This is a genomic window from Alphaproteobacteria bacterium, assembly GCA_016699305.1.
GTDB lineage: Bacteria > Pseudomonadota > Alphaproteobacteria.
Genome location: CP064970.1, coordinates 1951825 through 2009495 on the forward strand (window position 1 = coordinate 1951825; position 57671 = coordinate 2009495).

The following is a 57671-nucleotide window of genomic DNA, read 5'->3' on the forward strand; positions in this document are numbered from 1 at the left end:
TGTTGGTCGATGACCCGCGCGCGCGTTGGAACACGGATATTTTGTTAGCATGGACATCTGGACGGAGAATGACTTCCGTTCAGGCTGACCCCCCACGGCGTAGCACGCGCGCCTTGCAATTCGACGGACGTGAATATTGGCAATTGCGGCCATTGGCTTTGGCTATGAGCCAGCATGTCGCTGAATCTGTGAAAATACTTAAAAAAGCCGAAATGGATCGCTGGCTACGTTTAAGCATCAACGATACCAGCCGAGCCGAGGATGTCGCCCAGGCTATCGGTGAAGGGCACTCCAGCAAGCAGGGCAGCTCGGTGGATGAAACGATGGTCACCCGCGCATGCATTGCTCTCGATCCCACTGCACCCTTGCGTTACAAGGGTATCGCGGTGGCCCCAGTCGGTATCGGCGACATGCTGGCGGATGTGGTGGCTACTGGTGGTAGTGTGCAGATTCTTGCTGAACTCATTAGTCAGCAATTCCCCGTATTTTGGTTAAATCTGCAGGTCGATAGCAAGCTTAAAGGCGATCTATTGAGCCTGATTCAAGTGCTGGACAGAATGGGCAGCGTTATCGATCAGAGTGGATACGGCATGGGTGTCGAGAGGGTGTTGTACGAACTAAATCCTAATTTGCCGTGCCAAAGTCCGATGATCCGCCATGCCTATGCGATCAATATGACCTCATTGCTGACAAGTATGGAACAACTTGCCCATGACACTTCCCAGCATGGTCGTGAACCGATGGACCGTCATCTTGCTGCATTCATCGCTGTGCATGAGCGACGTGTTTCAGATGCGCATTACCGTGTTCTCGGTCATTCGGAAGGATCCAGTCACCGGCGTTCAATCTCGGTACTAAGTATCTATGCCCAAGCACAATATTTTCATGGCCCTAATGCGTTGCCGAATTTATCGCGGTGGTGTTTGAAGTGCTGTCAGCCGGCGATTGATCGTATTCATCACCATCCGACGCGTGAACGTTTGCGACGGCAGGCCATTGTCGTGGCAGAAAAAGGGCAATTGGGCGCGCTCTTACAGGCCCTGGACAATGACGCGGAAGAAGGGCGTGATCTTCAGGGCTTCGCAATGGCGCAAAAGATATTCACCCAGACTAAGCAGGCTATTGCCGATATTGATGATCTACTGAAGAATCCGCGATTGATTGTCGAGCGTGTCGGGCGACCGGTCGCGACCTTCGTATGCGTTATTCTGGCGCTGCTGATTTCGACTTTCGTGTTGGTGGGGGCGTTCCTATGATGCGGGAGGCTGGATGATGGGAAAGAAAGATACACCCAAGAAATCCAGTGCGCGCACCGGCCGATCCGGCAAGGGCATGGCGGGATTTTCGTTGTTGGCGATCCTGGGTCTGTCTGTCGCGCTGTTCCCGCCCGTCAGCATGTTCGCCATGAGCCTTATTCCTGGAGCTTGCGCCTTGTTGGCTTCACGTAAAATGGGGCGCGGCTTGCCTTTTTCCGTCATGGTGATGTCGTTAGCTGGGAGCCTACCTGTTGTGGCGATGATGATTCATAAGGATACCTCCTGGTCCGCTGTGATGGCCGCTCTGGGTAAACCTTATCCATGGGTGTGCGTCTTCGGCGCTGCCGCTCTGGCGTGGTTCATTCACGGATTTCTTCCCTTGATGGTGGCCTCGCTATCCGCTCAGCATTACCAGATGCGGCGTGCCAGCATGAGGAAGTGCCTAGAGAATCTTAAGGAAGAATGGGGAGCTGACGTGGAGGGCAATGAGGAGGAAGAGAAAAAGGAAGCATAAACGTGGAATTAATGATTGTGGCTCTAGGATGCGCTAGGGAGAGGTGGAAACACGATGCCATATGTCATACGCGACAGTGCAGGAAGCATCACTAAGATCACAGCGCGGCAATTCCCCGGTTGTGATGTGCTGGCTCCTGACAGTGATGAGTTAGTCACTTTCCTGAAGTCGAAGGGAATAGAGACTAATTCCGTTTTGACCGCCATTGCCGAGCTGCGGCGAACTGATAATGAAATGTCGCGCGCGGTGGAGGATGTCATTACCGCTTTACTCAAACGCAATGTGCTGAAGATGTCGGATTTGCCGAAAGCGGTACAGGATCGCATTGCTTTGCGTGTTCGGTTGCGTTTGCAAATTCAAGAGGCTTATGACAGAGCTTCTGTCCAGCGTCGCATTTGCGTCAGTATCGGAGATGATCTGCCGAGCAAAGATGATGTTCCCCGCGCTTCCTCATCGGAATAGAAACCCTGCATAGGGGCTTCCTCAATTGATTGTTAAGAAGTAGCTGCGATTACGGTAAGATCGGGTGAGTCGATCTGACCGGAGGAAGCAATAAGATGGCGCGTAAAATCCTAATCATGGGGCTGCCTGGCGCAGGCAAGACCACCTTGGCTAAGGCCTTGGCGCCCTTACTGAATGCCGTGCATTTCAATGCGGATGAGGTCCGCCAGAACATCAACAAAGACCTGGGCTTTTCGGTTGAAGATCGTCTTGAACAGGCGCGTCGTATGGGGTGGTTGTGCGACCGCGTGGTGGAGTCAGGTGGCTGGGCGATTGCGGATTTTGTCTGTCCAACTCAAGAAGCGCGCGCCGCTTTTGGCGAGGCGGTCGTCATTTGGTTGGATCGCATTCAAGAAGGGCGCTTTGACGACACCAATCGTCTGTTTGAATCTCCCCAGGCATACGACTTTCGCGTGACATCCGAGGGCACGCCGCATTACTGGGCCGATCAGATTATGCGCACACTGCGTCCGCATTTTGATCCGCAAGCCCCGACGGCGCTGTTTGTAGGGCGGTATCAGCCTTTCCATGACGGCCACAAGGCGTTGATCGAAGAAGGCATCCGCCGCGTTGGCCAAGCTTGCATCGCTATTCGCAACACGCATGGCACGGACGCCAAGAATCCCTTTGGTTTCATGGAAGTGAAAACACGCATCGAATCGGCGCTGCGGCATTTGGAAGGCCGCTTCACTGTGGTGGCTATCCCCAATGTCACGAATATCTATTATGGCCGCGATGTGGGTTATTCGATTGAGGAGATTGTCCTACCGGATGGTTTGCAAGCGATTTCGGCCACCAATGTTCGGAAACAGATATTTGGCCGTGCGGTAAGTGGCTGAATCATTCGGGGATGTTAAAAAGCATGACTAAGGACGCGCAACACCAAATCCGTCACCGCATCTTCATCGGCGGCACGGGACGTTGTGGGACAGGTGAATTGCTATGGTGGTTGGGACAGCATCCCGATATCCACGCGATACCTGCAGAAACACGATTTATCGTTGATCCTGATGGTCTTGCCAAACTCAGCCGGATACTGACCATAGAATACACACCTGATACCTCATATACAGGGCTAAAGCGATTTGACGAACTGATGCGATTTGTCTTGGGGTATGCGGATGACGGGGATTTCAAGGAGACAAAATTATACAGCGTCTTTGGGCGGGAACATTTCTTGGAAACTTTGCGTCAGCTGATGGTTTTTATGACGCATTTCGAGTACACATACGACTCCGGTTCAGATTTAGTGGACGGCTATTGTTTCCCATCCACAAACCAGAAAAGACGTGTTGTCATCCCGCGCTATTTCGAAGATCCGACGGCGTTGACGGCGGCCATGGCGCGATTTGTGGACCGGCTATTTTCCAAACCGGCATTAGAATCCGGTAAGATCGGATGGTGCGAAAAAACACCCTTTAATATCTTGGAGGCACCGTTCTTATGGACACTATTCCCGGATGCCACGCTGATTCATATCACACGCGACCCGCGCGGTGTGTTGGAATCAATGCAGCGGCAGCGTTGGGCTCCAGATGACCCCAATCATGTCATGGTGGTCCTTAATAATATTTACGCCCGGTGGGCACATGTGAAAGAAGCAATGAGTCCACCCAGCCCTGAACAGTATATCGAGGTTAAGTTGGAGGATCTGGCAGCCGACCCGCAATTACTGAATCGGATTGTGCGACAAATGGGACTGCCGGAATACGATTCTCCTGTTGCGTGCGATCCGCATCGAATATATGCCTGGCAAAGGCCGAAATTCCATGAGACTGCCAATTTGTGTACGAGGTCCTTGGCCCCCTATTTCCCTCTGATGGGATACGAAATTTAACTTTTCTTGGCAATAAGGCCCGTATCATGCGAACCTGGCTCAAGGTTGTCATAAAGAGTCAGGCGCAGTAGGGACATGGATTCCCGCTCAGGAAAAACAGCTTATCGGAGATTGCCAACGGCGCGACGGCCCGTTTCGCCGCTGACCTTGCGCATTCTGGCTGTCAATGTGCTGGCTCTGGCCATTCTGATGGGCAGCCTGCTCTATCTGGGACGTTATCAGGACAAGCTGATCGAATCTGAACAGGTCGCGTTGCGTGCCGAGGCGCGTATCTTTGCCAGTGCCTTAGGCGAAGGCGCGGTGATCGAAGGGCTGGATGAAATCCACCGGCTGTCGCCGGATCTTGCCCGGCGCATGTTGCGCCGCCTTGTCGAGACCACGGAAACACGCACCCGTCTGTTCATGCCCGATGGCAAACTGGTATCGGATAGCCGGTTTTTGTTGGGCCGTATGGGTATGGTGCAGGTGCGTGAGCTGCCGCCGCCCACGAAAGAGACCATGAGCGGCAAGATGCACAAAATATTGCGCGGTCTGGCCGGTTTGTTCGAACATCGCCGCCATTCGCTGTATAGAGAGAACACGCCGCAAACCGCGCAGGATTATCCCGAAGTCCAGTCGGCGCTGGATGGCGATCCCGAGATGGTCGTGCGGAACCTGCCTGAAGGCGGCTTGATCCTTAGCGTCGCCGTTCCGGTGCAAAGATACAAACAAGTCCTGGGCGCTGTGATGTTGACGCGCAACGGCGCACGCATCGAAGCGTCCCTAGCCTCGGTGCGCTCGGATATCTTGAAGATATTCTCGGTGTCCCTGATGATCACCGTCTTGTTGTCCTTGTATCTGGCCGGCACCATTGCGCGGCCTCTGCTGCGTCTGGCTCATGCGGCTGAAATCGTTCGGCAGGGAAGTATGCGCGATCTGCGTCGGACGGGCAGCATCCCCGACCTTACGCGCCGCCATGACGAGATCGGCGATTTGTCGGCAGCGCTGCGTTCCATGACCGATGCCCTGGTGCAGCGCATGGATGCCATCGAGCATTTCGCCGCCGATGTCGCGCATGAGATTAAAAATCCCCTGACCTCGGTGCGCAGTGCCGTGGAAACCGCCTTGAAGTTGGATGATCCCGCGCGCCAACGCCAATTATTGGCGATCATCGCCGATGACGTGAACCGCCTGGACCGCTTGATCAGCGATATCTCGAATGCCTCGCGTTTGGATGCCGAGCTGAGCCGTGCCGAGTCGGAGCCGGTCTCTCTTGTCCAAATGCTGGGTGCCTTGCCCGACCTTTACCGTTCGGTTTTAGAACGTCCCCATGCGCCGGTATTGGTGGTGGATATGCCCTCAGACCAAAATGACTGGCGCGTGTGGGGAATGGAAGGCCGTTTGATGCAGGTGCTGCGTAACTTGATCGACAATGCCTTGTCTTTCTCTCCTCCCGGTCAGGAAGTGCGCGTGCGCGTGGAGCAGGACGAAGACGGTGACCATTTGCGCCTAACGGTCGAAGATCGTGGCCCCGGCATTCCGGAAAATAAGCTGGATAGCATCTTCGATCGCTTTTATTCGGAGCGTCCGGCAGGCGAGAAATTCGGCACGCATTCGGGCTTGGGGCTTAGCATCGTGCGCCAGATCGTCATCGCGCATCGCGGCACTGTCTTTGCCCATAATCGCAGCGATGGGCCGGGATCGGTGTTTACCGTCGTTTTGCCCCGTTTGGTTTAACATCGGTGATGCCGGGCAGTTCTGGCTGATTCAGCCCCGCGCTGGAGGCGTCTTGCAACGTCGCCACGAATTCCCGGAAATCGGTTGGATCGCGGAAATCTCGATAGACGGAGGCATAGCGCACATACGCCACATGATCGAGGTGTAAAAGGCCGCGCATCACCAGCTCGCCAATCTGGCGCGAGATGATGTCCAATTCGCCCATGGTGTCCAACTCGTTCAAAATATCATTGACGGTTCTTTCCAGCTGCTCTTCGCTGACCGGACGCTTGCGCAGCGGCAGGCGCATCGAGCGCACCAATTTGGCCCGGTCAAAGGGTTCGCGCCCGCCGTCGCTTTTGATGACGACGAATTCGCGCAATTGTACCCGCTCAAAAGTCGTAAAACGCGCACCGCAGCCAGGACATTGCCGACGCCTCCGGATGGCCGCATTGTCATCCGCCGGGCGGCTGTCCTTGACCTGAGTGTCATCATGCCCGCAAAATGGGCAACGCATGGTGTCTCCTTTAAAAGAGGCGCAACGCACAACATCGTGTAGCCCTAGACTAACTGGCAACAAGATATGGCACAATCACCTCATTTGCATGCGCCCTGGTGGAATCCGGACGTCTTTTCCGAGCGCCGTTCCTATTTGCGCCAACGGCAAAAGATCACGGCCGCCATGCGCCGATTCTTTACCCATAACGGCTTTGAAGAGGTGGAAACGCCCATCTTGCAGATCAGTCCGTGTATGGAACCACATGTCCATGCCTTTGGAACGCGCATGCGCGAACCGTTTGACCCTGGTCCGGGCGAGCCGCTCTATCTGCATACAAGTCCTGAATTCGCCATGAAAAAGCTGCTGGTGGCCGGTGTGCCAAAGCTCTTCCAATTGGCGCATGTCTTTCGCAATGCCGAGCGTTCCCGTACGCATCATCCGGAATTCTTGATGTTGGAATGGTACCGCGCCCATGCGGGTTACGGAGACTTGATCGAGGATTGCATCGGTTTATTGCGCGCGACGGCACGGGCATTGGGGAAAAGCCGCATCGAATGGCGTGGTCATGTCTGTCATGTTTTCGAGGAATGGGAACGGCTGACGGTCTGCGAGGCTTTCGAACGCTATGCGGATATAGACCTGATGCAGCATGTCGGTACCGATCCACATCAACCGGATCCCGCCGTTCTTGCTGGAGAGGCCGAACGCATTGGCATTCGCGTCGCGGCTGATGACAGTTGGGAAGACATCGTCTTGCGTATTTTGGGTGAACGGATCGAGCCGCATTTGGGCCTGGCGCATCCCACGGTGCTGATGGATTATCCGATCAGCATGGCGGCGTTGTCCCGTCCCAAGCCGCGCGATCCGCGCTTGGCCGAGCGGTTCGAGCTGTATGTCTGCGGCCTGGAATTGGCCAACGCCTTTGGCGAGCTAATCGATCCCGAGCAACAGCGCGCGCGTTTTTCGGCGGATATGGACTTGCGCGAAAGGCTGTATGGAGATCGCTATCCGGTGGACCAGGATTTTCTGGCCGCCTTGGAACACGGCATGCCGCCCAGCGCGGGCATTGCCTTGGGCTTTGATCGCCTGGTCATGTTGCTGACGGGTGCGGGTTCGATTGATGATGTTCTGTGGTGTCCGGTGGCCTCGGTCAGTCTGCCACAGGCGTGACCTTGGCAGATGACTTGTTGTGCGGGGTGGCCACAATCGGCGTGCGCTGACGCAACAGGACGCTGACGGGAACTTGTTGTAATCCTTTTTGCGTCAAAGTCGGTAGCCAGGCTTCCAACTCGGCCAGCGTCTGCCCATAGGGGTGGCCGATGGCCACGGCATAGCCCTGACGCCGCGCCACTTTTTCCAGCATGGCCAATTGCATGCGTATCGCCAGAGGCGAGGGGTCGTGGTCAAGGAATACGTCACGCGCGACGACCGGCACTCCCAATTCACGCGCCATGCCAAGCCCGGCACTGTTGCCGTTGGTCACCGAATCGACAAAGGCCAGCCCATAGCGTTTTAAGGTATGCATCACGGATTTCATGGTGGCGGCATCCGCCGTGGCGCGGCTGCCCATATGGTTGTTCAGACCGATCATGCCGTTAAAGCTGTTCAGGGCCAGGGTCAGACGTTTGGTCAGTTCCTGTTCGCTCATTCCTACATATAAGGCTCCGGGGCCGGGATTTTGCAGACCTATCGGCTCCATCGGCATATGCAGCATCAGCTCGTGTCCCCGCTGATGCGCTTGGCGCGTTTGTCGGGCCAGCGAGTCGGCATAAGGCAGGAAGGATGCGGTAATAGGCGCAGGCAAAGCCAGGGTGCGCATCGTACCCGCGTGGTTGAGGCCCAGATCATCCATGATGATGGCGATCATCGGCATGCCCGGTTTGGGCTTGAAGGACAGGGCGTTGCGCCGCCATAAGGGCAGGGAATCCGGTGATCCTTCCGGCTCGGTCGTTTCTGGTGCTTCAACGAAAGGCGATGTCGGCGGCTGCATCAATAGATGCGGCGGTGGTAGATTGGAGGGGAAATCCAACGCCACACCGGGAGTCGCGGCCTCAATATCAATCGTCATGCCTTCTTCATAGGCCGGCGCGGGCGGCGCAGGACGCTTAACCCAATGCACGAACTGGATATAGCTGATCACCACTGCCAACACGATGGCCAGATCACGCCCGCGATGAAGCCAGACGACACGCGGCGTGGTCTTTTGTTTGTGCCAGAAGCGGCGCAATCGCGAAAAGCCCTTCATCAAGGTTACAACACGCGCCTCTCGCTGCCCGAAAGAACCATGCAAGTCAGGCGACCGGTGGCATAAGCCCCCGTGTCCAGGGCGATGCGATTGGGATAGAATTCCGGTTCTGGCACCACGGTATGGCCGTGAACCACGACCTGCCCATGGTCGAGTGCCGAAGACAAGAACGGCTCGCGAATCCACAGCATGTCTTCGGGTTTTTGCTGATCCAGCGGCACACCAGGTCGGACGCCCGCATGACAAAAGAAATAATCGCCGATGCCCAGGCTAAGTTCCAAACGCTCCAGGAAGTCTCGATGCGCGGGCGGTAGCGCCTTATCCAGCTTCTCCGCCGTTTCGGCCAGCGCCTTGGGGGACATGGTGTCCAAGCTGGGAGGCTGGACGCCATAGCTGAACAGGGCCGCGCGTCCGCCAAAACCCAACCAGCCGGCGGCCTGGGCGGGACCAGAGATGAAATCCAGCATGGCGGCTTCGTGATTGCCGCGCAAAAAGGTGATAGCCATGCCTCGGCGCAAGGCGCGTTCGCGCAGGGCCAAAAGCGTGTCGATCACCTCGCGCGATTGGGGGCCGCGATCGACATAATCTCCCAAGAAAACAATGCGTTGATTAGGAACAAGCGGCGGACGGGCGCTATCGTCCATGATTTTTTCGATCACGTCGATCAGCAGGTCATGACGGCCATGGATATCGCCAACGACATAAACCCGCATATCCGAAGGGATTTGCGGGGTCGTGCGTGCGTTTACCTTGCGACCGAAAAGCCAGCCCATCACGGGTTGAATTCCTTGTGTTCACTGTGCCGGAACCATTCTTTCCTATCGTCGGCCCCTTTGTCACGGAAGAAATTCAGACGGCCCGATCCAGCAGTCCATCACGCAAAGCCACACGTCGTCCGGCTGATGCGGCCAGATGTTCGTCATGCGTGACCATTAAGATAGTGCGACCTTCGCGGGCGAGACGCTTAAAGATATCAAATACCGCCGCGCCGTTGTGGCTGTCCAAGGCACCGGTGGGTTCGTCGGCCAGGATGAATTGCGGCTCGTTGGCCAAGGCGCGGGCGATGGCGGTGCGCTGACGTTCGCCGCCGGACATCTGCGCGGGCAGCTTGTGCCGGTGGTCGGCCATACCCAAGGATTCCAAAAGCGTGCTTGCCCTTTTTGTCTGCTGCGCCGGGGTGCCCTGGTTCAGTTTGCGCATCGGGATCAACACATTGTCCAGGGCGCTCAGCTCGGGCAACAGAAAATGGAACTGAAAGACAAAGCCGAAATGCTCCAGGCGCAATCGGGCGCGTTCCTCTTGATTTCGGGCGGCGGTGGAAAGACCACCCAGCAGAACGTCTCCACCGCTTGGGATATCCAATAGTCCCAGCAGATACAGCAAAGAGGATTTTCCCGATCCCGACGGGCCGGTGATCGCCAGGAATTCTCCCGGCTGTGCGATCAGGTCGATCCCGCCGACCAAGGTGGCGGGCGGTGGGCCGGGCAGAACGCGGGTCACGCCGCGCGCCTCCAGCATGACGCCGTTCATGAAGCCCCCCGGATGGTTTCCAGCGGGTCGGCGCGTCCGGCGCGGCGAGCGGGCAAGAATCCTGCCAACAGGGAAGTCAGCAGAGCAAGGCCACCGGCCAAGGCGAAGCGCCACATGGGCAAGGCAATGCGCAAGGTTTGCGTGGGGTCCGACGCGCCAGGCGCCGGAATCTGCCGTAGGCCTTCGGCGAAGGCAAAGCCCAACCCACAGCCCAAGATGACTCCGGCCAGTCCTACGGCCAAGGCCTCCCAGACGAAGATGCGGACGATATCGCCCGCGCCCAGCCCCACGGCGCGAAGGATGGCGATGTCGCGCGATTTTTCTAGAACAACAGTGGTGATGATGTTGAAGATACCAAACCCCGCGACGATCAGGATCGAGCTGACGGTAAAATAGATGATGAAGTTTTGCAGCTTAAATACGGCCAGGATGCGGCTATTGGTTTCTTCCCAAGGTGCGGATTTATAACCCCAACGCGATTCCAGTTCAGCCGCTACGGGGATGGATTGGGCGACCTGGACCAGTCGAATGCGAATCTCGTTCACGATGCGTGGGCGCATTTGCAAGGATTGCTGGCGCGCAAGCGACAGATACACGCTGCGCCGATCCACTTGATCCATGCCTGTCTTGAAGATTCCCACCACGCGCAACCGCTGAACCGCGCCGCGCGAGGCCGAAGCGGTCAGCGTATCGCCGATATCTGCCCCCATGCGTTCGGCAAGTTGCGAACCGATGATGATCCCGTCGGGAACTGCGGCCAGAGAGTCCAGGCTGCCCTTGACGATATCACTGGCCAAGCGCGTGACACGGGATTCGCGAACGGGGTCGATGCCGCTGGCCGATACGGAAAAATCCCGTCCCGCGCGGCGTAGAATCAATGAGCCGCTTAATGTGGGGGTGGCGGCCACACCTGGCATGGCCTCCAAAGCCTCCATGATCCCAGCCGCGCCCGAAATGCCGCGCACCGGATCGCGCGGGATGATGCGCGTGACCTCGATTGCGTCTTTGGGGTTCAGCCGTTCCAGGGGTTGCGGGGGAGCGGCTCGATATTCGTCGCTGATTACGATATGCGGGTTGGTTTCGATGATCTCGCTGCGGAAAAATTCTTGGAACCCGTTCATCATGCCCGATATGGCGATGAACACGCCAACACCCAACGACACGCCCAGCACCGACACGGCACTTTGCCGTTTACGCGCCACAAGATGAGACAGGGCGATGGAGAGGGTAAGGGGAAGCACGGGTGTCCTTGTCAATCTAGCGTTTGGGATTCACGGATCGGCCTTCGCGCATCTGGCTATCGGGACGTTCCGCGACGACATCATCGGGCGTCAGGCCTTGCGTGATCTCGGTCGTGCGCGGGCCTTGGCTGCCTAAACTGACTTCCTGGCGTTTCAGGCGTCCCTCTCGTATCAGCCACACACTGGCCTTTCGCGCGCCGCCTTGGCCGGGGAGAGCGGCTGCGCGGATGAGGGCGTTATTGGGCACCAGCAAAGCCCCCTCGCGTTCGGCCAGAACGATATTCGCATCCACCGTCATGCCAGGCATAAAGCGCGTGGCGGCAGGCAAGGCCACTTCGACGCGATAGCTACGCGTCGCGTCGTCGCCGCGCGGGCGCACCAGCGTGACGATGGCCGTGACCGGCTCTGCGGCGAAGGCTTCGGACGACAAGGCGACGTTCGCGCCCAAGCGCACGCGGGGGATGTCGCGCTCGTCCACGTCCAGCTTGGCCACCAATCGGCCAAGGGCACCCGTGATGAACAATGCCTTTTGCGCCGCCACGCTTTGGCCGACTTCTACATCCTTGCGCTGAACGATTCCGTCGGCAGGCGCGGATATGGTCAGATCGGCCAAAGCCTGTTGCTGCACGGCCAGATTCGTTTGGGCCGTGATCAGCTCGGTTTGCGCCTTCTCATAGGCTTGCCGCGCTCCTGTGCCTTCGCGTAGTAGCGATTTGGCGCGCGCCGCTTCCTTTTCCGCCCATTCCAGTCGGGATTGGGCATCGGTCAGGCTTTGCCGAATTTTAGAGTCGTCCAGACGCGCCAAGGGCTGACCGCGCGTGATGGATTGCCCTTCCTCGACCAAGACTTCGACAACGCGACCGGCTACGACGCTGCCGATCTCCGCTTGATCGTCCGATTCGACGATCCCCGAGGCATAAACGGCCTCGATCGCTTTGCCGCGCTCAACGGTGACGACGGAAACTTCCATCGGCGCCAGGCTGCGCCATGCCCAGAAACCCAGCCCCAAGACAATTGCCACCAGCAACAATAGCCATTGAATGCGCATGGGATGATGTCTCCTTCGGCCCTCACACTCGGACGATATGAATCTGAATAAGCGGCTTCTTACCATGGCCACGATCGATCATGCGACGCAAGGCATGGGTCACTTCTTGTTCGACGGCCGCGTCCTCTATCCGTAACGATTTGGCCATCTCGTTCACCGCACGTCGCGCAGCTTGGGCGACCTGGTTTTGCGTCTGAGGATCGGCTGTTCCCTCGTTATCGCCCAGGCCCAGCAAGCTGGCGCGCGGATCTTGCAGCAAACGCCCCGCCTGGTCCATGACCAGGGTGACCATGATGCCGCCATGTTCGGCCATGCGGCGGCGGTGCCCCATGGCACCCGTTCGCACCGGGCGCAGGTGGCGGCCATCCACCACCAGCTTGCCGGTCTCTATACGTCCCACTTCGCCCGGCCCATCGGGATTCAGGTCGATGATCACGCCATTGGTGGAAATAAGGCTGCGTTCGACCCCCGTCTTCTTGGCGATATCCGCATGGGCGGTTTGATGCTCGTATTCCCCATGCACGGGAACCACCATACGAGGTCGCGTCCATTGGTATAGTTCGGTCAATTCATCCGGATACGGGTGGCCCGAGGCATGCACAAAGGGCCGATCCCGCCAGGTAATCACCGAGATGCCACGCTGCAAAAGATTGTTGCGTATCCGGGCGATAGGTCGTTCATTGCCGGGAATATCGCGGGACGAAAAAATGATGGCGTCCTCGGCCTCCAGTTCGAAATCGGGAAAGGAATCGACCGACATGCGGGCCAGTGCCGCCCGAGCCTCGCCCTGGCTGCCGGTGCAGATCAAGGCGATCTTGTCGCGCGGCAGAGATTCGGCGTCTTGGACGGATAAGAACGTGGCGTCTTTGGACAAATAGCCGGTTTCCTGGGCTATATCGATCATCCGCCACAGTGAACGCCCGGCCACGACGACATGACGCCCATGCGCTTGGGCCGCTTCGACGATGCTGCCTACCCGGACAGCATTTGTTGAAAAGCATGTAACTCCAATGAGTTGTTTATGATTTCCAAACAAAGAGATCAACTCGTTCTTGACGTCTTCTTCGGAATTGGAATGACCTGCGCTGGTGGCGTTTGCGCAAGTCGAATCGCCAACGACGCTCATTAATCCGCGATCGCCCAAGGCGCGCAAAGCGGCTTGATTGATGAGTGGACCTTTTTGAGGGTGAGGATCGATCTTCCAATCGCCCGTGTGCAAAATGGTTCCGTGCTTCGTGGTAATGGCCACCATCCGCGCTTCGGGGATGGAATGGGTGACGGCAATGGTTTCTAACTGAAAAGGACCCAGATTCCATTGATGCTCAATCGGTGTTTCGATGATGCGCACCTGGGGCGCGCCGTGGCGGCGCCAACTGAGCTTTGCGCGCAGAAGTCCTGCCGAAAAAGGCGTGGCATAGACGGGGCATTGCAGATGTGGCCAGAGATATTCGATGGCTCCTAAATGGTCTTCATGCCCGTGGGTTAACACCAAGCCCACCAAATCGTCACGGCGCTGGGTGATAAAATCGGCATCGGCCACCAAGACATCGGCCCCCAGCGAGCGTTCCTCGCCAAAGGTTATGCCGCAATCCACCATCAGCCATTTGCCTTGGGTGCCATATAAGTTCATATTCGCACCGATTTCTCCGGAACCGCCCAAAGGCAGAAACCAAAAAGCGTTATCGGGCGGGCGATGCGGGTCGGTAGATGATTTGGTCATGATCTCTTCACAATTGTACGTCACATTTCATACCCTGTTCAGGCGGCTGGGTCGAGAGGTCCTGTAAGATGTTGGTGCTAAAGAAGAGCTTTCCCGAACGATGCCAATCTGCTAGTCAACAGACACGGGCCGGATTCCGGCGCGAACCTCACCATAAATCCAAGATCACCAAGGGACCACACATGACTTTTTCTTTGTCCTTGCGCCATACGATGTGCGCCGCGATGATTCTGACTGGTTTCGCTATTCCGGCCAGCGTATCGGCAGCCGAGGTTCAGCCTGCGTCGGAACCTGCGCCGGTTGCGCCCTTGATGGCGCAGGAACAGCAGACAGCCGCCGCTTTTGTGGATGATCTGGCGCAGCGCGCCCTATCCGTTCTGCGTGACAAGACGTCAGGCAAGGAAAAGATCGCGGCCACGTTCAAGGACATGCTGCAAAACGGCTTTGACCTGAGCATGATCGGGCGCTTTGCCCTGGGTCGCTTTTGGCATATCTCCACGCCCGAGCAGCAAAAGGAATATCTGGACCTGTTCGAGCGGATGGTGATCCAAATCTACACGGATCGCTTTTCCCTGTATTCGGGCGAAGGCTTTAAAATCGTCGGTAGCCGCGCCGAGAGCGAGCGTGACTGGGTGGTCACCGCGCAGATCATGCCCACCGATGGCAGCCCTGCCGTGACGGTCGATTGGCGGTTGCGCCTGCGTCCGCAAGGCTGGCGCGTGATTGACGTGATGGTGGAAGGAATCAGCATGAGCGTCACTCAGCGCGCTGAATTCGCTTCGATTATTCAGCGCGGCTCGGGTGATGTGGAAAGCCTGCTTCAGGTTCTGCGTCAACGCACACAGGAAGTAACGCCAGCATCCCCTGCAAATAACACGGCGGATTCTCCGGCGGCCAAAATCATGCCGTTGGTCTCTCCGCATGCCGGGGAAAAGCCTGTGAACAAGGCAAATCGCGGCTGATACCTGGCTTTCCTTGAGCTTGGCGGTCGCCTAATATCGGACTCCAAGGGGGGGGCGGGACATGAATCAATCGCGGAAAATAGTGAGCCTGGCTGTCGCGGCGGCTGTCTCATGCATGGCGATGGCATTGCCGTCAGCTTCGGCCCAGAATGGCGGCGCTATCGAGACCGCTCCCTTGACGCCTCCTGGTGATCTGGGGAAGGCTCAGCCCATCGATGGTTCGGATGTATCCTCGCCCGTCGTCGCCCCGTCTCCTCCCTACTCGGTTACCGTGCCCGTTTCTTCCAATGGGACGGAAGCTGCGGGCGTTGCGGCCACGACCAGCCTGACGGACCAGGCCGAGCTGATAACACGGGCCAAGGTGACGGCAGAGAGCATGTTCTCGGACCCCAACTACCCCGCCTTGCTGAATTTAACCATGCGCGCCCGTGCCGTTTTGGTCGTCCCCAATCTGTTTCGTGTGGGCTTTTTTATTGGCGGACGCGGCGGCAACGGCGTGCTGGTGGTGCGTGATCCATCCACCAAGCAATGGGGCACGCCGGCCTTCTATGCCCTTGGTGGAGTCAGCTATGGCCTGCAATTCGGGGCGCAGGATTCGGAAGTGATCCTGGTCATTATGTCGGAAAAGGGCTTGCGCGCCCTGGTGAAGAACGAAGTGACGCTGGGCGGCGATGCGGGCATGGCGGTGGCCAATGTCGGCATGGGCGCTCAGGCCGCGACGGGGCTGGGCATGAATGCGGATGTGTATTCATTTGCCCGGTCGGGCGGTTTATATGCGGGCGTCGCTTTGGACGGTTCGGTGATCACCGCCAAGGATTCCTGGAACAAAGAAGTTTATGGTCCCGGCGCGACGCCCGAGGCCATCCTTCTAGAGCGTAGATTTCCGGTACCGGAGGTTACGCGCCCCTTGGTGTCTATCCTGCCGTAATCGCAAGACGGATTAACCAAAAATCACGGCTTTTTCTGGCGTTAACCCGTTATCCGGCACTTGTGAAAGTTAACGCGGACAGATATAAGAATGGGTATGGCGAATTCAGTCCGCAGTGTCCCCATTCCCGGTTCCGATGCACCGGGTCGTCTTGCCGGTCCCCAGGGGCCCGGGCATAAGCTGTTCGCGTCTGAAACGCGCTTCGTCGCGGGTGCCGAATCGCTGGCCGCCCTGCCGCCGCCCAGTTTGCCCGAGGTGGCATTCGTGGGACGGTCGAATGTCGGTAAGTCCAGCCTTATCAATTCCTTGACGCGCCGCAAGTCGTTGGCGCGCACCTCGTCTACTCCCGGTCGTACGCAGCAGATCAATTTCTTTAGCGTGGCCGAGCGTTTGATGTTGGTCGATTTGCCCGGCTATGGCTTTGCCACCGCCGCCAAAGAGCGGGTCGCCGCCTGGCAAGATCTGTTGCAACGTTATCTAAAAGGCCGCGTCACCTTGCGCCGTGTGTGCCTGTTGGTGGACAGCCGTCACGGTATCATGCCGCTGGATGCCGAGATGATGAAGTTGCTGGATACGGCGGGAATATCTTGGCAGGTGGTGCTAACGAAAGTGGACCTGATCAACGCCACACTGCGACAAGCGCATCAGAATGCCATTACGGCGCGCCTGTCGCGTCATCCGGCGGCTTTCCCCAGCCTGATGTTCACCAGCTCCGAAGCGGCGGATGGCATGGTGGAGTTGCGGGATATGTTGGCGTCCTTTGCTTTGTTGCCGCGTGAGTGATGTCTCGGTCTAAAGACGCCGCCTCTCTGGATTCGCGGTGTCTTGCCGTTTTAGACATTGATACGTCGCCCCTTGAACTGTTGCGATCTGGGAGCACCCCTCCATGCCTCCGAGCCGAGTAGAAGCGCTGGTCATTCGTCATGCGCCGATCATGATGGCGATATTGGCCGGGGCATCGATCGCGGCCAGCGCCATGTTTTCCTATTCCCATGCGCGTGAGATGGCGATGTTATGCGCGGGGACCAGCCTGATTGGCGCGGGGTTGCTGGCGCGTTCTGATCGTGACGCTGCGCGGCAACGGATGAAATCGGGTGCCATGCAGGGCGAATTGTTTGAAATGGACACGATTCTGTCCTCGGCACCGATGGCCTACGCGACACTGAATATCGAAGGTCATGTGCATGACAGTTTCGGCCTGGGGCAGATCCTAGGACAGGAAAATCCTGAAAGGCTGGATGATCTGTCGGCGCATCTTCGCCCCAACGATGTCACGCGGCTACTTCGGGCATGGATGCTTATCAGGCGCAATGGCCGTCCCTTTCGGCTGGATGTCAGCACCCAGGAAGGTCGCATGTTGCGCGTTCATGGCAAGCGCGGACGCGGTAGCCGCGAGATGGCCAGCATGGTCACTTTTATTCTGTGGTTCCAAGATATCGGCGAGATGGTCAAGGGCGAGGACGAACACCGCCGCGCGATCTTGGAGGAGCGGGCCGTGGCCACGGCCTGGCAATCGGTGTTGGACACGCTGCCGATTCCCGTCTGGTTGCGTCATGCCGATGGCAGGATTGCTTGGTGCAACAAGACATACGCCCAGGCGGTCGGTTTGTCGCTTGATGACGTGATCAAAGATCAGGTGGAATTGGCTCCGCAAATGCTGCGCGACGGTGCCGCCTCGTTGGGACGCAGGACGCTGGCTACGCGCCAGCCTCAAAGCGAAACGCGCCATGTGGTCGTAGGCGGGCAGCGCCGTTTGTTGGTCATTCAGGAAACACCGACAGAGAATGTTGAAAAGGCCGTTGTGGGCACCGCTGTCGATCAAACGCAGCGCGAAGAGGTTGAGGCCGAATTGGCACGGCATATTTCCGCTCATGCCGAGGTGCTTGAGCATCTGAGTTCGGCCATCGCTATTTATGGATCTGATACGCGCCTCAAATTCTTTAACCGCGCCTATCAGAGGCTGTGGGGCGCGGAAGAAGCCTTTTTGTTGGGCGAGCCGAGTTTCTCCGAAATCCTTGAAGATTTGCGCACCCGCCGCCGCGCGCCCGAGCAGATCGACTTTCAACATTACAAGCGCGAGCGTCTTGGTCTGTTCACCTCGTTGATTGAGCCGCACGAAGATATGATGCATCTGCCCGACGGCACCACATTACGCGTGTTGGCCGTGCCGCATCCGTTCGGCGGGCTGATGTTCGTGCATGAGGACGTCACCGATCGCCTGGCGCTGGAATCCAGTTACAATACCTTGATCGCCGTGCAGCAGGAGACCCTGGACAATCTGGCCGAAGGAATAGCGGTGTTCGGCAGCGATGGCAGGCTCAAGCTTAGCAATCCGGCCTTTGCCCGCATCTGGCGCCTGGATACGAATTCTTTGGCATCAAGTCCGCGCATCGGCGATTTGTTGGAACAGATGAAGCCTCTGTTCGACTATGGCGACAAATGGGAAGATTTTAAGAATGAGATGACGGGTTATGCGCTGGATCGCGTGACGCGGGCCGGGCGCATGGAACGCACGGATCATTCGGTCGTCAAGTTCAACACCGTGCCGCTGCCCGATGGCGCGGTGCTGAATTGTTATCTGGACGTGACCGACTCGGTGCAGATCGAACAGGCTTTGCGCGCCACCAACTCGGCCTTGGCGGCAGCGGATCGGTTGAAATCCGAATTCGTGGCCAATGTGTCCTATCAATTACGCACGCCGTTGAACACCATCATGGGCTTTGCGGAAATCCTGGCCAATCAATATTTCGGCACGCTCAACGAGCGCCAATTGGAATACGCCCGCACCATCATGGATGCCAGCAAGCGCCTGTTGTTGCTGATCAACGACGTGCTGGACTTGGCGATGATCGAATCCGGGCGCATGGCCTTGCATTATCAGGCGGTGGACGTGCCGACATTGCTGCAAGAAACCGCCTCGATGACGCGCGAATGGGCGCGGCAACAATTGCTGGAGATTCTCATCGACTGCGACAGCGAGATCGGCACCATCCAGGCCGACGAGCATCGCTTAAAACAGGCCTTGTTCAACCTCATCAGCAACGCCATTCAATACACGCCGCCCGGGGGCCGCATCACCATGGCGGCCGATATTCAAGATGGCTGGTTGACTCTGTCGGTTATCGATACCGGCATTGGAATCTCGGTGGACGATCAAGAGCGGGTATTCAGCAAGTTCGAGCGCGCCAATATCCAACACCGCCAGGCGGGAGTGGGGCTGGGGCTGTCCTTGGTCAAGAGCTTTATCGAACTGCATGGCGGTCATGTGGATTTGGAGAGCCGTATCAATCATGGGACACGAGTGACATGCGTCATGCCGGTGCGGCCTCAGGCTGTTCTTGCGACCCCGCCTGAAAAGCAAGATGCACCGCCGCCGCTTCCCGGTTCAACGGATTTGCCTCCCCCATCTACAGAACCGCCCAAAGATGACGAAGCCGCCGCCTGATAGAACGAGAAGCATATGCCGAATGAATTCGTAGCCTTTATTGACTGGAACGGGACGTTGCTGGCTGATACGGCCATTTCGGCGCGCATGGCCAGCCATTTCATACAGCAGCTCGGCGGTCGGCCTCTGAACATAGGGGAATTCCGGCGTTTCTTCGATGTTCCGTTTACCCGGCTCTATGAGCAAGCGGGTTGCGATATGGAAAGATTCAAGGCAATTCCCCCGCATTCGCTTACTCAAATGTTCGGCGAAAAGTATGAGCCAATCGCTGCCCGCGCCCGCACACGCCAAGGTGCGCGCGACTTGTTATCCTGGCTGCATATCAACGAAGTGCGTGTGGTCATCCTGAGCAATCATGATCGGAAAAGCATTGAAAGAAACGCGCGCCGCTTGTCTCTATCCTCGATGATCTCCCATATTAGTTCGCGCGACGATGGCGAAGCTCATGATCCCGCGCATAGCCGTGGCAAGGGACAAAGGGCGGCTCGTTATCTAGAACGGCAGGGCATTTCTCCCGCTCAAGCCGTGGTGATCGGTGACACGCCAGAAGAGGCCCATATCGCTCATGAACTGGGTGGCGATGCTTTATCCATTCTGATTTCGGGCGGCTACAGCACCCATCGGCGTCTTGGTGCAGCGAAGCCGCATCATCTGGTCCACCGCCTGGACTCTATTCGCCCAATCCTGGCCCAACATTGGAAGCTGCCGATGACGGCTTCGCCTGGTATGGCCTAGTTGATCCCGATGGTGACGATGCGGGTGAGACGTTCTTGCAGGTTCATGCCGTCCCAGATGGTCTCGAAAACCAGAGCCTGACCGGGCGCGACAAAGCGGTCCACGGCGCGCGCAGGAAGAGACGACAATAGGGGACGAAGCGCCTCGGTATTCACCCCTATGCATAAGACGGTTTGATCGCGGGCGCTCAATTGACCGAGTGCCGCTTCCAGGGTGTCCACCTGTTGCTCGACGAAAGTTCCAAGGCCTGGATGTCGTTCACGCAATTCGGGGCCTGATTGATGGGCTTCCAGGCGGCAAGCCTCATGTGCAAGCTGGCCGTTTATGCGCGTGACCAATCCTTGCGCCGTCAGGCTTTGCGCGCCGGTCATGCGTTCGATCATCGCCGCCGGGGACAAAGACCATCCGCGACGCGCCAGCTCGGTCGCTACGGCGGGCCAGAACACGGATTGAGCCTGTCGCACGGCGTCAGGCGCGCCGATCCATAGCAGCAAACGGGGCGAGGAACAGGCGCGTTGATCGAACCAGAAGGCGTCGATATAAAAATTCTGCGCCAGATTCGTCAGATCATGCGCGGACATGGAAGTCACGGCCTTCGCATCTATCAAAGCCAGAGAGAAGCGATCGGGAAACGCTACCTCGCGCGCCAGGGCCGGCAAAGGAATGGCGCGCAGCGCCTGCACGGTCGCATCGCCGCCCCACACGATCCGCGCTTGGCACAGGCCCGATAATTCGGCGGTGATGGCGTCGTCCGGTTCATAGCTTAGGGCCAGGCTTCTATCGGCAATGGCCGGATGGCGCGCCAATGCCGCGCGTAAAATATCGCACAGCGCCTCCAATTGACCACCGCGCTTGCGCGATAGGCGGATGATGTTGCTGTTGCCTGCCAGCATCGACAGGAACCACGAATAAATAAACACGCTGTCCACATTGGACGGGGCTATATGAAAGGCCAGTCCCAGCGGCAGAATATAGGCGCCGCGCTTGTGGGATAGAACCTCGCTTTCACGATAATCCGTCTCCATCTTGGCCAGAACGGCGGGGCGCAGATGATGCGCCATGGCCATCAGCTCGGGATAGGCCCTCATCTCGCGTGATGTCAGAATGGCATTGCTGACATCCTTGATAAAGGCCAAGGCGCGTGGATCAAAAGGAGATAAGAGGGGTTGGCCAGCCACATGAAGCGCGGCGGCGCGCCAATCATCGGGCTTTGCGGCAAAAGAGGCGGGAGCCAGCAGATATTCCATCATCTAGCCTCCCACCACACGGGTTTCGCTGCAACCGCGCAGCTCGGCGGCGGGAAGGCGGCCTTCGATACGCACGGTCTTGCCTGGGCGGCCACAGGGGCAGTCGTCCTCGCCCGTCACGGCCCCCAAATCCTCGCTCAGCAACACATGGCCCGGATAACTGCGCGGCAAGATGCTCATCACCTGCAACAGACCGGATTCACCCTGCGGCAATGGGCGCAAGCTGGCAGGATCGCGCACCAGAACATCGGCATAGCAAGGCACATGCAATCGTCCATGCGGGCATGACATAAACACCGCGCCTGTTTGCTCGACCATGCCATAGTAATTGCGCACGTCTTGCAGCGCGAAGGTCTGTGCCAATGTGTCGGCAAAATCCTGGGGCGAGACGGCCTGATCGGCCATGCGTTTCCACCCGCCGCCATGCAGCAGCAGACTGCCCTTGGGCAATGTCAGGCTTATGCCTTGTTCGCGCGCCGCCTGCACAAAGCATTGCCAGACGATAAAGGTGAATCCAAACAGCAAAATGGGCTGTGTTCCTTGACGATCCAGCCAGGCGCGCACAGCGTCCCAGTTAGGACGCAGATCGGCATCCAGCGCGTAGAAATGATCGCGTCCGAAAGGTGCAAAGCCCAGTACCGCCGCCGCCCGCGCCGTGCCGCGCGCCGCGCCGTGCAACACGTCGCGGCTGTCCAGGATCATCATCGGTCGGCGTGTCGCGCCCAAAAGATCGCGAGTCACCGCAACAAAGGCCTGGCCCAAAAGCACCGATGTGGCGCTGTCCAAGGCGATGCGCGAGACGGGACGGCCACTGGTGCCGCTGGAGGTCAGCACGCGCGTCACCTGTGAATCAGGCACGCTGCGTAGATCAATCGTCTTGAACAAAGGGACGGGCAAGAAGGGCAAGGATTCAGGCGAACCATCCACCGCGCCGACACCCATGGCGTCAAGGATACGGGCATAAGCCGGGCATGATGCCCTATGCCACGCGGTCAGCGCCGCTAGATGTTCTTTCAGGAACGAACGCCGCGATTCTCCCGCTAAACTGAAAGGCGGGACCGATGCCACATCAAGCGCAGGGCAAGGGGATGCAGTGCTCATGATACTTGCATTCGGCGCAAGGATTCGTAATCCACCTTGCCGCTGGGCAGACGTGGCAAAGGATCGGCGTAAAAGACTTTCAGGCATGATCCGTGCAGATGATAACGGTCCTTGATCATCTGACAGGCATGTTCCACCGCCTCGGCCCTATCCAAGGCGACATAAAGCAGGCTGTCGGTTCCATAACAGGCGACAGTCGTGCCAAGGCTCTGTTGCAGGCGTTCTTCCACGTCACCGAGGCTGATGCGTTGCCCGAACAGCTTTAAGAAGCGCGATTTGCGCCCCGTGACAGTGAAGAACCCTTCTTCATCCACCACGCCCAGATCGCCGGTACGCAGCACGCCGCCCATCTGGTCGCCAAGGGCCAGGTCGTCCCGTTTTTGGGCATAGCCCAGCATCACATTGGGGCCGCGATAGACGATTTCATTCTCGGCATGTGAGTCGATCTCTAACCTGCCGCCGGGAATGGCGATGCCGATACTGCCCGGTTTGTCACGCAACCGATGGGGCGGCATATAGGCCATGCGCGCCGTAGCCTCGGTCTGGCCGTACATCACAAAAAAGCTCCATCCGCGCGATTGGGCCAATTGCTCCATGCGGGCGACGCGCTCGGGCGGCAGACGGCCACCGGCCTGGGTCAGGATGCGCAGGCTTGGCAGGTCCATGGTCTCGAAACGCAGGCGTTCGAGCATCTCATAGGTAAAGGGCACGCCTGCCAAAAAGCTGACGCCATATCGGCGAAACATATCCCAGAATGCGCGTTGCATGACCGTCTGTTCGGTCAGGATCACGCTGCCGCCGACTTTGAGATGGCTGTTCAGAACTGACAGTCCATAGCAGTATTGCAGCGGCAAGGATGTGATGGCTCGATCCTGTGCCAGTAGGCCAAGATAGGAAGCGATCGAATGGGCGTTAGCCTCGAGGTTGTCATAGGATAGTCGCACCAATTTCGGACTGCCGGTCGAGCCGGAAGTGGACAACATCAATGCCAGTTTGTCGTTCAAGTTTGGCGCGGAAGGCGGGTGCCAGGGCAACGACAGAGGCGGTCCATTTGGCGATGACTGGGCCTCTGGCGTCCAGCCCTCGGGCACGGTCTGGCCTTGTGGCCAGACCAACCATTCGGGCGCGTAGATATCCACCAAACTCTGCCATAAGGCCGGGTCCATCTTGGGATCCACCAGAATCACGGGCGCGTTGGCCTGCAATGCGCCTAGATAAGCCGTCACACTGCCCAGGTCATTGGCCATGCCGATCAGCCCCAGGCTGCGGCGACCAAATCGCGCGTTCAGGGATTGCGCAAAGACCTGACAGGCTGAATGAAGCTGGTCATAGCTGACGGCACCAACGCTGGCTTCCTGCCATAAGGCGGGATGCTGGGATGGACGGTCAAGATGCCAGAACATGGAACCCCGCCTTTTTTAAGCTAGACGGTGACGGTTTCGAAGGCCACGCCATATTTGGCTAGGATCTCGCGCGCCTTGCCAAAACTGCTCATGCCGATCACGTCATCGGTTTCGATCATCAGCCCAAAGCCTTCGTCTAATGCGGCGATCAAGGCCATATGACTGACGGAATCCCATTGTGGGACACTGGTATAGGCCAGGTCGTCATTGATTTTTTCCAAGGGCAGTTCCAGCGCCTTGGAAAAAATCTCTTGGAGTTTTTCGTTATTTCTCACGGCAGACGGATCTCCTGCGCGACTTGGATAGAGTGAACTCTATGATGACCCTCGCGCGCAAAGTCTTGCAACTTCGTTAATGAGTTGGTTTTTGCCGGAAAAGAAATTATCCGAGAAACTGCAACAAAGGCACCCTAGCCACATCGGTCAGCTCGCCCAGCGAAGCCGACATCATGCATACGGTGATTTGACGAGGCGAGGGGCTAAAGATCGAGAGCTATTGGATTTGCAAAGAAATCTTCTAGAATCGTGCGATAGATAGATGTTAGCGTCAGGAGGGTATGGCCTAGGCGGGATAATCTCCATGGCACCAGATAAAATCAAATATTTCCTTACATGAGTCAGATAATGTTTTATTATCTATAATAACCATTTTCTTATTTAAGTATTTATCGCCGGATTTTCTTTCAAATATGGCAACTCTTCTGCCATATATAACTTGTAAATTATGATTTAATAATGAATCATTAACACATCTATAAAAACTTTTGTCAAATATCATTTTTTTGTTATTTTGAATAATAAATCTAAATTTTAATCCATTATTCATTAGTCCATTTAGTCCAGCAATAACCATAGAAGTCGCAATTGAATTATCCGCAAACAATGAAAGTACTTCACCACTATTATCTTTCATGGTCATGAATATATCTTTCTGAAGCCGTAATGCGTTTTGTTCTGGTGTGCCTATAATGGTTTCTATATGACTGTCTTTAAGCTGCACGCCCATAAACGGCGTAAATTCAATATTCTCCTGCTCCATTGCTGCAACCAATGCGTTCATAGTGCGACTACGGGGAGACACAAAACCAAGCTCAAGCTTACGGATAGTGCCTATGGAAAGCCCAGAGGCTTTCGCTAAATCATCTTGCGACCACCCCAGTAGCGCACGACCTGCTTTTATCTGCCTTGCGTCAATAGCTTGGGCCGTTCTCGATTTCATCATAGGACTTTCTCTATCATGTGTACCATATAGCACCCAAGTTCTGCAGATGCGCATAGGATAGATTACTATAATGCGTTTACACAGCAAGAATAGCTTTAGCAAGCTGCTAAACGAAAGCTACCTCCCAAAATGTAGCCCAACGATGTATGCCGCCGCTTCCTTTAAGCTTCCTATAAGTTGGAATTCGTCCAGTTTTTGAGGGAAAACGAGTGGCAATTCCGTACAAACGAGGCCGATGGTGTTGATCTGTGTATCCTGCCGTGCTTCCTGTAGAACGCTCTTCACATAGGTATCGATCATAGAGTCCGTAATATTTTGTCCGATTGTCGCCAGAATAACCTCCACCGATTGTTCTCGTAACGCTTCACTTGGCTCCTGATAGAGAATGCCGCGTTTCTTCAATGCTTTTTGATAAAGCCCCGTTTCGATGGTAGTCCACGACAAAGCCATCCAGGCCTATCAAGACATCATGCATACGGCGATCTAGCGATCGGGAAAGACGGTCTGAGAGAGTCGTCGATGCCCGGGCATCATCCTGCCTCGATCCTTAGCATTCCTAAATAAGGGACCGGTGCAGCGGCGGATGGGGCGCAAGATTCTGGCAGGGAGAAACCAAACTCTGTGTGCAGATGCGCCATAATGAATTTCATGAGAAAGCCATGAGACACGCACAAAATCCGCTTCCCCTTGTATTCCTCCAAAACATCTTGAACGCGCGCGATAATCGAACCTCTTTTCTCAACCCCGGCATGGCCTGTCTCTATGGCATCGTCAAGCCGCTTACGCAGCACACTCAAAGGGACTTCCGTGGAATCGCCACATAGCGCGATGGGCGAAAATGCGATTTCATTAATCCGATGATCCACCATCGGCGAGAGGTCTATTCCCGCCCACTCCATCATTAAAGAACATGTCTGCTGCGCCCTGCGCGCTTGGCCACATAGAACCACCTGACTGTCCTTGATTGATGTCCGCCATTCATCCATTTCCTTTAAGCCATGCCTTACGAACCCCTGATCCACATCAGGGTCAAGACTTCCCGAGGCCAGCCCTTCCAGCTCAGACAATGAAAGCTTTTCATAGCTGTCATAAGGGGGCAGCAACTGGCCGTGTCGCATGAAGATGGCGGTCAATGGCGTTTCCTTTCACCGATGCGGGACGATGTGACGAAGGCAGGTCTAGGGGGGATCCTGGGCCAATCTTCTTTTGCTGACAGTCCAGGATAAGGCTTAATCCCGTATTGAATTCGTTCGGTGCCATCCCGCAGCCAATACAGGCTGGCAATCGGCTCTCACATGCGCGGATAGCCATATGGGAAGCCGGCCCCCCATACTGCGTGACCAAACCGGCGGGATTCATCGTGAAGATAAAATCATAACCGGGATCGGCCTGTTCCAGCACAACGATCTTACCTTCAATATCTGCGGGCTGGATGCGTCCAATTGATTCGCGGGAAAGCACGATGAACCCCGCTTTAACCTTCTCATGCCCATAGAAATAACCATTCTTCGCATTACTGGGAACAAAATATAGGTCTTCGACACCACGGATGACGTCTGGCAGCATAAGATGTGCGGCGGTATGATGGCTTTGTTCGGAAATATTCACCGAGGTTCCTATGGAATCCACATCGGGAACCATCATCCCTTCAATGTCGCCAATCTCCATGTGACGGGCTTGGTGCTCGGTCAAACCCACTGCCTTGATGTGCCCACGAATGGCCTTGGCCAGGAAATCAAAGGCGCGGGTAAATTCGAATTTGACATCCTCCCTCATCAGCATCAGTGCGCGAAGGCGTAGCGTGTCGTCTCGCTTTCCTTCGTCGCACAAGTCAAGAAATTGATCAAAATGCCCATGACGTTTTTCTGGGACGCTTTCTAAATGGGATGTCTGGACATCAGGCGCGGATGCATAGTGACGCAAATGAAGATAAGAATCCGGGTCATCCGCATAACATGGCGCGAACACATGAAACTGTCCGGGCCGCAAATGTCCATATTCCTCAATAATGGACTTTCGAGAGATTTGCCCTTTCCCATAACCTCCAAGATCGCGCTGCATGCGCATAGAGACCGTCTCAAGCGATTCAAGCGCGCCTTCCAGAGCGTTGCCACCGTATTTTTTTTCGTATTTTGCCCTTTCGGAAAAAGCCAAACGTGCGACTAAGGTGAAATAGCCCGTGCCTTCTAAAAGCAATTCTTTGGCATCGTTCAATAGAGATAGAGAATCCTCGGCCCCTCCTTCGTCCTTGTTTATGCGCTCATCCCGGAACTGAGCAAGACGCTGACGATAGCCTTGGATTCGATCGGGATGAGCGTTCACAACATGGCGTGCCCTCTCGGAAAGATTCTTGGCTTGATCGTCGAATGCCGCCTCAATAACATGTCGCCGCCGCATTGGAATGCCGTTTAATCGTTTAATATCCTCGGCATTGCTTGCATAAATTTCGAACTCCACACAATCCTGCATGCCCGGATCCAGGCGAAGCTGACGGGCGTATTCCTCTAATATTAACGCCGTATCTTGCGGATCGAGAGTCCCTGGCATAAGGCTTTGGGCAGAACCAAATAAGGAGATATATGGTCTTCCACTGATCGATCTCATCAAACCAGATTCGCAGCCGGCATATCCCATTTCTTTTCGAATGCTAGGCACTGTTTGGGCAGAGAACATCAGATCGTAGATGGACAGATCAAGCTTGGACGGCATGTCGCCCAGCAATTCTCGGGGGTTGATATCGATCATGTTCCCTAGAACGTCGCCATCGGCTGTAAGTTTGGTCACAGACTCTGCCGTCTCACGAAATAACGCATGGAACGATTGATATTGATCGGGGGCCAGCGCATGGCCTGGCTGCGTTGTCAGCGGCCTGGCTTGGAGGATATATATTTTTCCATCCTTGATTGCAAACTCGATATCCATGCCCGGATGCCCATAGGCGTCTTCTATTAAGTAAATTTGCCGCATCAGTTGCGGCAGAAAACCTCTCTCATCGCCTTCGGGCAAAGCGATTGGCGCAAGCCCCTGACGATATGATTCATCGCGCAGGACGTGAACGGATTGTCCGCCATGCTTACCGCTGACGATTTGTTCTCCATCGCCTTTGGTATAGTTGATCCGCACATAAGGCCCTGCGCGATCTAAGTCCCGAGAAAACGCAACCCCGCTGATATCGGGATGCTCGATCATTCTTTGAACACCGACCCCGATGCCCTCGTTATCTGCCTTGTCAGATAACAAACCAAGCTTGGCTTGGCCATGAGACCTAACTATCTCGATGTTATTTAGAATATCATCCGGATTCCCGGGCACATAAAGAGTAGTGATGAAATATCCCGCATGAGAAAGCGCGCCATCTTCCCGCAGACCGCTGCTACGAACGGCGAACGTGCTGTCCGGACCAACCGTCTCCAAGAGCTGCTTGAGCCTCTCTTGAAACGGCTGGTCTTGCGGGTCTTGCTTGATCTCTAGGCCGATAAAATCGGGCACCTCAATCCCAGGAATTTGATTGAGAAAAAGCAGATTGGCTACCTTGCCGCCAAATCGGGCAATATCGGGAATAATAGAATCGATGTTAGGTGAGGCATCTAAGAATTTCATGAGCGTTTGTTCCTTCTAGGGGGGGGTAAGTTTTCCGCCGAAGGAAGCTCCAGAAACTAAAAAGCCGCCTTGCGGCGGCTACTGGAGGGAGGAGGAGTTTAAATTACGCCAAATCCGTTCGCCAGGCCGCTGCATAAACGCAGGGCCACCACCACATGCGAACAAAACAGGTATTGCCGAAGCCGATATTCATGCCCATCACTCTGATGGAAATGTCTTCAGTCTGTCAATGCAAAAAATAGTCTCACGGCATAGGGCAGCATAATTACTCTAGAACCCTGCCAACCAGCGGCCCATCTTTGCCAGATGACAAATGCTTGGTCAGAGGTTAGGGTTTTTTACCATGTTGGACATCAAACTGATCCGTGACACCCCCCACAGCCTGGACGCCGCTTTGGCGCGTCGCGGGTTGCCTCCTTTGGCGCAAGAATTGCTGGATATGGACAGCCGCCGCCGCGCGTTGCTGACCGAGTCGCAAGAGACCCAGCAAAAGCGCAACGACCTTTCCCGTAAGATCGGCGAGGTCAAAAAGTCCGGCGGCGACGATGCGCCTTTGCGAGCCGAGGTGGACGCCTTGAAAGAACGCCTGGCCATTTTGGAACAGGAAGAGGCCAAGCTGGGCGGCGAGCTGGATTCGCGTCTGGCCGCCATCCCCAACATCCCCGAAGACTCCGTGCCCGACGGTCCGGACGAGGCGGCCAATGTCGAATTGCGGCGTTTTGGGAATCCCACGCCAAGCGACAGCGCGCGTGAGCATTTCGAGCTGGGCGAGACGCTGGGGCTGATGGATTTCGAGGCGGCCTCGGCCCTTTCTGGTGCGCGCTTTGTGGTGCTGCGCGGCGCGTTGGCGCGTTTGGAGCGCGCCTTGGCGCAATTCATGCTGGACCTGCACACCACCGAGCATGGCTATACGGAAATATCGCCGCCGCTTTTGGTGCGCGAAGACGCTTTGTTCGGCACCGGACAATTTCCCAAATTCCGCGAAGACCAATTCGGCGTCAATAACGGTCTGTGGCTGATTCCGACCGCCGAAGTGCCCTTGACCAATCTGGTGCGCGAAAAGGTGTTGGACGAGGAATGCCTGCCCTTGCGCGTCACCGCGCATACGCCCTGCTTTCGCGCCGAGGCGGGATCTGCCGGACGCGACACGCGCGGCATGCTGCGCCAGCATCAATTCTATAAGGTGGAGATGGTCAGCGTGACCACCCCCGAGCAATCCGCGCAAGAGCATGAGCGCATGACCGAATGCGCCGAAACGGTGTTAAAGCGTCTGGAACTGCCCTTCCGTACCGTCGTGTTATGCACGGGAGATATGGGTTTTTCCGCACGCAAGACCTATGATATTGAGGTTTGGATGCCGGGCCAGGGACGTTATAGGGAAATTTCCAGTTGCTCGAATTGCGGCGATTTCCAGGCGCGGCGCATGCAAACCAAATGCCGCGCTAAGGGCGGAAAATCCAGCCGCTTCGTGCATAGCCTGAACGGTTCGGGCGTAGCGGTGGGCCGGTGTTTGATTGCCGTTGTTGAAAACGGCCAACAGCCCGACGGTTCGATCCTTATTCCTGCCGCACTCCGGCCTTATATGGGAGGGATGGAGAGAATTTCTCCTTCATCATGAAGAATAAAGGTCGCATTCCGATGATCGCACAGTCTCGCACTCTTGTTTCCTTGCCCGTAGCAACCTGTCTGCTGGCGGGCTTGCTGTTATCGGGCTGCGCCTTGGGGCAGGGAGAACCCTATCCCCAACGCCGTCCCACACGTCCGCCTGTCGTGGAGACCTTATCAAGCGGTGAGCGCGTGGTGATCGTGCAGCGCGGCGAGACGCTTTACGGCCTGTCGCGGCGCGTGAACGTGCCGATGCGCGATTTGATTGATCTGAATGATATCCGTTCGCCCTATACCTTGCGCGTGGGGGAAAAGCTGCGTCTGCCGGGCGGATCGCCAACCCCGATCGAGCCGCCGCCCGCCGCTGGCGAAGCCTTGGGCAGCTTGCGCCGTCAGGAATCCGTGACCGTGGTGCCTTTGTCGCCCGAGCCTGTCGCGCCGCCTGTGCCGACTGCGCCGCCTATGGTCACTCTATCCGGTCCGACGCCCCCGCCGCCTACGCCCCCAATGCCAACGCCCGAGCCCAAACGTCCCTTGGTGATCGAAGGCATTCGCAGTTCCTCGGCCAGTAAAGAATCCCGCCCGGCTGACGCCGCCCCCGCCAAGCCGCCCGTGGCCTTGCCCGTTTTGCCCGAGTCGAGCAAAGAGGACAATAAACAAACCGCCGCCATGGCCCCGGTGCCTTCCCCTGCTCCTCCCGCTCCAGACTCGAATGTCCCATCGCCGCCTGATGAGGCGGGGCCTGTCTCTTTGTTGCCCTCGGCCGATGCGACCAAGAAAGACCAGCCTGCCGCTAAACCAGAAGCCAAGACCGAACCACCTGCCGCCGATACGGATGACTCGGCGGATGCCAAGATGGCCGCGCCCAGTTTTGCATGGCCCTTGCAAGGCAGCGTCCTGACACGCTTTGGCGCGACGGGCGAAGGCGGCGTGCGCAGCGATGGTTTGGCTATCGGCGCGCCCAGAGGTGCACCGGTGCAGGCTTCCATGTCCGGCACGGTGGTCTATGCCAGCAGCGACCTAAAGGGTTTTGGCAATCTAGTCTTGATCCGCCACGAAGGCGGATGGGTCAGCGCCTATGCGCATCTCGACCGCCTGTTGGTACAAAAAGACGCCATCGTCTCGACCGGCGATATCATCGGCACCGTAGGCAATAGCGGCACGGGGATCAAGACTCCCCAGCTTCATTTTGAGATCCGCAAGGGAACGACCCCGGTCGATCCCGCGCCGCTCTTGCCCAAATCCTAAGGCCGTCCTAGAAAGCAAGCCGAGTTTTCTTGATCCACTCACGCAGGTGATGCGATGTCCCATGTTTTTCTCTTTCCCGGCCAGGGCAGTCAAAGCGTCGGCATGGGCCGCGACTTGGCTCAGGCTTTCCCCGAGGCGCGGGACGTGCTGGACGAAGTGGACGAGGTGCTGCATCAAAACCTCTCGCGTCTGATGTTCGAAGGTCCCGACGAAGACTTGCGCCTGACCGAGAACACGCAGCCCGCCTTAATGGCTCACAGTCTGGCCGTGGTGCGGGTGTTAGAAAAGCAAGGCGGCATGAAGCTGCATCAGCGGGCGGCATTCGTGGCGGGGCATTCTTTGGGTGAATATTCGGCCCTATGCTCCGTGGGCGCGCTCAGCCTGGCCGATACCGCATGCTTGCTGAAAACCCGTGGCCAAGCGATGCAACAGGCGGTGCCTGTGGGCGCGGGCGGCATGGCGGCGATCCTGGGCGCGGAGATGGACGCGGTAGAGGCCCTAGCGCGCGAAGCGTCACAGGGCGAGATATGTTCCACCGCGAATGACAACGCGCCGGGTCAGATCGTCATCAGCGGCCATAAGGCCGCCATTGAACGTGCCTTGGTTCTAGCTAAGGCTGCTGGTCTGCGTGCCATGTCCTTGCCGGTCAGCGCGCCGTTTCACTGCGCCCTGATGCAACCGGCGGCGCAGGTGATGCAAGAGGCCCTGGCCAAAGTGACGCTGCAGGCCCCGCATCTGCCAGTCATGGCGAATGTGACGGCGGCCTTGGTCGATGCGCCGGAAGAGATTCGCGCCCGATTGGTCGAACAAGTCTGCGGTCGCGTGCGCTGGCGCGAATCCATTCAGAACCTGGCGGCGATGGGCGCGACAGGCTATACCGAACTTGGCAGCGGCAGCGTGTTGGCGGGATTGGTCAAGCGCATTCAGCCTCAGGCCGCGCGCGACTCTCTGGCCGGGCCGCGCGATATTGAACGTTTTCTGACCCCGTCCCAGGAACAGCCTTAAGGAGGCATGTAGATGTTCGATCTTTCCGGAAAGACCGCTTTGGTCACGGGTGCTTCGGGTGGCATCGGCGGGGCCATTGCGCGCGCCTTGCATGGCCAGGGCGCGAATCTGGTGCTGACCGGCACGCGGCGCGAAGCCCTTGACGAATTGGCAGCCGAACTGAATAGCCGCGCGGCGGTGGCCGTGGGCGATTTGTCCGATCCGGCGACTCCCGCCGAATTGTTCAAGACCGCCGAGGCCGCCTTTGGCGGTGTGGATATCCTGGTCAACAATGCCGGCCTGACGCGCGATATGTTGGCCATTCGCATGACGGATGATGACTGGCAAAAGGTGCTGGATGTGAATCTGACAGCCACCTTCCGCTTAACCCGTGCGGCCTTGCGCGGCATGATGGGCCGTCGCTGGGGCCGGGTGATCTCGATCACCTCCATCGTCGGCGCGACCGGCAATCCCGGCCAAGCTAATTATGCGGCAGCCAAGGCCGCGCTGGTGGGCATGAGCAAGTCTCTGGCGGGCGAGATGGCCGCGCGCGGCGTGACGGTAAATTGCGTGGCCCCGGGCTTTATCGCCACCGCCATGACCGACAAGTTGAAAGACGAGCAAAAGGAAAAGCTGCTGGCCGCCATTCCTTGCGGACGCATGGGCAGCCCGCAGGATATCGCCGCCGCCGTCGCCTTCCTCGCCAGCCCCGAAGCCGCCTATGTCACCGGTGCAACCTTGCACGTCAATGGCGGCATGGCGATGCTGTGATAGGCATGATGCGGTGATGGTTTTAATGGGATGTGTATAAAACTTCGCCTTTAGGCGGAGGCGTTATTTACTGCTTACCGTGCCGTTACACGATCTTATGATTTTGCGCTCTTGTAGGGGGGGCTGGTGGAGGGGGAAGGATTCGAACCTTCGTACGCTCACGCGGGCAGATTTACAGTCTGCTGCCATTAACCACTCGGCCACCCCTCCGCGCTATGTTTCCGCGCCCCGCAAGAAAAGGCGTAGGCGCGCTTTTTGTCAAGAAACAAAATCGATGCCTAGGCAAAAAAAAACGTCAGCGACCCATCGTTGCGGCGAAGACTTGCAGGGCTGGATCGACGACTTGGGGGCCTTGGACGGTGGGAGTTAAAACAGCCAGGCCGCGTTCGGTCAAGCCGTCAGGGCGCAAGCGAAAAATGCCATCCACACCGGAAAAGCCGCCGCTTTGTGTTAGCCAAGCGATGCTGGCGCCAAAGCTGCCTTGGCGTGAAAGGACGCTGGCCAAGGCCACGGCGTCATAGCCCAATGTGGCCAGGCGCGGCGGCTCTAGGCCAAAGGCGCGTTTGTATCTCTCGGCAAATGCCTGGCGCGTGGCCGGATCGGCGGCGGGGTACCAGCCACCGATAAGGCCGGATTCCCGTGACAGGCTGGGTTCGTCCCATTGTCCGGTGCCCAGCAGTTGCATGCGCGTCTCGCTGCGGTCGCCCCACAGGCCTTGCGCCACGCCTTGGGCGGCGATCACACGCAGTTCTTGGCCGCCTGAACCCATCAGCACGGCGTCAAAATGCCCTTGTCCCGCTTTGATCTCTTTCAATACCGAGGCGGGATCGCTGGCCGATGGCCGCGCGATAAGGGTCAGTTCGCCGCCTTGAGCGCCCAGCGCGTCATGCGTGACCCTTAGCAGCCTTTCGCCATAGGCCCCTTGCGGCGCAATGACTGCCAGGCGTCGATAGCCTTGCGACAGGGCAAAGCTAATCACGCGCTGCGTTTCCTGTTCGGGGCCAAAGCCAAAGACATAGACTCCGCCGCCGGCCAATCCCACATCGTTGGAAAAAGTGATCATCGGCACGCCCGCCGCCGCCGCCAAGGGACGCAGAGCGTTGGCCTCGGTGCCGAACAAGGGACCCAAAATCAGCTTGGCACCGCTGGCCAGCGCATCGCGCAAGGCGGCCTGGGCCTTGGCGGGGCTGCCGCCCGTGTCGCGCGGCAGCAGCTCTAACCGCTCGTCCGAAACCTCGAACAGGGCCAATTGCGCGGCTTGCAGTAGGGCTTGACCCATGGCGGCCTGAGGGCCAGACAAAGGCAACAAAATGGCCGCGCGCAAGGGGCCGGTGGCCGCCGCAGGCGGGGGAGGTTGCATGACCACGACCTGGGCCGCTACCCTGCCGCCCAAGGCCATGATGACCAGAAAAGCCAGCAGGCTTGCCAGCCACCGCCGATGAAAGCTTACGCCCCATGATCGCATCGTCCCAACCACCGTTTCTGCCCCTAGATGATGATCGCAACGATAGGCCAAGAAGCCGGACCGAACAAGGCGCAGCTTTGACCTTGGTGGCCACGCCCATTGGCAATCTGGGCGATCTGTCGCCCCGCGCTCAGACGACCTTGGCCGGGGTCGATTTGGTCCTATGCGAGGATACGCGCGTCACCGGCCCCCTACTGCGTCATGCCGGCGTGGCCACGCCTATGTTGGCCTATCACGAACATAACGCCGCCCGGCTCCGCCCGCAGATTCTGGCGCGACTTGCCAAGGGTGAGCGTATGGCCTTGGTCAGCGATGCGGGCATGCCCTTGATATCGGACCCGGGATTCAAGCTGGTGCGCGCCTGTCTGGATGCGGATGTGTCCGTCTCCGCCGTGCCGGGCGCGAATGCGGCGCTGATGGCTTTGGCTTTGTCGGGATTGCCGACGGATCGCTTTTTTTTCGCGGGTTTCTTGCCCCCGCGCAGCGCAGCGCGGCGTCAAACACTTGAATCATGGCGGGATTTACGCGCCAGCCTGATTTTTTACGAGTCGCCGCACCGTTTGGTCGATTTCCTGGAAGATGCGATGGCCGTCTTAGGCGACCGTCCCGCCGCCGTGGCGCGCGAATTAACCAAAAAGTTCGAGGAGGTCCGGCGCGGCTCGTTTTCGGCTCTGATCGCCCATTACACAACTTCCGGCGCGCCCAAAGGCGAAATCAGCCTGGTGATCGGCCCGCCGCCGGATGATAGCCAGGCCCAAACCCAGCGCGATGCCCAGGTCCAAGAGGATATGGAGGCTTTTTTGCGCGCGCATCTGGCAACCGGCACCGTGAAAGAAGCCGTGGCCGCCGCCACCCAGGCCTTTAAACGTCCCCGCAAAGAGGTCTATGCCCTGGCGTTGAAGCTGACGGGGGAGGGGAAGGAATGATTCCTCCATCCTGGCGATTCCTTTTGCCAAGGACGGAACTGGCCTCGAGGCCGATGTTATAAATCGTGAAAGCGCGTGGTGGGCATGACAGGGATTGAACCTGTGACCCCTTCCATGTCAAGGAAGTGCTCTCCCGCTGAGCTACATGCCCGGAACCCATGTTCCGCAGGTCTTGTCGCGCACAAGGACCGTGGCGGACCTTGTGCGCGAGTCCGGCGGAAAAGTCAACCCCGCTGACGCGGATTCGTACAGGGGGCTGCTTGTTGAAAGCATGACCATATGCTAGCGCATATGGAACACGGCAAGAATGCCGGTCCCTATTGAAAATAAACAAATATCCGAAGGCTGATGAACCGATGACGCATGTGCTTAGCCCCAAAGATGGGGCACCCATTGAGGTCGTCAATCCCGAAGGTTCGGGAGCGTTTGTCGTGATCTGCGATCATGCCAGCAATCGTATTCCCCAGCGACTGAACCATCTGGGGCTAGATCATCAGGCATTAGGACAGCATATCGCCCTTGATATTGGGACAGGCCCTTTGAGTCGTGAGATAGGCCGCCGGTTCGACTCTCCCGTTTTCCTGGCGCGTTTCTCGCGTTTGGTGGTGGATTTGAATCGCGCTTTGGACGATCCCGAGCTGATCGTTGCTCGTTCGGACGGCATACCAATCCCCGGCAATCAGCGCCTGTGCGCCCAGGATCGCGCCGCCAGGATCGAGGAGATATATCATCCCTATCACCATGAGATCGCCGCACATATCAATCCTCGTTTTAAGCGGGACGAGCGGCCCATTGTGTTGTTTATTCACAGTTTTACGCCCAAGATGGCGACACAAGACGCGCACCGTCCCTGGCAGGTGGGGGTGATTTGGAAACAAAATCCGGAATTGGCCCAGCCGATGATTGATATTTTGCGTCGTCGCGGCGATCTTGTGGTCGGAGACAATGAGCCTTACGATATTCGCAAGGTGTTGGCGCATAGCATTGCGTCCCATGCCGAGGTTCACGGCCTGCCGCATTTGGCCTTCGAAGTGCGGCAGGACGAGTTGTCGACTCATGAAGGTGTGATGCGCTGGGCGGATATTCTGGAATCCGCCTTGCGTGAGTTATTGCGCCAGCAGGGCAGGGAAAGCGGTATCGCGTGAACGACATTCAAGACCGTATGCCAGGGCGCGATGCGCCGGTGGTGGCCCGATGGTGGCCCTGGCGGTTGCAGGCCTATGTGCTGGGGCAAGTAATTGGGGCATTCATTTTCGTTTTGGTGGCGGCGTCATTGGCGCTGTGGTTTGTGCAGTCCTTGCGTTTCCTGCCATTGGTGGTGGGGACAGGCGCGCCGGGAACGTTGTTCGTCAGTTTGATGGGGCTTTTGTTGCCGACTTTTCTGGCCTTGCTGCTGCCCTTTACCTTGGCTTTGGCGGTTTTATTCGTCTATCAGCGTCTGACCCATGACAGCGAGATGATCGTCATGCGCGCGGCGGGTTTGTCGCCTTCGTCCTTGGCGGCTCCGGCATTGGTTTTGGCCATTTTGGTGACCATGGCGGGATATGGGCTTAGCCTGTGGGCCGCGCCCGCCTCGTGGCGCGAGCTGATCCGTCTGCAATATGCCGCTCGGCAGAATTACGCCCCCTTGTTGCTGCGCACGGGGCAGTTCCACGATGTGGTGCCGGGGCTGACTTTTTATGCCAGAGAACGCAATGAACGCGGCGATCTGACGGGCATATTGATCCATGATACGCGCCATATCGGACAGCCGATCACGATCATGGCCGATCACGGCATGTTGATGATGAGCGCCGACGGCCCTTTGATCGAAATTCTTCATGGCACGCGCCAGGAATTCAGCCGTGCCACGGGTCGGCTGACGCAGTTGGATTTCGACCGCTACACCGTCAATATCCGCGAGCTGACCGGCTCGGATGGCGAGGCGGAAGGCCGTCGCGGCGCGCCGCGCGAATTGCCCTTGTCGCAATTGCTGAATCCGCCGGCCGATACGCCGCCGCCGGAGATAAGCCGTATGACCTCCGAACTGCATCAACGTTTTGCCATTCCGCTTTTCTCCGTGACCTTGACGGTGCTGGGGCTGGTTGCCGTATTGCCGCGCCGTCATGAAAGGCGGGGCAAGCCTTGGCGTTTGGTCGCGGCGGCGGGTGGAATCGCCGGGCTGCAGGGTTTGGCCTTGGGCGTCATGAACATGGCCAATAAAAACCCGCTGGCGATCTTGCTGCTTTACGCGCTGGTCTTGGTGCCGATGCTGGCGGGGCTGTGGGTTCTGTTTGATCGGCGTTGGCATCGTATGGGAAAGGCGGCAGGATAAGCCCATGCCCGCATTCGGCGTCCTTTCGCGCTATCTGGCGCGCCATTTCTTGTTCAGCCTGGTTCTGATCACGGTGGCAATTCTGGCTTTGGTCTTTACCTTCGAGACGGCCGAGCTGTTGCGCCGCGCCGCCGCCAAGCCTGAAGCCACGCTGGATATCGTGCTGCGTATTAGCCTGTTTAAGTTGCCCGAGACGTTGCAGCGCGTTCTGCCCTTTGTCATCTTGTTTTCAGCGCAATGGGCTTTGTGGCGGCTGACGCGCAGCCATGAGTTGGTGATTATTCGCGCCGCCGGGCTGTCCGTTTGGCAATTTTTGATGCCGTTCTTGGCGTTGGTGGCCTTGTCGGGGGCGTTGTATCTGACGCTTATCAATCCGTTGGGAGCGACTATGATTGGCGAATATCGACGGCTTGAGACGCGCTATCTGAACCGCATCACCACGCTGGATATCTCCAGCGCGGGATTATGGCTGCGTCAGACCGATGGCGATCGGTCGCTTCTGATGCACGCCGAGGCGGCTGTGCAGCGCGACCCATTGGTTCTCAAGCCCTTGATGGTCTTGATCTATGATTCGGCTGGTGCCTATTTGGGCAGGCTGGATGCGGCTGAGGCGGTACTGCGTCCGGATGGCTGGGAACTGCGCGACGTCTGGCGCAATGAAAAAGATCAAGCCTTAACCCGGCAAGATGTGGTGCGCCTGCCCACAAGTTTGAGCGAGTCGACCATCGAAGACAGTTTGGCCCCGCCGACCACCGTCTCGTTCGTGGCGATGCCCGGTTTCATCCGCGCGTTGGAGGCTCTGGGCCTGCCGGCTTTGCGTCATCGTCTTGAATTCCATGGGTTGTTCGCCCAGCCTCTGCTGCTGCTGGCCATGGTCTTGATGGCGGCTGTCTTTTCCTTGCGCCATATCCGTCAGGGAGGAGCCTTGACGCAAGGTTTGATGTGTCTGGCGGCGGGCGCGACGGTTTTTGCCATGAATTCCCTGGTGTTAGCCTTGGGAGGGGCGCAGACTCTGCCTGTGATCCTGGCGGCTTGGTCGATTCCGATGGCGGCTCTATTGGCCACAGCCGCCGCGCTGTTCCATCTGGAAGATGGCTAAGAAGATCGCTATGCTGCCCCTCGTCATGAAGAAGAACCTATCCATCTGGCGCCGCGCGCTATTCCCGATCCTGGCTTTGGCTCTGCTGGCCCTGCCGATGGCTCATCCCGCCTTCGCGCAAGAGGAAGATGCCTCAGAGCAGGAGGAGGTCGCCGAGGAACCCGCCGCCGCGTCCACGCCCGCGCCTAAGACGCCCGAAGAGGGGGGGGTGGGCATCGCCATTCTGGTCAATGACGATGTGATCTCGACGGTCGATGTGATCAGCCGTGTGCGTTTGGTGTATTTGACCTCGGGCTTATCCGACACGCCCGAAGTCCGCGCCCGTGTATTCCCGCAGATCATTCGCGCGATGATCGACGAACAATTGCAGATGCAAGAGACTCGCCGCCTGGGCATCCGCATTGAGCCTGCCGAGGTGGAAGAGGCAGTGCAGCGCGTGGCGCGCGGCGCTCAAGGCTCGCAAGGCGGGTTGCTGGAGGCAATGGCGGCGAACAACATTCCCCGTTCGGCGTTGACACGGCAGATTCAGGCGGGGCTTGGATGGAGCCGCGTGGTTCAGCAAAGCTTGCGGCCCAAGGTGGAAATCGCGGACGACGATGTCGATGAGGCTATCTCCCGCTTATTGGCCAATGCGGGCAAACCGGAATATCGGGTCAGCGAGATTTTTTTGGCCGTGGACAATCCCGCCGATGAAGCCAAGGTGAACGCCTTGGCCAAGGAATTGGTGGGACGCATTCGCTCGGGCACGCCTTTTTCCTTGATCGCTCAGCAGTTTTCTCAGTCTGCGGGCGCGGTACAAGGCGGCGATCTGGGTTGGGTGCGCCCTGGCCAGTTGGCCCCGGCGCTGGACGAGGCTTTGCAAAAAATGGCTCCCGCCACCATCAGCGATCCGATCCGCGATCCTTCGGGTTTTCGTATTCTTGGCTTGCGGGAAAAGCGCGACGGCCCTTCGGCCAAATCCGAGGAAGTGCGCGTTTCGATGCGTCAATTCTTCCTGCCTTATGGTGCAGGCCGCGATAAGAAGGCCGCCTTGGGCGAGGCCGAATCTTTGCGTAAGGCGTTGGAGGGAACGGCCCCCGGCTGTAAGGACCTGGAGCCGCGCACGCGCGATTTTCCCGGTTGGCAGGGGCGCGATCTGGGCACGCAGCGTATCGAAGGCTTGCCGGGCTGGTTAAGAAATTGGGCATCGGCGCAAGACATCGGCAAACCCAGCTCCATCTATGACCTCCGCCAGGGTGCCATGATCGTTATGTTATGTTCGCGGGAAACCGTACGCGGCGATCAGCCCAACCGTGAGACGGTCGTGAATGCCTTGGGTAATGAACGGCTTGAAACTTTGGCCTATCGTTTATTGCGTGATCTGCGTCGCAGCGCGGTCAGCGAAGTGCGTTGGCCGCGTGCTGCAGACGAGGCCAGCGAGATTCGTCCCGCCGCCGCCGCGCCGCCATCTGCCGAAAATGAGGATGAGGCGGCGGAGGATGATGAGCCGGAGGTTCAGGAAGAGCCTAAGCCCAAACCTAAGGCTGCCCCTCACAAGACCGTCAAAAAGAAACCCGTAAAGGCAGCCAAAAAACCCGTGCGCTGAGCCTCTTGACACAGGCCATGCGGAGCATGAATCTGACGGAGACAATATGAATATGCCTATGAAACAAACTCGAGGGGGGGTCGTGACCGAGCCAACTGTCATTTTGGGGCCGGGTGAGCTTGTCATGAACAATCTCGAGATCCGCTTGGCCCAAAACCAGGCCGAGATCGATGCTGCGTTGCGCTTGCGCTATCGCGTTTTCTATAACGAGATGTCGGCCAAGCCGACTCCGGAGATGGAGGCGCGCGGACAGGATTTCGACAGTTTGGACGAGGTGTGCGACCATCTTTTGGTCCTGGACAATGATCGCGGCGGCGAGGTTGTGGGCACCTATCGGCTGATCCGCCGTGAGGCCGCGCGAAAGAACGGCAAGTTTTATTCCGAGGCCGAGTTCGATATCTCAAAGCTGGTCGCCTATCCTGGCGAGATTCTTGAACTGGGACGGTCTTGCATTGATGCCAGTTATCGCACCCGGCCGACCATGCAGCTGTTGTGGCGCGGCATTGCGATCTATGTGGGGCATTACAACATCGCTTTGATGTTCGGTTGCGCCAGTTTCCATGGAACGGACGTGAAGGCATTGGCGTTGCCCTTGTCTTATCTCTACTACCATCACTTGGCACCGCCGGCCCTACGGCCCGTGGCATGGCCGCATTGCTATGTCGATATGCGCCTGATGGATCCCAAGGACATGGCCGATCGTCAGGGCGAAGTCAGCGCCATCGCGGCTCTGGGCGATCTGCCGCCCTTGATCAAGGGGTATTTGCGCGTGGGCGGCTTTATCGGCGACGGCGCTTATATCGATCATGAGTTTAACTCCACGGATGTGTGCGTGGTGGTTAAGACCGATATGATCACGGACAAATATTACCGCCATTATCTGGCTGCCGGGGACCGTGATGGGCGACGCAGCGGAGAATCCTGACACTCCTTATGCCGGTTCGTCCGTCGTCGCCGCGCTGCGCATGGTGACCATGGTGCTGTGCAGTGTGGTTACCTTGCCTTTGCAATATCTGCTGAGCAAAACGGGCCATCCGCTGCTGTATCGTGGCGCGCGGATGTATCACCGGATGCTGCTGGCCATCTTGGGAATCAAGGTGGTGGTGCGAGGCGTGCCCTGCCGCGACAAGGGCATTTTATATGTCGCCAATCATGTCTCGTATCTGGATATTCCGGTTATTGGCTCGGTTCTGTTGGGATCATTCATCGCCAAGGACGATGTGCGCGATTGGCCGGTTTTTGGCGCGATGTCGAAACTGCAACGCACGGAATTCATCGACCGTACCCGCCGCAGCAAGGCGGCCTCGCAAAAAGAAGGTATGCAGGCGCGACTGGAATCGGGCGACAGCCTAATTTTGTTTCCTGAAGGGACCTCCTCGGACGGACGCACGGTGCTGCCATTTCGCAGTAGTCTGTTTGCCGCCGCCGCCGGAGCCAAGGGTGTGCAACCCTTTACCGTTGCTTTTCGCCGTCTGTATGGACTTCCGACGGGGCGGATTCTGGCCCCGCTTTATGCCTGGTATGGCGATATGGGGCTGATGTCGCATTTGTGGCAGGTGATGAGCGTGGGCGGCTTGACGATCGAGTTGACTTTCCATCCGGTGATGGACGCGAAAATCAACCGCAAGATCTTGGCCGAAGAAAGCCACCGTCAAATCGCCTCGGCCATTTCCGCGAACGCGCTGCCTGTTCCTCCTACTGTCCTTGCCTTGGCCTCATGAACGAGACGCCCATATCTTCCCATGCCGCCCCTTTGCATGTGCTGATCAAAAGCTGGGGTTGTCAGATGAACGTCTATGACTCGGGCCGCATGGGAGACGTGCTGGCGGAAATGGGCTATCGCGCCACCGAGGAAGCCGATCAAGCGGATTTGGTGATCTTGAACACCTGCCATATCCGCGAAAAAGCCAGCGAGAAGCTGTTTTCCGAATTGGGTCGTCTGCACGAGACGCAGCAACAACGCGCCGCGCGGGGACAACGCATGGTGCTGGCCGTGGCCGGATGCGTGGCTCAGGCCCAAGGGGCCGAGATTCTGGCGCGCGCGCCTTATGTGAACATGGTCTTTGGTCCGCAGACTTATCACCGTTTGCCCGCCATGTTGGCGCGTGTCGAGGCGGGCGAGCGCAGCGTGTTGGACAATGATTTTCCGCCCGAGTCGAAATTCGACAGTCTGCCTCATGAAGGCGCGCCGCCCGGACCTGCGGCTTTCCTAAGCATTCAAGAAGGCTGTGATCGTTTCTGCACCTTTTGCGTGGTGCCTTATACGCGCGGGGCGGAATCGTCGCGTCCGGCGCTGGCCGTTCTGGACGAAGCCCGTCGCCTGATCGCGCGCGGGGCCAGCGAAATCACGCTGCTGGGCCAGCATGTGAACGCCTGGCGCGGCGCGGCACCCGATGGCGGATGCTGGGGGCTGGGGCGTTTACTTCGTGCCATGGCCGAACTGCCGGGTCTGCAGCGTTTGCGCTATACCTCGCCCCATCCTTTGGCCGTCGATGATGAATTGATTAAGGCGCATGGCGATCTGGGCGTGCTGATGCCCTTTTTGCATTTGCCGGTGCAAAGCGGTTCGGATTCCATTCTCAAGGCCATGAACCGCAATCATGCGGCGGCGGACTATTTGCGCATCGTCGAGCGTTTGCGCGCGGCCCGGTCCGATTTGGTGCTGTCATCGGATTTTATCGTCGGGTTCCCGGGCGAGAGCGAGGCGGATTTCCAGGCGACCTTGGATCTGGTGCGGGAAGTGGGCTATGGCCAGGCCTATAGCTTTAAATATAGCTCGCGCCCAGGAACGCCCGCCGCCGACATGCCGGGGCAGTTGCCCGAACAGGTCAAGGAAGAGCGTTTGGCGCGGCTTCAGGAATTGCTGTGGGCGCAACAAAAGGATTTTAATCTGCGCTGCATGGGTCAGATGATGCCGGTTCTATTCGACCGCCCCGGGCGTCAGGCCGGGCAGGTGCTGGGACGCAGTCCGTGGATGCAGTCGGTGCATGTGGAAGGCACGAATGATCTGATCGGTCAGATTCGGCCGGTGCGCATCACGCAAGCGGGACTTGTTAGCATCGGCGGCGATCTTGAGTCCCATGATATGAAGGCGGAGGCTTTGTGCTGAAACCGGCGATCTTGGTGGATCATATCTGGTGGGAACGCGCCGTTCCCAAGGCCGAGACCGTTATTAAGCAGGCTTTGGCGGCGGCTCTGGCCGAGTCGGGCTGTGCCGACTTGTTGCGTCGTCGTGTCTGCCATGTCGCCGTGTCCCTGGCCGATGATGCCCGGCTGCATGAATTGAACCGTACCTGGCGCGGAAAGGACAAGCCGACCAATGTTTTGTCCTTTCCGCAATACGCCGATGCCAAGGCCCTGGCCGGCGCGCCCAAGGGTGTGCCGATGGAGCTGGGCGATATCGTGTTGGCGTGGGAGACGGTGGCAGCGGAGGCGGCCTGTTCGTACAAGCCCTTGGCGGCGCATCTGGCGCATTTGACGGCGCATGGTATGCTGCATTTGTTGGGATTCGATCATGAACAGGATCGCGCGGCATCGCGCATGCGCGGGGCCGAGATACGGGCTTTGCGAGTCCTGGGCTGGCCCGATCCCTATCGCATCCTTCACCCGCCCAAGCGGAGGCGCGCATGAGTGAAGATCAATCGCGCGGCAAGTCGAAGTCTCGCTTCTCTTTAGAAGCCTTGATTCGCGGCGTCTTGCACCGCGAGGACGAGCCGGAGGATTTCGACGAAGCCCTGGCCGATTTGCTCGACGAGTGGGAGTCCGATGGCGACTTCAAGCCCGAAGATCGCATCATCCTGCGCAATATTCTGGGCCTGAGGGCGCGCAAGGTCGCTGACTGCATGGTGCCGCGCGCCGATATTTTGGCGGTGCCGATGACGGCCTCGATCCACGACATTCTGGCGGCCATGGCCCGTGACGGACACAGCCGCGTGCCGATTTATGACGGCACCTTGGACAAAAGCCAGGGGTTCATCCACATCAAGGACATTATCCCTTTGATGGCCAGCGGCAATACCGATGTTCCGGCGTCGTCGTTGATGCGGCCTTTGCCTTATGTCGCGCCTTCCATGCCGGTGCCGCGTTTGTTGATGCAGATGCGCCAGGATCGCTGTCATATCGCGCTGGTGGTGGACGAGTTCGGCGGCGTCGATGGATTGGTCACGATTGAAAACCTGATCGAGGAGATCGTGGGCGATATAGAGGACGAACACGACCATAAGCCTCCCTCTTTGCAGGTCGAAGCCGATGGCTGTCTGTTGGTGGATGCGCGTCTGCCGCTGGACGAATTGACGGAAAGGACCGGACTTGTCTTGCGTATCGGCGACACCATGGAACAGTTGGAGAGTTTGGGCGGCGTGATCGTCGCTCTTGCGGATCGCGTGCCTTTACGCGGCGAGATGTTGCGTCACCCGCAAGGTCATGTCTTCGAAATCCTTGATGCCGACCGTCGCCGCGTGAAGCAAGTGCGGATTCGTCCCGCTTCCCATGCGCCGCTTTCCGGCGGTGCGCCCCATGTCGAACCCGCTTCCTAAGCGGCAGATGGGTGCGCCTTTATCCTGCCTGCTGGCGGGTATTCTGGCGGCGCTGAGTCTGCCGCCCTTTCATCTGGTGCCGGTCTTGGCGCTGGCCTTTCCGCTTTTTCTGATACGCCTTGCCCAAGCGGACAGTAAGAAGCAGGCCTTTGTTTTGGGTTGGGCCTTTGGCTTTGGCTATTTCGTGGCGGGGCTGTATTGGATAGGTCATGCCTTGGCGGTGGATATTGGCCGTTTCTGGTGGTTGATGCCCTTTGCCGTGGCGGGGTTGCCGTGTGTGTTGGCCGTCTATATCGGATTGATCGCGGTCATTTGGCATGTCCTGACCGGCGGCGCGGACAAGCAAAAAGGTGTGGCGGCGTGTTTGGTCTGGGCGGTGCTGTGGATGTTGGCCGAAAGTCTGCGCGGCGCGGCGTTCACGGGCTTTCCTTGGAATATCGTGGCGGTCTCTTGGCTGGGTTTCCTGCCGGTGGCGCAAAGCGTGGCGGTGATCGGTGGCCTGGGACTGGGCATGTTGACGGTCGCTTTGGCCAGTTTGCCTGCCGCCATGCTGGGGCGTGGCTGGGATCGCCGCTTGGCCATGCCCAGCATGGCATTGGGTGTGATGCTCTTTATGGGACTGGCCGCTTGGGGCCAGTCGCGGCTGGATCAAGGAGCGGGTTTGGCCGATACCACCACAAAGCTGAGATTGGTGCAGCCGGGCTTTCATCCGATTGTGGCCGAGGCCACCGAAAGCTCACGCGCGCAGCGCAACACCCGCTTTCAAAGCCTATTGAAACTGACCGCTTCCTTGCCGCGCGAGGTCTTGGATCCCAACGGGCCATGGGTCATCTGGCCGGAGACGGCGGTGCCGTTTTTTATGGACCAAGACCTTCAGCTTCGCCTGGAAATCGCCTCGGTCACGCCGCCAGGTCGCGCGGTTTTGACGGGTGTGCCCACGGAAAAACATACGATGCAAGAAGGCGGGCGCATTTTTTACAACTCGCTTTACGCGGTGGATTCCAACGGGGCGATCTTGGCGCGCTATCACAAATCGCATCTGGTGCCGTTTGGCGAATATGTGCCAGGCCGCGCTGTGCTATCGCGCTTTATCCCGATCGAGGCTATCGCCACCGGTGCCACGGATTTCAGTCCGGGGCCGGGGCCGGTTACGATGCGTCTGCCCGGTTTGCCGCCTTTTAGTCCCCTTATCTGCTATGAGTCGATCTTTGACGGCGGTCTTGTGGACCCGGCGGATCGTCCCGAGTGGTTGTTAAATATCACCAACGACTCCTGGTATGGATATAGCACCGGACCTTGGCAGCATTTGTCTCTGGCACGATTGCGGGCCATGGAGCAGGGATTGCCCTTGGTGCGTGTGGCCACCAACGGCGTGTCGGTGGTCACGGATCCCATGGGCCAGATCCGTCATCAGCTACCCTGGCGCAGTGCCGCTACGGCGGATGTGCCACTTCCACAGACTCTATCCGCTGTGCCCCTATATGCCCGGTATCATCCTTGGCCGCCTTATATTCTGGGCCTGGGAGTGCTTGTTCTGGCGTGGTTCATGCGCCGTAAAACAGATGTAACTAAAAAATAAGTTTCATCACTCTTTCATACGGTCTATCGCATACATAGTGGTTCATATGGATCGGTAGCGGTGTGGCTCGCCTCTTGCCACCTCGGGTAAAAGCATACAAGAGTATGCAATCAAGGGTGACGCCGATGCTCGATCCGCATCATGAGGAGAAAAGATAGCAATGACCCCCAATAAAGTTCGAGAACAAGAAAGCAATGATCTGGAGTCCGGTGCCAATCGTGGTGGTGGTCGCGGTCGTGCTAATCCGGTGGATGCCCATGTCGGTTCGCGCGTGCGTTTGCGCCGTACCCTGGTGGGCATGAGCCAGGACAAACTGGGCCACTCGGTCGGCCTGACTTTCCAACAGATCCAAAAATACGAGCGCGGCACCAACCGCATCGGCGCCAGCCGGTTGTTTCAATTCTCGGAAATTCTGAGCGTTCCGGTGTCGTGGTTCTTTGAAGAAATGCCCAATGCCACCCGCGAACAATTTGCGCCTCCGGGTTTCGCCGAGGAGGAAGTCCCCTCGCTGCGTGACGTGCGGCAGCAAGACCCCATCCGTCGGCGCGAAACGCTGGAATTGGTGCGGGCCTATTACCGCATCACCGATCCGAAGCTGCGTCGGCGCATCTTCGACATGATCAAGGCTGCGTCCAAGGTTCAAATCTCGGCGTCTGGCAACGATGCCGAAGACGGCAGCGACGACGAGTCGTAAACTTAAATCCTAGACCTGTGCGCGGATGGTGGGGCGTCAGTCCGACCATTCCGCCGCACGGCTCAGCAGGGGAAATAGGTCTATCGCGGCACTTTCGCCAAAACTCTGCGGCGTGGACGACGCGCGGTAGCCTTGTTCAAGACGGTCGTATTGCGCGATGCGTTGCCGCAGAAAATCCAGACATTCTCGCGCCGAGGTCGAAGGATTGGCTTGTTTGGCATGGCCTACATGGCTGGCTTTGCCATTGCCGATCCGGCTGGGCAGTTTCCAATAGGCTAGCTCGCCAATCTCATCATGCCCACCTGTTCCGCCATGGGCCAAATCGGCAAAGCCGCCATGCAGCGCGATGGCGGCTTCCAACAGCAATTGCGGCTTTTCAAATCGCGCGACGGCGGCGGCGCTGGGTACGGTGCCGGTCTTATAGTCCAAAATGGCCAAAGCGCCCGATGCCAGGCGGTCGATGCGATCAGCCTTGCATGTCAACGTGAATTTCAGTTCGGGGCAATGCCATTGGCCTTTGGTTTCGATCGCCAAGGGCCAGGTCCCCTGGCTGCGCCTTGCCGACTCGATCGAGACGAACCAGTCGGCCATATGCGCCAAACGCGGCTTCCATAAAGCCTGTATGCCGGGTAGATGCGCGACATCGGCCATGACCTCTTCGCCCATCCGGATAAGGCGTTGATCGGCGTCCGGGGGAAGATGGCCGCGCATATATTGCCGGATAAAAAGCTCCAACGTCTTGTGGACCAGCGTCCCTAGGATTCGCGCATCGGGATCGGCGTCGATCTCGTCCAGTTCCCTTAGATTAAGGATGCGTTTGACGTAGAGGGCATAGGGATCGGCGATCCAGGTTTCGATATCCGTGACGCTGAGCCTACGCGGACGGGCCGCGACGGGCGGTTTGGGCGCGGGGCGGTCGCGGTGGCGGTTCTGGCTGGGGCTATCGATCCGCCGGGCCAGGTCGCGCCAATTTTGCCCCGAATCCAAGGTCAGCGAGGCCGCCAATAGCACGGCGTCCAGACGTTGCAGCCAACGCGAGGGCAAAGCGGGGTTCTTGCCGGATTTACGCGACCGAGTGAGGACCACGCATGGCGCGCTGGCGGCACAGACGAAATCATGCGCGGCAAGTCCGATGCGCGTCTCGGGACTTTGCAGGCCAAAGGCAAGGCGCATCGGGCGCGACATCCAAGGGCCGGATTCGGTGGCGGGCGGCCACACGGTTTCGTTCATTCCGCCAAGGACCATGACATCCGCATGGATAAGCCGCGCTTCTAAAGGCCCTAATATGGACAAGCGCGGCGTTTTTCCAAAACGTGGACGCACAACCTGTTTGGAAAGCAAGCTTTCGAACAGGGCGGGATAGGCCGCGCCCATAAATTCGGGGAATGTCGCCACCGCTTCGTCCAGGTCGCTGCAGAAGGTGGCGGCGGCCTCACCCGACTCGCCGCGCCATAGACGTGCCGTGCCTGGCGTGTCGTCGCTGCCGGCCAGCATCTCGGCCAGCGATAGATGCGCTGCCAGGCAATCCAACAATGTGACGCGCGGCGCGTTTAGGGCGTTGACGAAGGGCTGGGCCGTCTGTTCGATGCACTCTAACCATACGGCCAATTCCTCATAGGTCGGATCGGCCTCCAGCAACGCGCGGCGCATGGTGGCGATTCCGCCATTCAGTCTGGGGCCACGCAAGATCGCCGTTTCGATCTTGCGTATATGGCGGCGGCACTGCGCCGGGGAAAGCCCCGCGCTTGCCAAGGGGTGTTTCATCAAGGCCAGGAATTCCAAAGGCCCTTGTTCGCGCGCCCAATCGGCCACCAGGCGCAAGAAGGCCCCCGTGGACGTGGTGGATAGGGGGGTTCCGGCACTGTCGTCCACCTCGATCTGCCATCGGCGCAACATGGCCGCCACGCGCCGCGCCAAGCCTCGATCCAAGGTGACCAAGGCCGCCGTGCGGTGCGGGGTTTCCAACGCCTCGCGCAAGATCAGGGCAATGACGCGCGCCTCTTCATGCGGGTCGTCCAGGTCCATGCGCGTCAGGCCTTGGATATGTTTGGGCGTCAGGTTTAGCCCGTCTTTCCACGCATCGGTCAGCGCGGCGGGACGCATCACCTCGGCCCATAATGTGGCGCGCGGGGCGGCGGCATCGGGCGCGTCCGGCCAGGGGCGGATATCCTTCCGATCCAGTTCCATGCCGCGCAATAAAGATCGCAAGGCGTGCTGCGGATGGGTTTCCTCCATCAGCTGCCAGGACTCCTCGTCCAGATCAAGGTCCAGGCCGGGCAGGATGATCTCGCCTTGGGGCAGCTCGGCCACCACGCGCAAAAGATCGGCCACCGACGGGATCGAGCCGGTGATTCCGGCGGCGATGATGGGATCAAGCGGCGGATTCTCGCGCCACAGGTCGCAGCGCATGGCCAGAATCCGATTGCGCCGCTCGGCCGGGTCCATGCGTCCCAGATCGTGCAAAACCCCGGGCCAAGCTTGGCTGAGTACGGACAGGAAACGCACCGATTCTTGCCAATGAACCGCATAGTCCTGCGGCGCAAGATGGTCGAGGGCGGAAAAGTCCAGTCGCTGGGTTTGCACCTCGTCCAGGAACTCGGCCAAGGCGGCGGCCAGTTGCGAGGCTTGATCGGGCGGCAGGGAAGGGGAATCGCCCAGCCCGCAAGCCATAACCAGACGGGTGAGAATCAAATGGCGGTGCAAGGGCTCGACGGCGGGGGCAAGCTGCGCCTCGGCCTGCGCCAGGCTGAGATGGGTTTGCGGATCGGGATCGCCCACCGGCACCATATGCGGCAGCAATAAGGGCTTGCCTTGCGCTGCGCGTAAAAAAGCTTCGCGCATCGTGCGGCATGATCGGCGTGTGGGCAACAATAAGGTGATGGCGGACAGGCGCAGCGGATCGTCGCCGCAGCGTTTAAGCAGGCCAAGGGCCAGGCTATCGGCAAAGGCCGCCGCGCCGCCAAGGGTAAAGACGCGCCCCGTCACGATTCCGCCCAATGTAGACAGGCAAAGGCGTAATCCTGTGGCGTCGATATGTGAAAGCACGCGCCGTCATGCTCCAGCCCGTAAAGACGGCCTTTCGCCTCGGCTTCGTCGAAAATCAGATTGTTGGAAAAGACGCCCGGCGCGAAAGGCTCATAGCAAGCGCGTTGCACGATCATGGCCGAGATATAGACATAGGGCCTGGGCAAAGCGGTGTCTTTGCGGGTCAAACGTCCATCCGCTTGCATGAAAAAATCGCCGCCTTGGGGATCGAAGCCATGGGCGCGGGGTGATCGCGTGGGCAGAACCAGCAACAAGGCATCCATCTTTTCAGGATCAAAAGCCTTGGCCAGACGCGCCAGGCTGGGGCTTGACCCCTCGGTCAGGGGCATATCGCCCGAGAGAACGAAGAAACTTTCTCCGCGCAACAAGGGCAGGGCGTTCTTGACCCCGCCGCCGGTGTCCAGTGGCCTTTCGGCTTCGTGCGAGATAAGGATTTGCGCCTTATTGCCTGGGCGTTCCTCCAGATGCTGAATCAGCATCTGGGCTTTGTAATGCGCGTTGACGACGATGCGTGGCACCCCCGCCTGACACAGCTTATCCAGGGCATGATCCAACAGGGTGCCCTCGCCCAGAGTCATCAGAGGCTTGGGACGATCATCGGTCAAGGGACGCAGGCGTTCGCCGCGACCGGCGGCCAGGATCATCGCGCTTTCGGGAAAAAAGCCGCTCATGCGAAACTCGCTTCGTGCTGACTGACCCATTGCGCCACGGGGCTCAGCGCGGGATGGCGCAATTCATTATGCATCCTTGCCTTGATGCCTGGCAGGACATCGCGCAGTTCCGCGCGGCCCTGACGCATATAGAGGGTGAACAGAGCCAGCACGCGCATGCGACGCTGTGTGCTTAGGATAGCCCATGACGCTTCGAACGCCGCGCGGTCCAGATGGGGAAAGGTATTCAGGTAATAATCACGCGCCGCTTGCGCCAGATGCGTGGGAGCGGGATTGCGATTGCGTTCGACCAGGGACAAAAGATCATAAATCACCGGCCCGATTCCGGCATCTTGGAAATCCAGCAAGCCACAGGCGGCAAGGCCGGTTTTCCCCGCGCGTCGTACCAGATTGGACGCGCTGTAATCGCGCAGTAACAGGCTTTGCGGCAGGCTTTGCGTGATGGGCAAGACAGCGCGCCAAGCATCTTCAAACTCCTTGCATGCTGATGCCGAGACGGCAAAGACCTGGGTGAACAGCGAAACTTGCTCGATCAGTACAGGCAGGTCATAGCGCAGCAGATCGGGCGCGGATTCGATCCGGAAATTCCGATGCAGATGGATCAAGACATCCACCGCCGTCCGATAAGTCGGCCACAGATCGCCGCCTGCGGCCAGAATCTTGGCATAGGTGTCATCGCCAAAATCTTCGACCAGCAACAAGCCGGATGCCAGGTCCTGCGCGTAGATTTCCGGCGCGGACAATCCCATCTCGCGCAAGATATGGTCGATGCGAACAAAGGGCGGTGCCGAACCGTCGGCGCAGTCCATCAGCATGGCACTTGCGCCATCCAAACGCCTAAGGCGCGTATAACGTCGTACGGATAGGGTGTTCAGTGTGACGGCCAGGGGATGCCGTTCGGCCATATGCCAAGCGTGATGCGTCAGAAATTCTTCCACCGCCTCCGATGCGGCGGGGCGGGCGGGCGTGTCGGTGGCAAGCGCGCTTATCATCCGCCCAGCATAGCCTGTGCCAGGCGCGGCGACCAGTCGGGACACCCTTGCAAAACGGCCCGTCTTCCCCCCTGATCATGGGAGAGGCGCAGGTCCAAACGCTTGCTGGGCAACAACGTTTCTATGCGCTGCGGCCATTCAAGTAGGACCAGATTCTGCCCACAGGCTTCTTCCCAGCCCAATTCGAAGACCTCGTCCGGCGTTTTGAGGCGGTAAAGATCGACATGCCAGACCTTGCCCCGGATGGAGTCGTAAATCTGCACCAGGGTGAATGTGGGGCTGGGTACGCATAGCTGCGCGTCGTTGGTCCATTGCCGTATAAAGGCGCGGGCCAGCGTGGTTTTTCCCGCTCCCAGATCGCCCCATAGGGCAATCAGATCGTCAGGGCGCGCCAGCTCGGCCAGTGCCGCGCCCAGGCGGCAGGTGGCGGCCTCATCCGGCAGATCCAAAGTCAGGGGGGCGTTATCCGCCATCCACGAATCTCCTCAGGGCTGGCAACAGAGCATCGTCATGCGGCACCAGGCGCAAAGAGGACGATTCGATGGCCTGGGGGGCGATCCATGTCAATCCCTGCCCCTCGCGCGGTTCGATCTGTCCTTGCCATTGGCGCAAGCCGAAAAGCGGCATCAGGACATGCCGTCCCGTGCCATGTGTATGCGAGGCGAAGGTGATCGGGCACATATGATGCGCTTGTGTTACGATTCCTAATTCTTCAGACAATTCGCGGGCTAGGGCCTGTTCGGGAGTCTCGTTCGGCTCGACCTTGCCGCCGGGGAATTCCCATAAACCGGCATAGTCTTTTCCAGGAAGACGCTGGCCCAGCAGCACGAATCCCGCGTCATTGATCAAGGCCGCTGCGGCCACCACCATCAGTTTGCCGCTCATGGCAGCCTCTCTTTCCGTTGAGGAGAGCTTGCAAAATCAAGGGGGTCAAGTAAAGTCCGACCTTATGTCTTCCCGACGTTGGAAAATCGGCACTCGCACCAGTGCCCTTGCTCGCGCCCAGACGGATGTTGTCATCCGCCTGTTGAGCGCCGCTCACCCTTCGCTGGAGGGCCGCGATATCTGCCTGATGCCCATCCAGGCTTCGGGCGATTGGCGGCCCGGCACGGGGGAAAGCATGCTGGCCGATCAAGGCGGCACCAAGGGCCTGTTCGTCAAGGAATTGGAAGACGCCCTGGCGCATGGTGAAATCGACATGGCCGTGCATTCGATGAAGGACGTGCCCACATATCTGCCCGAAGGGCTTGTGATGGCCGCCATGCCCGAACGTGGTTCGGCTCTGGATACGTTGATCACCCAGCCAGGCGTGACGGGGCTTGATGCTTTGCCGCTGGGCACGCGCCTTGGTACGTCCAGCCTTCGCCGCCGCGCGCAGATTCTGGCGCATCGTCCGGATTTAGAGGTCGTGCCATTGCGCGGCAATGTCGATACGCGCTTGCGTAAGCTGCAAGAAGGCATGGTCCAGGCCACCTTGCTGGCGCGGGCGGGGCTAAACCGGCTGGGAATGCCCGAATCCTTGGGTATCGACTTGCCCGAGACCATCATGCTACCCGCCGTGGGACAAGGCGCTTTGGGGATCGAGATCCGCGCCGCAGATCATGAGGCCCACGCGCTGCTGGCCGCCATCAACTGCCCGGTGACGGTCGCTTGCGTGACCGCCGAACGCGCCTTGCTCCAGGTGTTGGACGGCTCGTGCCATACGCCGATCGGGGCTTGGGGACAGGATATTGGGCAAGGACGTTTGCGCCTTGATGCCCTGGTGGCTTCCCCTGACGGCCTAAGGGTCGAACGCCACAGCGCAGAGTCCACGCATGCCCAGGCCGAGACATTGGGGCGTGACGTCGGTGCTGCCCTGCGCGCCCGCGTTCCGGCGGATTTTTTCTCTCATTCGTGATTTTGCCGCCTTGCAAGGAAAGCTGATGAAGTGAAACGCTTGCGTTTGTTGTTGACGCGGCCTGACGAGGCCAGCGCGGCCTTGGCGCAGCACGTGCAGGCGCGGGGGTGGCGCTGTGTGGTTGAGGCGATGCAAACACCCCGTCCTACACAGGTTCCGGTGCCGGATATAAATGATATTCAAGCGGTGCTGATCACCAGTGCCCAATCTTTGGCGAATCTGCAAGGGCGCATGTTGCCCCGTGACCTGCCCATTCTATGCGTGGGGGACGCCACGGCACAGGCGGCTCGGTCGGCGGGGTTCCGACGGGTTCGCAGTGCGGATGGCGATGTGAAGGAGCTTGCGGCTTTGGCGGCTTTGCGTCTTGATCCACGTCATGGGGCCTTGTTGCACCTTTGCGCTTTGACAGCTCCGCATCGGCTTGCCAGAATGCTTCGGGAACGGGGATTTGAGGTGCGGCGTTGGCATGTCTATCGTGTCGTTGAAACAACAAGTCTTTCGCCTTCCTGCCGCCGCATATTGGCCGCCCGGGGGCTGGATGCCGCCTTGTTCTTTTCGCCCCGTGCCGCCGCCACCTTCGTGCGCCTTGTCTTGGCCCACGGTCTTGAAGATTGTTGCACGGCTTTGCGTGCCTATGCGCTTAGCCCTGCCGTCGCGGCGGCTTTGGCTCCGTTGCCTTGGCGCGACGTGGTCACGGCCCGTCGGCCCCGACAGGATTCCCTGTTGGCCTCCATCGAATCTTATGAGGATCCCTGATGACCGATGATCGCGTTCCCTCTGCGGAAATATCCGGTTCTGGCCGTCGCCTTGTCGCGGGTCGGCGTGGGGGCTGGTGGATCGTGGCGGTTTGGGCGCTTGTTTTGGGAACGGGCGTGGCTTGTGCGGGAGCGTTGACGATACTGCTAAGTGATTCATGGGCCACCTATGAAGAACGCCTGGCCCGGTTGGAGCGGATAGGGCCGTCAAAGACGACGGCTGAGACACCGGCGGAGGGCGTCGAAGAAAAATTGGCGCGACTCGATCAGCCACAGGCGACCGAGAATGGCGCCGCCGCTTCCCGGCTTGAAAGCGATATGGCGCAAATTCGTCAAAGCCTGGCCCAGGTGCAAAACCAGATGATGCAATGGGGCGATAGCCTGCGTCAGCGCGGCTATGACGAGCAAAACACCCAAGGCATCCTATTTGCCTTGGCTTTGGGGCAGGCGAGGTGGAGTTTGGATGCCGGACAGATGGAATTTTATCGTCTGGCTCTGAAGAACCTTAAAGACAGTCTGCCCTCATCATTGACGGAAGATGATCGCCATGCGGTCGAACGTCTTTTGACTCTTAATCCTTTGCCATTGGCGCAGATGCAGCAGAGTTTCTTGAAGGCGCGACAAGCTTTGGTGCCTCCGCCCGAGACGGCCAAGGCGTCGCCGCCGCCCACGGGCTGGTGGGCGCGTCTGGCCGAAGCCTTGCGTTCGGTGGTCACCGTGACTCATCTGGGCGAGGCCCCCGCCGCCGCGCCGGTCGATCCACGCTTGAAGACGGCGGATGAGATGGAACTGCATCTTATCGCAGGGCGGTGGGATGAGGCGATCCAGGCCAGCGAAAGCCTGGCGGATCAACCAGATTTTTCCGATCTGCGGCGTCAGTTGCGCGAACGCATGGAGGCCGAGGCGTTGCTTTTGCGCGTGGCTCGATCGGTGCAATCCCTGCCCGGTCATGAATCGGGCCAGGCCCCCAAGGCGGCCGCGCCATGATCCGCCTTATTCTTTTTGTCGCCCAGCTTCTGGCTTTGGCCGTGGCCGGTGCGTGGCTGGCGGGTGAGCCGGGATCGGTGACCATCGATTGGCATGGCTGGCGCGTGCAAAGCTCTGCCGCCGCGCTGGTCGTGGTCGTGTTGGTTTTATGCCTGATGGCCATGGCGGTCTATCACGCCTGGGATTGGATACGGTACGGTTCGCGTCGCTTGCTGTTGCAACGCCGATTGAACCACGCTCTTGAGGGGCAGGTCCGTGTGACCGAAACTCTGGCGGCTTTGGCCTCGGGCGATCATGCACGCGCGGCCAAATTGGCGCGCTCGGCCGCTGGAATCCTCGGACGCGCTTCGCCCTTGGCCATTTGGTTGGAGGCTCAGGCGTCCCGTTTGGCAAGGGATGTGCCCGGGACGCGGCGTTTGCTGATGAAGCTGTTGGAAAAGCCCGGTCCTGGTTCCGTGTTGGGCTATCGCGGGTTGCTGACTTTGGCGCAGGATGCGGGCAATTCAAGCGAAATGGCCTCTCTGGCCCAAGGGTGGAGCCGCGAGGATAAGCACAGCCCCACCGCGCGACTCACGGTGCTGGAATCCGAATTGGCCTCGCGGCGCTGGGCATCGGCGCTGTTGGCTTTGCGTGAGGTGCGCCGCCTTCGCGCCTTGCCCGAGGAGCGGATCAAGCGTTACGAGGCGGTGATTTCCCTGGCTGGCGCGCGTGAAGCGCGGGCGCGGGGCGAGGTCGAGGAGGCGCAGCGTTTGGTTATCCCGGCTTTGCGCTTGCAACCCCATTGGGAACCGGCGGTGCTATTCTGGGCCGGATTGCTGATCGAGGTCGGTAAACGCCGCCTTGCGGGGCGGACCCTGTTGGCGGCTTGGAAACGCCGTCCCAGCGCGGCCTTGGCGCAGGCCTGGATGGAAGCTCTGGACCCCGCTAAATCGGGCATAGAAGGGCGCGTGCGTCAGGCGCGTGCGCTGCACGAAGTGGATCCTGCCCAGGCGGAGGGACGCTTGATCTTGGCCGAGGCTTTGCGTCATGCCGGCCGTCTGGACGAAGCGCGCGACGTCTTACAGCCATTGGCGCATGACCCGCCCGATCGGCGCTATTGGCAGATGCTGGCCGCGATCGAAACCGATAAGGGCGAGCAGGGTGCTTCGGTCAGCCATTTGCTGCGCATGGCCCTGGCCGCGCCCGAGCCTCCGTCCTGGCGTTGCGGACAATGCGGCGCGGCGCGTCCTGTTGATCTTGAATGGATCGCGCATTGCCCGTCTTGCGGCGCGTTCGACTCGTTGATGTGGAGCGAGGATGCCGCCGCCTCTGGTAGCACTTCCACTGCTCCTTTTTCCCTGATGGGGCGTGAGGTGGAAGGATGAGCGGTTTATCCGGTATCGCGGTCTTTGATTTTGACGGCACGTTGTGTCACGGCGACAGCCTGGCCGATTTTTTGATCGAGCTGGCCGGTCCCGCGCGTTTTGCCATGGCCGCTGCGATTGAGGGCGGCAAGACGGCTTGGGGCATGGTGGGATCGCAAAACCGCATCGGCGCCGAAAGGCGCAGTCTGTTCAAGGCCGGTTTGCTGCGACGCTTATTGGCGGATATGCCGTTGGAAACGGCCAAGGCCGCCGCCGCGCGTCTGCCTGGGCGTATCCGTTGGCGCGAAGACGTGGTCGAGATTTTGCGTCAACATAAGGCGCGCGGCCATCATATCTTGGTCGCCAGCGGCGGGCTGGACCTATATCTGCCGCCTTTGTTGGAGCCTTTGGGCGTCGATGCCATCTTGGCCACGCCCATGGAGGTGGA

General features: G+C 58.6%; 54 protein-coding genes and 2 tRNA genes (2 of these 56 only partly in view). 33 read left to right on the top strand and 23 right to left on the bottom strand.

The window, feature by feature from the left end; genetic code table 11:
- The 6 genes from IPI58_09315 to IPI58_09340 form a co-directional block, all read left to right on the top strand.
- On the top strand, positions 1 to 1256 hold the 3' portion of the coding sequence (locus IPI58_09315) for a serine/threonine protein kinase (protein ID QQR69005.1). Its footprint begins 760 nt before the window's first position; 1256 of the gene's 2016 nt are visible here — the last part of the coding sequence; its start codon lies beyond the left edge, outside the window; it ends in the stop codon at positions 1254 to 1256.
- Positions 1257 to 1269: 13 nt separating this feature from the next.
- Complete coding sequence (locus IPI58_09320) at positions 1270 to 1770, top strand: hypothetical protein (protein ID QQR69006.1); 501 nt, start codon at positions 1270 to 1272, stop codon at positions 1768 to 1770.
- A gap of 54 nt (positions 1771 to 1824) precedes the next feature.
- Positions 1825 to 2232 carry a hypothetical protein gene (locus IPI58_09325; protein QQR69007.1) on the top strand — a complete coding sequence of 136 codons (408 nt, stop codon included), beginning with the start codon at positions 1825 to 1827 and terminating at the stop codon, positions 2230 to 2232.
- Positions 2233 to 2348: 116 nt separating this feature from the next.
- A complete protein-coding gene (locus tag IPI58_09330) occupies positions 2349 to 3110 on the top strand; it encodes an adenylyl-sulfate kinase (GenBank protein QQR70100.1) in 762 nt (253 codons plus the stop codon).
- A gap of 23 nt (positions 3111 to 3133) precedes the next feature.
- Positions 3134 to 4108 carry a sulfotransferase gene (locus IPI58_09335; protein QQR69008.1) on the top strand — a complete coding sequence of 325 codons (975 nt, stop codon included), beginning with the start codon at positions 3134 to 3136 and terminating at the stop codon, positions 4106 to 4108.
- Positions 4109 to 4183: 75 nt separating this feature from the next.
- Positions 4184 to 5824: a stimulus-sensing domain-containing protein gene (locus tag IPI58_09340; protein ID QQR69009.1), complete on the top strand. Its 1641-nt coding sequence runs from the start codon at positions 4184 to 4186 to the stop codon at positions 5822 to 5824.
- Here the strand turns inward: IPI58_09340 and nrdR are convergent.
- Positions 5796 to 6320: a transcriptional repressor NrdR gene (gene nrdR, locus IPI58_09345; GenBank protein QQR69010.1), complete on the bottom strand. Its 525-nt coding sequence runs from the start codon at positions 6318 to 6320 to the stop codon at positions 5796 to 5798. The two genes, IPI58_09340 and nrdR, sit on opposite strands and share 29 nt — an antisense overlap.
- A 66-nt stretch (positions 6321 to 6386) precedes the next feature.
- On the opposite strand from nrdR, the gene genX reads away from it, so the two are divergent.
- Positions 6387 to 7472 carry an EF-P lysine aminoacylase GenX gene (gene genX / locus IPI58_09350; GenBank protein QQR69011.1) on the top strand — a complete coding sequence of 362 codons (1086 nt, stop codon included), beginning with the start codon at positions 6387 to 6389 and terminating at the stop codon, positions 7470 to 7472.
- On the opposite strand, the gene IPI58_09355 is transcribed toward genX, so the two are convergent.
- The 6 genes from IPI58_09355 to IPI58_09380 form a co-directional block, all read right to left on the bottom strand.
- Positions 7453 to 8547 (bottom strand): divergent polysaccharide deacetylase family protein, encoded by a 1095-nt coding sequence (locus IPI58_09355; protein ID QQR69012.1) that lies wholly within the window; start codon positions 8545 to 8547, stop codon positions 7453 to 7455. The genes genX and IPI58_09355 overlap by 20 nt on opposite strands.
- A 5-nt stretch (positions 8548 to 8552) precedes the next feature.
- Positions 8553 to 9320: a serine/threonine protein phosphatase gene (locus tag IPI58_09360; GenBank protein QQR70101.1), complete on the bottom strand. Its 768-nt coding sequence runs from the start codon at positions 9318 to 9320 to the stop codon at positions 8553 to 8555.
- A 76-nt stretch (positions 9321 to 9396) separates the two neighbouring features.
- Positions 9397 to 10077, bottom strand: coding sequence for an ABC transporter ATP-binding protein (locus IPI58_09365; GenBank protein QQR69013.1), 681 nt, complete (start codon positions 10075 to 10077; stop codon positions 9397 to 9399).
- Entirely contained in the window at positions 10074 to 11318 is a 1245-nt protein-coding gene (locus IPI58_09370; protein ID QQR69014.1) for an ABC transporter permease, read from the bottom strand. Before IPI58_09370 ends, IPI58_09365 begins: the two co-directional genes overlap by 4 nt.
- A 16-nt stretch (positions 11319 to 11334) precedes the next feature.
- Complete coding sequence (locus IPI58_09375) at positions 11335 to 12366, bottom strand: efflux RND transporter periplasmic adaptor subunit (protein QQR69015.1); 1032 nt, start codon at positions 12364 to 12366, stop codon at positions 11335 to 11337.
- A 22-nt stretch (positions 12367 to 12388) separates the two neighbouring features.
- A complete protein-coding gene (locus IPI58_09380) occupies positions 12389 to 14086 on the bottom strand; it encodes a ribonuclease J (protein QQR69016.1) in 1698 nt (565 codons plus the stop codon).
- A gap of 182 nt (positions 14087 to 14268) precedes the next feature.
- Between IPI58_09380 and IPI58_09385 the strand changes: the two genes are divergently transcribed.
- The 5 genes from IPI58_09385 (at position 14269) to IPI58_09405 (ending at position 20156) form a co-directional block, all read left to right on the top strand.
- Entirely contained in the window at positions 14269 to 15048 is a 780-nt protein-coding gene (locus IPI58_09385; protein ID QQR69017.1) for an ABC transporter substrate-binding protein, read from the top strand.
- Positions 15049 to 15109: 61 nt separating this feature from the next.
- A complete protein-coding gene (locus IPI58_09390) occupies positions 15110 to 15976 on the top strand; it encodes a lipid-binding SYLF domain-containing protein (GenBank protein ID QQR69018.1) in 867 nt (288 codons plus the stop codon).
- A gap of 96 nt (positions 15977 to 16072) precedes the next feature.
- Positions 16073 to 16759: a YihA family ribosome biogenesis GTP-binding protein gene (locus IPI58_09395; GenBank protein QQR69019.1), complete on the top strand. Its 687-nt coding sequence runs from the start codon at positions 16073 to 16075 to the stop codon at positions 16757 to 16759.
- Between the two features lie 661 nt (positions 16760 to 17420).
- Positions 17421 to 19421, top strand: a complete 2001-nt coding sequence (locus tag IPI58_09400) for a PAS-domain containing protein (GenBank protein ID QQR70102.1) — start codon at positions 17421 to 17423, stop codon at positions 19419 to 19421.
- Positions 19422 to 19436: 15 nt separating this feature from the next.
- The gene (locus tag IPI58_09405; protein ID QQR69020.1) at positions 19437 to 20156 is read left to right on the top strand and encodes an HAD family hydrolase; all 720 of its coding nucleotides are present in this window, start codon (positions 19437 to 19439) and stop codon (positions 20154 to 20156) included.
- Here the strand turns inward: IPI58_09405 and IPI58_09410 are convergent.
- The 8 genes from IPI58_09410 to IPI58_09445 form a co-directional block, all read right to left on the bottom strand.
- Complete coding sequence (locus IPI58_09410) at positions 20153 to 21406, bottom strand: hypothetical protein (protein ID QQR69021.1); 1254 nt, start codon at positions 21404 to 21406, stop codon at positions 20153 to 20155. The genes IPI58_09405 and IPI58_09410 overlap by 4 nt on opposite strands.
- Positions 21407 to 22504 carry an acyl-protein synthetase gene (locus IPI58_09415; GenBank protein QQR69022.1) on the bottom strand — a complete coding sequence of 366 codons (1098 nt, stop codon included), beginning with the start codon at positions 22502 to 22504 and terminating at the stop codon, positions 21407 to 21409.
- Positions 22501 to 23907, bottom strand: a complete 1407-nt coding sequence (locus tag IPI58_09420; protein QQR69023.1) for an AMP-binding protein — start codon at positions 23905 to 23907, stop codon at positions 22501 to 22503. Before IPI58_09420 ends, IPI58_09415 begins: the two co-directional genes overlap by 4 nt.
- A gap of 20 nt (positions 23908 to 23927) precedes the next feature.
- Entirely contained in the window at positions 23928 to 24182 is a 255-nt protein-coding gene (locus IPI58_09425) for an acyl carrier protein (protein QQR69024.1), read from the bottom strand.
- 286 nt (positions 24183 to 24468) lie between these two features.
- Positions 24469 to 25125, bottom strand: a complete 657-nt coding sequence (locus IPI58_09430) for a helix-turn-helix transcriptional regulator (protein QQR70103.1) — start codon at positions 25123 to 25125, stop codon at positions 24469 to 24471.
- Positions 25126 to 25245: 120 nt separating this feature from the next.
- Positions 25246 to 25578, bottom strand: a complete 333-nt coding sequence (locus IPI58_09435; GenBank protein ID QQR69025.1) for an aspartate/glutamate racemase family protein — start codon at positions 25576 to 25578, stop codon at positions 25246 to 25248.
- 80 nt (positions 25579 to 25658) lie between these two features.
- Positions 25659 to 26261 (bottom strand): histidine phosphatase family protein, encoded by a 603-nt coding sequence (locus IPI58_09440; protein QQR69026.1) that lies wholly within the window; start codon positions 26259 to 26261, stop codon positions 25659 to 25661.
- Positions 26215 to 28728: a hypothetical protein gene (locus IPI58_09445; protein ID QQR69027.1), complete on the bottom strand. Its 2514-nt coding sequence runs from the start codon at positions 28726 to 28728 to the stop codon at positions 26215 to 26217. Before IPI58_09445 ends, IPI58_09440 begins: the two co-directional genes overlap by 47 nt.
- Positions 28729 to 29071: 343 nt before the next feature.
- Here IPI58_09445 and serS point away from each other — a divergent pair, with 343 nt between their 5' ends.
- From serS to fabG, 4 genes are read left to right on the top strand one after another with little or no spacing between them, the layout of a single operon-like run.
- On the top strand, positions 29072 to 30346 hold the full coding sequence (serS, locus tag IPI58_09450) for a serine--tRNA ligase (protein ID QQR69028.1): 1275 nt from the start codon (positions 29072 to 29074) through the stop codon (positions 30344 to 30346).
- A complete protein-coding gene (locus IPI58_09455; GenBank protein ID QQR69029.1) occupies positions 30343 to 31581 on the top strand; it encodes a peptidoglycan DD-metalloendopeptidase family protein in 1239 nt (412 codons plus the stop codon). Before serS ends, IPI58_09455 begins: the two co-directional genes overlap by 4 nt.
- A 54-nt stretch (positions 31582 to 31635) precedes the next feature.
- Positions 31636 to 32586, top strand: a complete 951-nt coding sequence (gene fabD, locus IPI58_09460) for an ACP S-malonyltransferase (GenBank protein ID QQR69030.1) — start codon at positions 31636 to 31638, stop codon at positions 32584 to 32586.
- A gap of 12 nt (positions 32587 to 32598) precedes the next feature.
- Positions 32599 to 33336, top strand: coding sequence for a 3-oxoacyl-[acyl-carrier-protein] reductase (fabG, locus tag IPI58_09465; protein ID QQR69031.1), 738 nt, complete (start codon positions 32599 to 32601; stop codon positions 33334 to 33336).
- 124 nt (positions 33337 to 33460) lie between these two features.
- Here the strand turns inward: fabG and IPI58_09470 are convergent.
- Together IPI58_09470 and IPI58_09475 are read right to left on the bottom strand one after the other, a co-directional pair.
- Positions 33461 to 33546 (bottom strand) — tRNA-Tyr (locus IPI58_09470).
- A gap of 85 nt (positions 33547 to 33631) precedes the next feature.
- A complete protein-coding gene (locus IPI58_09475) occupies positions 33632 to 34813 on the bottom strand; it encodes a penicillin-binding protein activator (protein ID QQR69032.1) in 1182 nt (393 codons plus the stop codon).
- Here IPI58_09475 and rsmI point away from each other — a divergent pair.
- Complete coding sequence (gene rsmI / locus IPI58_09480) at positions 34792 to 35727, top strand: 16S rRNA (cytidine(1402)-2'-O)-methyltransferase (protein QQR69033.1); 936 nt, start codon at positions 34792 to 34794, stop codon at positions 35725 to 35727. The genes IPI58_09475 and rsmI overlap by 22 nt on opposite strands.
- Positions 35728 to 35803: 76 nt before the next feature.
- Here the strand turns inward: rsmI and IPI58_09485 are convergent.
- Positions 35804 to 35878 (bottom strand) — tRNA-Val (locus tag IPI58_09485).
- A gap of 205 nt (positions 35879 to 36083) precedes the next feature.
- On the opposite strand from IPI58_09485, the gene IPI58_09490 reads away from it, so the two are divergent.
- The 11 genes from IPI58_09490 (at position 36084) to IPI58_09540 (ending at position 47533) form a co-directional block, all read left to right on the top strand.
- Entirely contained in the window at positions 36084 to 36872 is a 789-nt protein-coding gene (locus IPI58_09490) for an N-formylglutamate amidohydrolase (GenBank protein ID QQR69034.1), read from the top strand.
- Entirely contained in the window at positions 36869 to 38041 is a 1173-nt protein-coding gene (locus tag IPI58_09495) for an LptF/LptG family permease (GenBank protein ID QQR69035.1), read from the top strand. Before IPI58_09490 ends, IPI58_09495 begins: the two co-directional genes overlap by 4 nt.
- Positions 38042 to 38045: 4 nt before the next feature.
- On the top strand, positions 38046 to 39140 hold the full coding sequence (locus IPI58_09500; protein ID QQR69036.1) for an LptF/LptG family permease: 1095 nt from the start codon (positions 38046 to 38048) through the stop codon (positions 39138 to 39140).
- Between the two features lie 10 nt (positions 39141 to 39150).
- The gene (locus tag IPI58_09505; protein ID QQR69037.1) at positions 39151 to 40725 is read left to right on the top strand and encodes a peptidylprolyl isomerase; all 1575 of its coding nucleotides are present in this window, start codon (positions 39151 to 39153) and stop codon (positions 40723 to 40725) included.
- Positions 40726 to 40783: 58 nt separating this feature from the next.
- Positions 40784 to 41650, top strand: a complete 867-nt coding sequence (locus IPI58_09510; protein ID QQR69038.1) for a GNAT family N-acetyltransferase — start codon at positions 40784 to 40786, stop codon at positions 41648 to 41650.
- Positions 41625 to 42446, top strand: coding sequence for a 1-acyl-sn-glycerol-3-phosphate acyltransferase (locus tag IPI58_09515; protein QQR69039.1), 822 nt, complete (start codon positions 41625 to 41627; stop codon positions 42444 to 42446). The genes IPI58_09510 and IPI58_09515 overlap by 26 nt, the downstream gene beginning before the upstream one ends.
- On the top strand, positions 42443 to 43834 hold the full coding sequence (miaB, locus tag IPI58_09520; GenBank protein ID QQR69040.1) for a tRNA (N6-isopentenyl adenosine(37)-C2)-methylthiotransferase MiaB: 1392 nt from the start codon (positions 42443 to 42445) through the stop codon (positions 43832 to 43834). The genes IPI58_09515 and miaB overlap by 4 nt, the downstream gene beginning before the upstream one ends.
- Positions 43828 to 44355 (top strand): rRNA maturation RNase YbeY, encoded by a 528-nt coding sequence (ybeY, locus tag IPI58_09525; protein QQR69041.1) that lies wholly within the window; start codon positions 43828 to 43830, stop codon positions 44353 to 44355. Before miaB ends, ybeY begins: the two co-directional genes overlap by 7 nt.
- Positions 44352 to 45260 carry an HlyC/CorC family transporter gene (locus tag IPI58_09530; protein QQR69042.1) on the top strand — a complete coding sequence of 303 codons (909 nt, stop codon included), beginning with the start codon at positions 44352 to 44354 and terminating at the stop codon, positions 45258 to 45260. The genes ybeY and IPI58_09530 overlap by 4 nt, the downstream gene beginning before the upstream one ends.
- The gene (gene lnt, locus IPI58_09535; GenBank protein QQR69043.1) at positions 45241 to 46839 is read left to right on the top strand and encodes an apolipoprotein N-acyltransferase; all 1599 of its coding nucleotides are present in this window, start codon (positions 45241 to 45243) and stop codon (positions 46837 to 46839) included. Before IPI58_09530 ends, lnt begins: the two co-directional genes overlap by 20 nt.
- Before the next feature lie 160 nt (positions 46840 to 46999).
- Complete coding sequence (locus IPI58_09540; GenBank protein QQR69044.1) at positions 47000 to 47533, top strand: helix-turn-helix transcriptional regulator; 534 nt, start codon at positions 47000 to 47002, stop codon at positions 47531 to 47533.
- A 36-nt stretch (positions 47534 to 47569) separates the two neighbouring features.
- On the opposite strand, the gene addB is transcribed toward IPI58_09540, so the two are convergent.
- Genes addB through IPI58_09565 form a run of 5 tightly spaced genes read right to left on the bottom strand, consistent with a single transcriptional unit; the run spans position 47570 to position 53126 of the window.
- Complete coding sequence (addB, locus tag IPI58_09545; GenBank protein ID QQR69045.1) at positions 47570 to 50578, bottom strand: double-strand break repair protein AddB; 3009 nt, start codon at positions 50576 to 50578, stop codon at positions 47570 to 47572.
- Positions 50515 to 51249: a nucleotidyltransferase family protein gene (locus tag IPI58_09550; protein QQR69046.1), complete on the bottom strand. Its 735-nt coding sequence runs from the start codon at positions 51247 to 51249 to the stop codon at positions 50515 to 50517. The genes addB and IPI58_09550 overlap by 64 nt, the downstream gene beginning before the upstream one ends.
- Complete coding sequence (locus tag IPI58_09555) at positions 51246 to 52241, bottom strand: phosphotransferase (GenBank protein ID QQR69047.1); 996 nt, start codon at positions 52239 to 52241, stop codon at positions 51246 to 51248. The genes IPI58_09550 and IPI58_09555 overlap by 4 nt, the downstream gene beginning before the upstream one ends.
- Complete coding sequence (gene tsaE / locus IPI58_09560) at positions 52238 to 52714, bottom strand: tRNA (adenosine(37)-N6)-threonylcarbamoyltransferase complex ATPase subunit type 1 TsaE (GenBank protein ID QQR69048.1); 477 nt, start codon at positions 52712 to 52714, stop codon at positions 52238 to 52240. The genes IPI58_09555 and tsaE overlap by 4 nt, the downstream gene beginning before the upstream one ends.
- Positions 52704 to 53126: a (deoxy)nucleoside triphosphate pyrophosphohydrolase gene (locus IPI58_09565; protein QQR69049.1), complete on the bottom strand. Its 423-nt coding sequence runs from the start codon at positions 53124 to 53126 to the stop codon at positions 52704 to 52706. The genes tsaE and IPI58_09565 overlap by 11 nt, the downstream gene beginning before the upstream one ends.
- Before the next feature lie 64 nt (positions 53127 to 53190).
- Between IPI58_09565 and hemC the strand changes: the two genes are divergently transcribed.
- The 5 genes in view from hemC to IPI58_09590 are tightly spaced (at most 30 nt apart) and all read left to right on the top strand, a layout consistent with a single transcriptional unit that may run on beyond the window.
- On the top strand, positions 53191 to 54138 hold the full coding sequence (gene hemC, locus IPI58_09570; GenBank protein ID QQR69050.1) for a hydroxymethylbilane synthase: 948 nt from the start codon (positions 53191 to 53193) through the stop codon (positions 54136 to 54138).
- 30 nt (positions 54139 to 54168) lie between these two features.
- Positions 54169 to 54894, top strand: a complete 726-nt coding sequence (locus IPI58_09575; GenBank protein ID QQR69051.1) for a uroporphyrinogen-III synthase — start codon at positions 54169 to 54171, stop codon at positions 54892 to 54894.
- The gene (locus IPI58_09580; protein ID QQR69052.1) at positions 54894 to 55880 is read left to right on the top strand and encodes a hypothetical protein; all 987 of its coding nucleotides are present in this window, start codon (positions 54894 to 54896) and stop codon (positions 55878 to 55880) included. The genes IPI58_09575 and IPI58_09580 overlap by 1 nt, the downstream gene beginning before the upstream one ends.
- Positions 55877 to 57244 (top strand): tetratricopeptide repeat protein, encoded by a 1368-nt coding sequence (locus IPI58_09585; GenBank protein QQR69053.1) that lies wholly within the window; start codon positions 55877 to 55879, stop codon positions 57242 to 57244. The genes IPI58_09580 and IPI58_09585 overlap by 4 nt, the downstream gene beginning before the upstream one ends.
- Positions 57241 to 57671: the 5' portion of a haloacid dehalogenase-like hydrolase gene (locus tag IPI58_09590; GenBank protein ID QQR69054.1), read on the top strand. The gene runs 190 nt beyond the window's last position; the window shows 431 of its 621 coding nt (coding positions 1-431); the start codon lies at positions 57241 to 57243; its stop codon lies off the right edge, out of view. The genes IPI58_09585 and IPI58_09590 overlap by 4 nt, the downstream gene beginning before the upstream one ends.

Coding starts and splice junctions, on each gene's coding strand:
- IPI58_09320 (QQR69006.1), top strand. CDS start 1,270: ATGATGGGAAAGAAAGATACACCCAAGAAATCCAGTGCGCGCACCGGC.
- IPI58_09325 (QQR69007.1), top strand. CDS start 1,825: ATGCCATATGTCATACGCGACAGTGCAGGAAGCATCACTAAGATCACA.
- IPI58_09330 (QQR70100.1), top strand. CDS start 2,349: ATGGGGCTGCCTGGCGCAGGCAAGACCACCTTGGCTAAGGCCTTGGCG.
- IPI58_09335 (QQR69008.1), top strand. CDS start 3,134: ATGACTAAGGACGCGCAACACCAAATCCGTCACCGCATCTTCATCGGC.
- IPI58_09340 (QQR69009.1), top strand. CDS start 4,184: ATGGATTCCCGCTCAGGAAAAACAGCTTATCGGAGATTGCCAACGGCG.
- nrdR (QQR69010.1), bottom strand. CDS start 6,320: ATGCGTTGCCCATTTTGCGGGCATGATGACACTCAGGTCAAGGACAGC.
- genX (QQR69011.1), top strand. CDS start 6,387: ATGGCACAATCACCTCATTTGCATGCGCCCTGGTGGAATCCGGACGTC.
- IPI58_09355 (QQR69012.1), bottom strand. CDS start 8,547: ATGAAGGGCTTTTCGCGATTGCGCCGCTTCTGGCACAAACAAAAGACC.
- IPI58_09360 (QQR70101.1), bottom strand. CDS start 9,320: ATGGGCTGGCTTTTCGGTCGCAAGGTAAACGCACGCACGACCCCGCAA.
- IPI58_09365 (QQR69013.1), bottom strand. CDS start 10,077: ATGAACGGCGTCATGCTGGAGGCGCGCGGCGTGACCCGCGTTCTGCCC.
- IPI58_09375 (QQR69015.1), bottom strand. CDS start 12,366: ATGCGCATTCAATGGCTATTGTTGCTGGTGGCAATTGTCTTGGGGCTG.
- IPI58_09380 (QQR69016.1), bottom strand. CDS start 14,086: ATGACCAAATCATCTACCGACCCGCATCGCCCGCCCGATAACGCTTTT.
- IPI58_09385 (QQR69017.1), top strand. CDS start 14,269: ATGACTTTTTCTTTGTCCTTGCGCCATACGATGTGCGCCGCGATGATT.
- IPI58_09390 (QQR69018.1), top strand. CDS start 15,110: ATGAATCAATCGCGGAAAATAGTGAGCCTGGCTGTCGCGGCGGCTGTC.
- IPI58_09395 (QQR69019.1), top strand. CDS start 16,073: ATGGCGAATTCAGTCCGCAGTGTCCCCATTCCCGGTTCCGATGCACCG.
- IPI58_09400 (QQR70102.1), top strand. CDS start 17,421: ATGGTCAAGGGCGAGGACGAACACCGCCGCGCGATCTTGGAGGAGCGG.
- IPI58_09405 (QQR69020.1), top strand. CDS start 19,437: ATGCCGAATGAATTCGTAGCCTTTATTGACTGGAACGGGACGTTGCTG.
- IPI58_09410 (QQR69021.1), bottom strand. CDS start 21,406: ATGATGGAATATCTGCTGGCTCCCGCCTCTTTTGCCGCAAAGCCCGAT.
- IPI58_09415 (QQR69022.1), bottom strand. CDS start 22,504: ATGAGCACTGCATCCCCTTGCCCTGCGCTTGATGTGGCATCGGTCCCG.
- IPI58_09420 (QQR69023.1), bottom strand. CDS start 23,907: ATGTTCTGGCATCTTGACCGTCCATCCCAGCATCCCGCCTTATGGCAG.
- IPI58_09430 (QQR70103.1), bottom strand. CDS start 25,125: ATGAAATCGAGAACGGCCCAAGCTATTGACGCAAGGCAGATAAAAGCA.
- IPI58_09435 (QQR69025.1), bottom strand. CDS start 25,578: ATGGCTTTGTCGTGGACTACCATCGAAACGGGGCTTTATCAAAAAGCA.
- IPI58_09445 (QQR69027.1), bottom strand. CDS start 28,728: ATGAAATTCTTAGATGCCTCACCTAACATCGATTCTATTATTCCCGAT.
- serS (QQR69028.1), top strand. CDS start 29,072: ATGTTGGACATCAAACTGATCCGTGACACCCCCCACAGCCTGGACGCC.
- IPI58_09455 (QQR69029.1), top strand. CDS start 30,343: ATGAAGAATAAAGGTCGCATTCCGATGATCGCACAGTCTCGCACTCTT.
- fabD (QQR69030.1), top strand. CDS start 31,636: ATGTCCCATGTTTTTCTCTTTCCCGGCCAGGGCAGTCAAAGCGTCGGC.
- fabG (QQR69031.1), top strand. CDS start 32,599: ATGTTCGATCTTTCCGGAAAGACCGCTTTGGTCACGGGTGCTTCGGGT.
- rsmI (QQR69033.1), top strand. CDS start 34,792: ATGATCGCATCGTCCCAACCACCGTTTCTGCCCCTAGATGATGATCGC.
- IPI58_09490 (QQR69034.1), top strand. CDS start 36,084: ATGACGCATGTGCTTAGCCCCAAAGATGGGGCACCCATTGAGGTCGTC.
- IPI58_09500 (QQR69036.1), top strand. CDS start 38,046: ATGCCCGCATTCGGCGTCCTTTCGCGCTATCTGGCGCGCCATTTCTTG.
- IPI58_09505 (QQR69037.1), top strand. CDS start 39,151: ATGCTGCCCCTCGTCATGAAGAAGAACCTATCCATCTGGCGCCGCGCG.
- IPI58_09510 (QQR69038.1), top strand. CDS start 40,784: ATGAAACAAACTCGAGGGGGGGTCGTGACCGAGCCAACTGTCATTTTG.
- IPI58_09515 (QQR69039.1), top strand. CDS start 41,625: ATGGGCGACGCAGCGGAGAATCCTGACACTCCTTATGCCGGTTCGTCC.
- miaB (QQR69040.1), top strand. CDS start 42,443: ATGAACGAGACGCCCATATCTTCCCATGCCGCCCCTTTGCATGTGCTG.
- IPI58_09530 (QQR69042.1), top strand. CDS start 44,352: ATGAGTGAAGATCAATCGCGCGGCAAGTCGAAGTCTCGCTTCTCTTTA.
- lnt (QQR69043.1), top strand. CDS start 45,241: ATGTCGAACCCGCTTCCTAAGCGGCAGATGGGTGCGCCTTTATCCTGC.
- IPI58_09540 (QQR69044.1), top strand. CDS start 47,000: ATGACCCCCAATAAAGTTCGAGAACAAGAAAGCAATGATCTGGAGTCC.
- IPI58_09550 (QQR69046.1), bottom strand. CDS start 51,249: ATGAGCGGCTTTTTTCCCGAAAGCGCGATGATCCTGGCCGCCGGTCGC.
- IPI58_09555 (QQR69047.1), bottom strand. CDS start 52,241: ATGATAAGCGCGCTTGCCACCGACACGCCCGCCCGCCCCGCCGCATCG.
- tsaE (QQR69048.1), bottom strand. CDS start 52,714: ATGGCGGATAACGCCCCCCTGACTTTGGATCTGCCGGATGAGGCCGCC.
- IPI58_09565 (QQR69049.1), bottom strand. CDS start 53,126: ATGAGCGGCAAACTGATGGTGGTGGCCGCAGCGGCCTTGATCAATGAC.
- hemC (QQR69050.1), top strand. CDS start 53,191: ATGTCTTCCCGACGTTGGAAAATCGGCACTCGCACCAGTGCCCTTGCT.
- IPI58_09580 (QQR69052.1), top strand. CDS start 54,894: ATGACCGATGATCGCGTTCCCTCTGCGGAAATATCCGGTTCTGGCCGT.
- IPI58_09585 (QQR69053.1), top strand. CDS start 55,877: ATGATCCGCCTTATTCTTTTTGTCGCCCAGCTTCTGGCTTTGGCCGTG.